This window comes from Paenibacillus sp. PAMC 26794 (assembly GCF_000316035.1).
Taxonomy (GTDB): Bacteria; Bacillota; Bacilli; order Paenibacillales; family Paenibacillaceae; genus Paenibacillus.
The window spans coordinates 1-57671 of the sequence record NZ_ANHX01000025.1; the positions used below are offsets into that span (position 1 = coordinate 1).

A 57671-nucleotide genomic window follows, 5' to 3' on the forward strand; every position below is an offset into this window, starting at 1 on the left:
CACTGCTGGACCAGCCCAACAATTCGCTTGGGCTGCACTACCTGATCGCGCTGCAACGACTTGGCAGCGCGATCCAGCCCTTTACGGCGGCGCGTACCGGTGCCGCGTATCATGAGGCGACGCCCGGGCCGGGGGCGATCGCCAGTGCCACAGCCGTCCGCCGCCTGCTGATGGCGGACGGACCCAATGCCGCCGCGCCATACGTGCCGGCGGCAACTCTTGCCATTCTGCATCGCGAATGGCAGGAGGGGCGCGCTCCCATACACTGGGAGCGCTTTGCACAGCCGCTGTTGCACCTCGCGGCAACCCGCCGTGCCTCCGAGCTGGAACGCATCGCCGAAGTCACGGAGGGCCTGGAACACCGGCTGATCCGTACACTCGCTCAGCTCCCGGAGCCTTCAGTCGAAGCACTCCTGAATGCACTGAAGACCAAACGTTACACGCGTACAAAGCTCCAGCGTATGCTCGCCCACCTGCTCCTGAATCACACCAAAGCCGAGTGTTCACCAGAGCAATTGGCTGCCGGACCTGGATATCTCCGAGTCCTCGGATTTAATATTCAAGGGCAGAGCCTGCTTAAACAAATGAAGAAGACTGCATCGCTTCCTGTTGTGCTGAAACCGTCGACGTTCACACACAATCAACTTGAACTGGATATACAAGCTCAGGTTGCTTATGGGCTCGCATGCGAGCATAGAGACACACGCAAGATGTTCAGTGATTACTATGAGTCTCCGGTGAGACTGTAATCCACTTTTGACCATAAGCTTCATCTCCTAAGAAGCTTTTTATTCCATCATCAAACAGATCATTGATATCCACTATTCGTTACTCAACTATACAATTAAAAAAAACCCCCTTGCTGCACGCCGCTCAGGCACCTCGCAACAAGGGGATTTCCTTATTCACTTCTCTTGTTCTCTTAAATCTTTTGGGTATCTCTACCCCTTTGGGTCTAGTGAGTCTGTTGATCTTCTCAAATCTCTTGATCACATTTCATTCCACTGTAATCAATTATTCCGATTTTATCCGTTCTTTATCCATCCGGTTCAACGTTGGCTCGATCTCTTCCCGCCCGTTTAAATCCTATGATTTCACGGACAAGGTTTTCAAATAAGCCAGCGCATCATCCACCGTGCTCACAGGCACGAGTTTCATTTTGGTGCCGATCTGTTCAGCCTTGGCTGCTGCTTCCTTATAGTTATCCTTAGGTACAAAGAAGATCTCCGCTTCTTTTCGATCAGCGGCTACAATCTTGTGCACTACACCACCAATGGCACCCACCACACCCTCCTTGGTAATCGTACCTGTACCCGCAATTCGATGCCCCTTGGTCAGATCTCCAGGTGTTAACTGGTTATAGATCTCCAACGTAAACATCAAGCCAGCAGACGGACCACCAACCTGAGTATCGGTGAAGGAGATCTGTTTGTCCGGCTCTTCCGCTTTCACCTTCTGAACCGTACCAATCATTACTCCGAGTCCTGGGCGGGTTTCACCTGTTTTATTGTCTTTTACCTGAATCAGTTTCACGTCGCGGCTAATGGTCTCTCCACCACGTTCCAGTTGCATTTCGACCGCATCTCCGACCTTTTTATCTTTTAACTGGGCAGAAAGCACCGTATTATCCGGCGTAGCTGTTCCGTTCACTCCCAGAATGATATCTCCCGGAGCAATATCTCCTTCCGGTTTTGGATCTTCGGACAGTCCAAATACAAAGATATGTTCAGGTACAATAGAGTAAGTCACACCAGCCTGCTCATATGCAGCCTCCATTGCGGAGGATTGTGAGTCACTCATGAACCACACCTGTTCAGCAGAGTATTCCGCTTCGCTTTTGCCACGCAGTCGGTCTTCCTTTTTATCCACTTGAGCATTTTTATTGAACAGAGAGGTTCCTAGCAAAAACACATTGGCATATGTTGCCGACACGGTTGTCATCATGAACACACCGCGTTCTTCCTGGTCTCCACCCTTAACGGTTACCATTGGTTTTACTTCATCTGCACTGCCAGGCATATATATGATATACGGCGTTGGCATGTACACGGCAACATAGACGACCAGAGCCACCACGATCACAAAGATCGAAGCTCTGAATCCGCCAGATTTCCGAATCCGATTCATCGCATGAGCCTCCGTTCTTTGTATCTCTATATAAGCTGAACTCTACACTAATCAGCGATCGTAATTCCATCTTGTTTAATCATTTTTTTCAAGTCTAACACTCTGGTCCTTGTGCATACAATGGTACAGGCCGGATAGGCCACTGTATACAATAGCCTGTCCGGTCAAGGCCGAACCGCCCTTCGGGCGTCATTCGGCCGTCCATAACGATTCAGATGCCGAATCGGCGTTATCTGATATGAGGTGAAACGATGACATTACAGAGCGAGGTTAGAGATTCTGGCCCGTTACGAACGATAATCCTAAGTACTGGCGCTTTAATGTTGGTCATTGCGGTAGTTGCTTCCCCCAAAGAAGCGTTTGATGCCTCTATTCAAGGTCTGGATATATGGTGGAAAATCATCTTCCCTGCCATGCTCCCGTTCCTCATGTTATCCCAAATGCTCACTGCGTTTGGTTTCACCCACGCGATCGGCGCCTTGCTCGGACCGTTAATGCAACGCTGGTTCAGACTCCCAGGCAACGCAGGTCTGGCGATTGCCGTTGGCATGTGCGGCGGATTCCCAGCAGGAGCAGATGCGGTGTCCCGTTTATTTCAGGATAGACAAATTACCGCCAAGCAGGCGGTTGTCCTTGCGGCGGCATCTCATTTTGCCAATCCAATGATGATCATACTGGTCGTTGGTGCTGCTTTTCTTCAGCAGCCAGCGGCCGGATATTTTCTACTCTTGGTCCACTGGATCAGCGGCTGGATTGCGGCCATTCTTGCCACGCGTCTCCTGCCTGCACCGGGTAACCAGAAAGACAGGGTTGGCTCGACAGCCGTACAAGCAGATAAGAGCTCTCTTGATTCTCAGCCTGCAAGTCCTGCAAGTTCCACAAGTCGCTCATCTGCACCCCACCACGCAACGTTCAAACGACGCAGTGTATGGTCTGATATGATGATTGCAGCCAGAGAAGCCCATAGTCGTGATGGAAGAGGATTTGGCAAACTGTTAGGTGACACCGTATCCCAAGCTGTACAGACCTTGATGATGACTGGAGGATACATGATCGGTTTTGCCGTGTTTATCCGGTTGGTCTCCCTTTATCTGACTCCCGGGTCCTCTGCTGCACTGTGGCCAGCCTTCTTTGAGCTTCACCTGGGCACCTATCATTTGAGCCAGACTTCACTTACACCCGCGCTACTCATGTCTCTACTTGCAGCCGTCCTTGGATGGGGTGGTTTATGCTCCCATCTGCAAGTTTCTGCTGTCCTGAAAACAACTAGTCCAAGCAGCAAATCGATGTTGTACTTTGCCGGAGTTCGTCTGACTCATGGATTAATCGCCTTTTTCATCAGTCTGTTCCTATGGATGCCGTTCAGCCGTTATAGCACAGAAGCCTGGACCACATCACAGACGAATGCAGAGCAAGACCTCTCGACACCATTCGGTTGGCTATTCATACATAGTCCAGGTAACACATACCCGATCAACACCATTTGGAGCGTCTTCCCTGCTGCATGCATGGGTCTTGGGTTACTTCTTGCAGTCATGGTTAGTCTATCGGGTCTTACCTTCTGGTTTAACCGCCGGTTTTCTCGCTGATTTTCTGACGGAGCGCAGCTTCCACTTCAGGTGATACAAGATCTGTAACATCTCCATGATAATGAGCGATTTCTTTGACGATGCTGGAACTTAAATAGGAATACTTCGGATTCGTCATCATAAATATCGTTTCCGCATCCGGATTCAACTTGCTGTTGGTCGATGCCAATTGCAACTCGTATTCAAAATCAGTTACCGAGCGTATACCACGAACGATGACCTGAGCTTCCTTTTGCCGGACATAATTGGCTGTCAGATCGCGGAAACTATCCACCTCCACATTTGGTAGATGGCGGGTTACTTCCGTAATCAATTCCTTGCGTTCCTCCACCGTAAACAGCGGATTTTTGCTCATATTGTTCAACACAGCCACAATGACGCGATCAAATTGCTTCGACGCTCTGGCGATAATATCCAGATGTCCCATCGTTACGGGATCAAAACTTCCAGGATATACGGCGATCCGTTCCTGTCGGTGTATCATTTCAGTCATGAGGAGCCTCCTCTTCCGGTGTAATGGATTCTCCATCTTCAACTGCTTCAGGCGCATAATAATAGATGGATACTGCCGTCTCCCCATACAAAGCCTTGCGCGTTTGTTCAAACGGGCCGAATTGCTCAGGGTAATTATGTTTGGATTCATATTCAAGCACGATGGTTGCTTCAGGTTCCAAAAGTTCCAGTTCGTGCATGGTCAACATCAACTCGTGCCCGTTCTTTATGCGATATGGCGGGTCAAGAAACACCAGATCAAACGTTGTGCCTCGCTTGGCGAGTGCCTTCAACGCACGACCTGCATCATTACGATATACAGCCGCCTGGTCTTCCAGCTTGGTTGCCTTCAGATTCATGCGGATAACTTCAATACTTTTCGATTCCAAATCAACAAAAACAGCCTTGTCCATGCCGCGGCTCAGCGCCTCAATACCGAGACCTCCACTGCCTGCAAACAGATCCAATGCTGTGCCGCCCTCAAAATAAGGACCAACCATGCTAAATAACGCTTCCTTCACCTTGTCGGTGGTCGGCCGCGTACCCGTGCCAGGAACAGCCTTCAGCGGCCTGCCTTTTGCACTCCCAGATACTACTCTCACTTGACGAGTCACCTTTTCTCTATGTAAGTTTATTGATACGACTATCGTACCACATTCGGGTTCAGTTTGAAAAATGTGCGGTCTTCATTTCCCTTGGAAAATTGTTGACGAATTGTTGACGCATATGTATAAAGTGGAAACAATCGGGCGATTCTATAATTATCGACATCACAAGTGTCGTAGACAACCGCGGAGAAGACTTACGTTTCCCCATAAGCTCTTCGTCCGGTTTCTCCTCTCCCATGAAAAAGAAGCTCTCGAAAGAGGGCTTCTTTTTGTTGTCTAAGTTTTCATTTAATTAGTTAGTTATATTTTTCTTCAAATTCACTTATTTCGGCTTGCTCTTCGGTCTGCAACCATCCAATCTCCCTTAGCCACATGCCCATATCTGCGATAAATTCATTCACGTTTAGATGTTCAATCTTGTATTTCTGGATCTTTTCATTCAAAAAAGCATAAAACTCATGGCTTAAGACATACCGTTGTTTGCTTTTGCTTAATGCCTTATACCGATCCTCACTGACCACCAGATCAAAATAGATGACATTCTCCTTCTTTACATGTCTGACCGTCGACTTCCTCTCATATTCTTCAGGAAGACACCTGAAAACAAAGAAGAGTTCAATATCAACTATTTGATATTTGCTTTCTGCTTGTTCAAAAACAGACTGCAACTCATCCGAAAGATTGGCAACCTGCCTTACACCTGAAGTGTCAGTTGATCGGCCCAGAATCATCACTAAACTCCTCCTTGTTTATTTTCCCAACTTAACAAGACCTTACGAGTTCGGCTCTCTATGTTTCCGATTGGAAAGTCGCAAATTGATCAATGGAATGATAAGTACAACAACCGGTAAGAGAAGATTTATTGAACCATTCTTAATCATCATGAAGGTAATAAACAGCACGGCGAGCCAAGTCATAATCTCCATCATTTCATATTTGGTTAACGTCAGCTTGAATGCTTTTCTCGAAATGAAACGAATCAAGAAATAAGCGATCAAGCTGTAGAACAGGGTCATTCCCAAGATAGCAACAATGATTATGAGGTACATATCCATCATAAAAATCTCACCCGATCCTTATATCATTTCCTTAATTTTACCATATAAGCACTAGGGCGTCATTCCAAATTCCTAACCAGATTCCCTTCAAGACTGGCAATCTACGCTTTACTTCTCTTCAACAACAATCGTTGCATTATAGATCACGACACGTTTCCCATTGAGATCAAATAATACTTTATTGCCGTATTCCGTATCTTCCACGTCAATTTTGCCATCATAGGTCTGAATCAATTCACCATTATTGCTGTACACTTTAACAACCCTCTCCAGGCCACCCGAGTTATTGGACCTCATCGTTTTGAGTGCACGTTCACCTGAAGCGGTATTGAAATACCATATGAAACATCCAACTATGATACCCAAGAAGACCAACACCGTCACCCATATACCTGTCTTTGCTTTTTTACTCATCTTGAACCCCCCTCTTATGTTTCCTGTCTCGTACATTACGAGGTTGGAGAGAGAACGGTTTCATACAAAGCCTCTCAAGCTGTTCGTTGACATAACAAAACAGAGGCCTCCGATGAGCGAAGACCTCTGTTCTTTATAGAATACATTCTTTATTCTGTACGATCCTTTTACTTACAGTGCACGAATGACAAATTCAAATGTCAGTTCGCCGTCCGAAGGGATCAGGTATTCCGGATGAACTGGAGCACCCCAGCTATCATCACCGCCAACACCCATTTGTTTACCTGCTACAGTCACGACCGTATAGTGCACGGGAGGTAATTCGTACGCATGCTGTGCGTTCTCCAGCTCAAATGCTGTATATGGTGATACATTCAGCTCAACCGGGGTTCCGGATGCTTCAATTTTGAAGCCACGTCCCGCGTTGTCTGTCAATTTGGCCCAACGTACGCCCGTACGGTTGCCTGATTCCTGTGGTACCAGATATGGAGCTACAGTATCAGCTACCTTGCTGCCATGGATGCCCAGACGTGCGCCAAATGCGCGGTCTGCATAGTTTTCTTCTGGTCCCATCGCGAGCCATTCCACGTTTTCGAAGTCAGGTGATGTTCTGAAGGACAATGCATGGATTGGCAGGTTCGGCAATCCAGCTGTACCTTTGTACGCATTATGCACACGCACGCTTCCATCTGCATGAACGGTATATACCACTTTCACTTGTACATCCTCCGAAATGTTGAGCTTGTACGTGAACTCGATCCGGTATTGATCCGGTTTCTGTTCCGCTTTCCACTCTACAGAACGTGGCATCAGGCTCGCTGCATACCAGGCGCCAAGTTCGAAGCCCATCGCCATACCTTTGTCATTATCCGTCATTGCACGCCAGAAGAGCGGTGCAGGTGGTACAGCAATAGTCTCACGACCGGACAATTTCAGGGAAACCAGTGTCCCAAACTGTTTGGAGAACAGCGCATGTGTCTTGCCAGCACGAACACCAATGTTAACGTCACCTTCGATAACTTGTACATCACTTACAAGGTTCAAGTCGACTTCAACTGCATCATTTACATGATCCTGTGTGAAAATAAACTGTCCAAATGCCACTTCTTCGCCTTTGTCAGCCCACAGTGTAGCTTCTTTTAACACAAATGCAGTGTTCACAGCGTACTCGCCGCCCGCCAGAGCTTCTGCACCCAGCGGAAGTTTCACTACCGTCTCGCTTTGTGCATCCACGTTCACCACTTCCAATGTTCCACGCAGCACTTCATGTCCCTCGCGCTCCAGGCTGTATACCAGTTCCAGCGCAGATGTATCTGCGAACAGATTACCGTTCACGATTTTGACACCTTCACGATCCGGGAACAGCTTGATGTTCTGGTAAAGGAATTTAACCTCCTGCATTTTCGCAGTTACTTTACGGTCAGCATGGACAATACCGTTGCCACAGAACGAATAGTCTGATGGACGATCACCAAAATCTCCGCCATAAGCGAGGAACTCTTTGCCGTAACGATCTTTTTTATAAATGGATTGGTCGATGTAATCCCAGATGAATCCACCTTGATACATCGGATATTTGTCTTCCAACTCCGTATATTTGTGCATACCGCCAATAGAGTTACCCATGGCATGCATGTACTCACAGCTGATATACGGCTTGGTCGGGTTTGCATTCAGGAATTCCTCAATGTCCGCCGGTTTGGCATACATGCGAGTCTCCATATCACTTGTTTCATCGAAACGGCGATCATGGAATACACCTTCGTAATGTACCAGACGTGTTGGATCAGCTGATTTGAAGTACTGGGATACTTTATAAATCACTTCACCACCATGTGATTCATTACCACAAGACCAGATCAGAATGGACGGATGGTTTTTGTCACGCTCCACCATGGACACAGCGCGGTCCATAACGATATCATGCCATTCCGGTTTGTCACCTGGAATAACCCAAGAAGGTTCAACAGCACCAAGTTTCTGCCAAGATCCGTGTGTCTCCAGGTTCATCTCGTCAATAACATAAAGTCCGTATTCATCACACAACTCATACCAAAGACTTTGGTTTGGATAGTGTGACGTACGTACGGCATTCATGTTGTTCTGTTTAATCGTACGAACATCCCACAGCATATCTTCCTTCGTAACCGCACGTCCACGACGCGGGTTGAACTCATGACGATTCACACCTTTGAATACGATACGTTTACCGTTGATGTGCATCACTTTATCAATCATTTCAAATGTACGGAAACCAACGGCTTGAGGAACAACCTCAACCAGTGCACCCGCAGCATCATATACACGAATATAGAGACGGTACAAGTATGGAATCTCTGCGCTCCACAGGTTCACTGTACCGATATCTTCACGAAGACTTACTTCTCCATCATTAACTTTGGATTCAAAAGTTTTAACCGTATTGCCTTCACGATCACGAAGTTCAGCCTCTACACGTGCTCCTGCAACAGCTTTTCCTTCCAGTTTCAAATCTAGTTGCAACGTACCGTTGGTGTAAGACTTGTCCAGATCTGTGCGAACATGAACATCACGTACGTGTGCAGTTGGGACCGTATACAGATACACATCTCTGAAAATACCGGAGAAACGCCAGAAATCCTGATCTTCAAGCCAGCTGCCTGTGCTGCGTTGATACACCTCAACTGCGAGTTTGTTCTCTCCATCCTGAAGGAATGGCGTCAGGTCAAAATCAGATGGCGTGAAGCTGTCTTCCCCGTATCCTACGAATTGTCCGTTAAGCCATACATAAAATGCAGACTCTACACCTTGGAAAGAAATATATACCGGATTCGACTCCCAACCTGTCGGCAGGTGGAATGTGCGAATGTAACTTCCAACCGGATTTTTATCCTGTGGTAATGCTGGTGGACGAATGTCGTTCAAGCCATCCCAAGGATATTGTGTATTTACATATTGAATCTGTCCGTATCCTTGAAGTTGGATATGCCCCGGAACTTCAATATCATCCCAGCCTTCACTGGAAAAATCAGATGTATAGAAAAACTCAGAACGGCTGTCTGGACGAATTGCATAGTTGAATTTCCACGTACCATTCAGATCATAACGCATGGACATCGCGCCTGAACCTACAGCCTCGTCCATTGTTTGGTAATAACGGTGATCGGAATAGGCATGAAGACGGTTCACCTCAAATACACTTACGTCCCCCAACCAGTTGATATCTGCCTTTGTTGCTTTCATCGGCTCTCTCTCCCTTTAAAACGTTATAGTTTGACTTATTCAAGGTTTACTCTGGATTTCCTTTTTGCTTTACATAAACAAAAAAGACAGAGGTACGCCGTAACAGCGCCCTCTCTTCTTTCCTGCACCCGTCATTTGCACGGATATGCTGTTTTCATTACTTCACGGAACCTACCATACCTGCAACAAAATGTTTCTGCATGATGAAGAATACGATTGCTGTAGGCAGTGTTGCAATAACGATTGCTGTCATGATCACTCCATAATCCGGAGCATAACCAGCACCAAGATTTGAGATCAATAGCGGAATCGTTTGTTGGTCAGGCGTTTGCAATACAATGAGTGGCCATAGATAGTTGTTCCAGCTACTCATAAATGTAATGATTGCTGCCGCTGCATATGTTGTTTTCATTGTTGGCATATAGATCTTCAGGAAGATGCCGATTTCACTCAAACCATCAATACGTCCAGCTTCCAGCAAGTCTTTCGGGAACATTTTGGTGTTCTGACGGAAGAAAAAGATCAGGAACGCTGTTGCAATGGTTGGCAGGATAACTGCTGCCATCGTGTTGATTCCGATAACCGGTGTCACACTTGAGATCGTTGCAAACATACGGTACAGGGGTACCATAATCGCTGCGAACGGAATCATCATGGATAACAACAGGATATTAAACACGATATCACGGGACTTCGTGCGATATACCTCGAAGCCATAACCTGCCAAGGAGCCAATAAACAAAGCCAGCAACGTGGAGATAACAGAGATAATAGCCGAGTTCCCGAGAGCCTGTACCAGATTTGTGGAATCAATCAGTTTGTTAAAGTTATCAATTAAAGCTGAACCCGGTAACAATCTGCCTTTGGTTACATCGACAGATGCATTCGTTGAACTGACCAGCATCCAGAAGAATGGGAAAATGGATACAAAAGCGACGATGGACAGGAACACATAAGTGAAAATCCGTTTTGCTTTAAATTTAGCCATTTTTATTATCACCTGCCACTTTAAACTGGATAATGGACAATACAATGATCAAAATTACGATGGAATACGAAACCGTTGCTGCATAACCAAAGTCCGGTGAATATTTGAACGAAAGGTTGTAGATATACTGTGAAATCGACATGGTCGAGTTACCTGGACCACCTTTGGTAATATTCATAATCTCATCGAAGATTTGCAATGTACCAATCGTTGATGTGATGGACGTGAAGAGGATAATCGGTTTAAGCAAAGGTACTGTGATTTTGAAGAATTGTGTAAAAGCATTCGCTCCGTCGATTCTTGCAGCTTCATAGATCGATTGATCGATGTTTTGCAGAGATGACAGATAGAAAATCATGTTATATCCGGTCCAACGCCAAGTAACGGCGATTATGATCGTAATTTTAGCCCAGAACGGGTCAGTGATCCATTGGATTGGATCGCCAATAATGTGCAAGCCCATCAAGAACTGATTTACCATTCCATCCGGTGCAAACAAATATTTGAACACAACAGAATAGGCTACCAATGAAGTTACACATGGTAAGAAAATCGCTGTACGGAAGAAACTACGGAAGCGCAGTGTGCTGTCATTCAGCAATACGGAAATAAACAAACCGAGAATAATCATTACAGGTACTTGAATGATCAAGTAGATGAATGTGTTCGATAATGCTGTACGGAACGTTGTGTCAACTAACAATCTTTTGTAGTTCGCAAGGCCCGAAAATTCAAGATTGGCACCTTTGCCAGACTTGAATGATAAGAGCAGCGCTTGGATCATCGGATAGAAGTAAAATGCTACAATTCCGATAACAGCCAGCAAAACAAAAGCCCATCCAGTCAAATTATTTTTCTTTTGGAGACTGTCTCCTGTATTTATGGCTTTCACAGTATGGCTCCTCTCTCTCCACGGAACATGGATAGAACCCACAGAGCCTCTCGCCTTGTCCGGTTCGACTTGCGCCAGACAAGGGAGACGGCTCCGATGTTTCCTAGGGTTCTATAAGTTACCTTGGGTGTCCTAGTTTAATTGTGCTTCAGCTTGTTTTTGTGCTTCAGCCAGAACTTCATCAATTGATTTACCATTCAGGTACGCTTGCATTTCTACAACCAGAATGTCTTCAATTGCATAGGTGTTGCTACCATAGTTTACATTTGGAATTTCTTTGGTCCAATTTGCGAAATCACTGAAGATTTTTTGACCGCTGAAGAACTCATCTGCCTTGTTGTACGCATCCCCATCTGTAGCCGGTTTGTACGTACCGATCGCACCAATATTTGTCAACAAATCTTGGTACAATTGTTTGTCAGAACCAAATGTTTTTGCCATGAAGTCAGCAGCTTGATCTGCACCAGGAACATTGTTCATAACATACCAGGAGCTACCACCCAAGTTGGATGCATGTACAGAGTTAGATTGACCAGCCATTTTCGGCATTGGAGCTACAGCCCATTTACCGGATTGGGAAGCTTCTTGACGTACAGATGGTGAGAACCAGTTACCTGTAGGAATTGTTGCTACGCTACCATTATTGGCGTTGGCAACGAATTGACTCCAGTCAGAGTGCAATTTAACAATGTTGGCATCCATCATTTTTTTGTACGTTTCAAAAGCTTCTTTCAATGCAGGGTTAGTGCTAATGTCAGGTGTCTTGCCATCTTCTGCAGTGTACCATTTGCCTGCTGTTTGGATCATCATACGAATGATTCCAAGATCATTCGGGTCAAGAGACAGCAGCTCTTTACCTGTTTTTTCTTTTACGTCTTTACCGATTTGGATGTAATCATCCCAAGTGATGTCTTGCAGGTCAGCAGCCTTGTAGCCCGCTTGCTCCAGCAAGTCCGTTCTGTAGTACAAACCTGCTACGCCGGAGTCAAATGGAACTCCATATTGTTTGCCCTCATAGGATGTTGGTCCAATTTTGTAATCTGCAAAATCGGAAGCTTTAATCGTAGAAGACAAATCTTTGAACGCATCCGGATACGCACTCAGGAAACTTTGTGCACGATAGTCCTCAATCAAAACAATGTTTGGAAGACCGCTGGTTGTTCCAGAGTTCAACCCTGTGTTCAGCTTCTGGATAATCGCATCTTGAGCATTTTCAATGATGTTGATCTTCAAATCAGGATTTTCTTTTTGATAAATCTCTTTTGCTTGTTCAAGAGCAGCGACGTTAAATGCTTTGTCCCAAGCCCAAATCGTAATTTCGTTTGTTTTTTCATCTCCACCACTGGCAGAATTACCTCCACCACCGGATGAACATGCGGACAACAGCAGTACTGTAACGAGCATCAATACCCACATTTTTTTCAAAACATTCAACTCCCCTTCGACCTCTTTGTGTGTGTTTGTTTACGTTTTCTGAAAGCGGTTGCTTTCGATGTATACATCTTATCATTCCCAAATCGCGTTTCGTTAGTAATAATTTTGTGCGGATTTGTCATCTTATTGCCACAATGAAACCCTTTACAGAAACCGTTTGCATTAAATTTGGTTTTTTGTAATTTCTTTTGATTTTGTATTATCTTGATCTTGAAATCGTAAAAATATGTGTGTTTACTGCAACTCTGATACATAAAAATCCCCCGTTTCTGTAGAAATACAGCTACGAGGGATCTCAAATTTTGATTGTAATAGGCTACCATTCAACTCGTGATTAAAGGCAGTGTAACGGTGACTCTTGTTCCTTCCCCGACGGTACTCATAATGGTGACACCATAGGGTGAACCATATAATAACTCAATACGGTCATGCACGTTGCGAATACCGATGCCGCTGAATAGTTGACGATTATTCTTCGGATTGGGCAACGTTTCTCCCATGACAAGCCCTTCAATTCCATCACCATTGTCCATAATCTCACAGATGAGTGATTCTCCCGCTCTGGAAACCATGACATGAATCGTACCCGTCTCTTTCTTGATAAATCCATGGAAAAATGCATTTTCGATAAACGGCTGGATCACCAGTTTGGGTACATGATAGTGTGTGCAATCCGGAGCGACGTAAAAAGCTGCTTTAATCCGGCCACCATATCTGACGTGATTAATGAAGACATAATTTTTCAAATTCTCGACTTCTTGCTCCACTGTCACCGTCTGACTCACATCACTGATCGTATTTTGCAGCAATCCAATTAATGCATTAATGGTCTCCGCTGCCCTGTCCTTGTTGCCTTGTTGCACCAGAACTTTGACAGATGCAAGTGTATTGTACAAGAAATGAGGATTAATCTGACTCTGTAATGCCGCAAGCTCTGCGTTACGTTGTTCATGCTGCGTCTGTACTAATTGATCCACATAATCATGCAGTTCATCAAGCATATAGTTGTACGCATGGCCCAGTTGCCGACTCTCGTAACTGCCACTAACCGGTATATAGTTATCCAGATCACTTTTCGTAATATTAGACATCTGCTTCACCAGTCTTCGCAGTGATTTGGTGATTTGGCTGGTAATCAGAAACACCAGAACAAGCGCACCGATAACAATCGCTGTACAGATCAGCGCAACCGTCTTCATGTCAATGAGCTGTCCCATCGCCATATCTTTATCCACTACATTAATCAGGTAAAACCGATAAAAGGGCAAATACTCGGATAGAATAATGCTATCCTGCCCCATGACACGGGCATTAATACTTTTCGAAACGTCCACACTCAAATCCTTAGCATATGTGAGCAGCTCCGGCTGAATTGTACCGATCCAGTCCAGACGGTTTGAAGATATGATTTCGCCCTTTTCATTCATAATAACAACATCATTACCTCGACTCGTGAAACTGGAATAGAACTGTTGGAACTCCACTTCTCTCATGGTGACATAGAGTGTCCCGTATATGTGACCTCTTGTTCGATCCGTCAATGCCTTTGTTGCAGAAATCATCTGCAGTTCGCCTTCGCTGGTATTACTGCGGTAATAGTCAAAAATCAGCCTGCTCGGCGATTGGATTGCTGCTTTGGTAATGGGCTCCTGCTTCAATTCGTCCCCTGTCTTCTTAATGTAAGCCGGATTGGTGGAAAAACTTCGTCCGTTTACTCCCACAATGGTAATACCTACTTCATAAGACTCAATAATGGTTTGAACCCGATTCATTGTTTCACGCATATTGTAGAAAGATTTGGCCGTTGAGACTGAGTCTGCATCCCCCTCAGACAGAAATCCCCGAATGGCACCACTTTGAGCTACATTATTGGTAACCGCAGCGATCGATTCATTAAAGGATTCAAAATTTGTCTTAATCTGATTAAGCACCTTGGAGTTTGTGATACTGAACGTCTCAGTAAACAGATTGGTTGACATGTGAATGGTCGTCCATAAGATGAGTACAGAAACGAGGACAATACTGACCACCATAACCAGAAACAACTTGGGAAACAATCCGAGACGAGATAATTGGTTCATCCATTTCTTCATGATCTTATCCTTCTGACTTTATGCCCAGAATTTGCGCCGGTATCGGCTTGGTGATAATCCGGTGAATTTTTTGAATACTTTGCAAAAGTAACTATGATCGGAATAGCCTACCATACTGCTAATCTCAGAGATCGTTACATCATCGGATCGGAGCAGTTCCTCGGCTTTTTCAATCCGAATTTTATTTAAGTATTCATTAAATCCTTCTTTTTTGTGAGATGAGAAATAACTGGATAAATACGATGGATTAAAATGAAAGTGCTTGGCTACTTCAGCAAGCCCGAGCGGCTGATCAAAGTGCTCATGCATGTAATCCAGCAACATCTTCATGTTGGGATCACTTCGTTTTCCACCCGCACCAACGGTGCACTCCTGAACTTCCGTCATGAATTGATCAAGCACAGTCATGACTTCGTCCAGACTCGAAGCCCCGTCCACATTTTTAAAATACGTATATTTGCTCTCTTCCAGCCCGGCAGACTGAACATCCATATCTGCGAGGGTAATGGTCACGTTGAAGATCAAGTTACCGAGAAATGATTTGATCTCAAACACATCGGCAATATAATCCCGTCCAAGTGTTTTTGCATGATCCTGTAAATACTCCCTTGCCGCTTCGACCCGGTTACGCTTCACATGCTGCAAAAACATATTCACATTAAACTGGTAACCTGCGGGATGCATTGGAGGCAGTTCACCATACACCAGGATTGGTCGATTCTTATAATAGAAGCGATATTCAATCAGCTTAATCAGGCGTTCCCGGTAAACAACACCCATCTGTTCAAATGAAGTAAAGCTTTCACTAAGCACCCAACCAGGACTGTCTTCTCCTGCTGCATTTTCACTGGCCAACTGTCTGATCCGTTCAAGCATCCATTCATCTCTCGCAGGATCGACATTAAGAAGCATCACAGGTAATGTACCCTCTGCGGGAACCATTGCACATTCTACTTCAGGCAGATCACTGCGGAGCTTGGATTCAATCTGTTCCTGATCCATCTTCAGTGGATTCCCTCCAACACCCATGGGTTTATACACCAGCAAGCGAAAAGATTCATACGGAAAGGTATCTCGAATCATCGGCATTTCGCTATCTTCATCCAGTGTAAATCCGGACAGCATCTTTTCCATCAGTTGCCCAAGTCTCCAACCATCGTGCGACGGCTCGAACTGTAGCTCCGGAATTTTACCCGCTGTGCGTTGAAGAACCTGCAATAATTCATTCGTATCCAGCTTTGGTTTCAGTATATAATCGGCTGCCCCGTGCTGAAGCGTAGAACGTACATACTCGAATTCACTGAAGCTGCTAAGTACAATAACTTCAATCTGCGGATTACTGGCTTTTAGTGTACGGACAAACGTTTCCCCATCCATGACAGGCATGACAATGTCGGTGATCACAATATCCGGTTTTAACAAGTTCACCTGCTGTAATCCTTCTTCACCGTTGGAAGCTTCACCCACTATGATAAACCCTTCTGCTTCCCAGTTCATATGGTGCTTTATGCCCTGTCTTACCAGAAACTCATCGTCAACAATCAGCACCTTGCACAACCGGTTCATGATCGCGACCCCCTTGTCTAATCTTTCCTCTATATCTGTACAGGCTATACCAACTATTATATATCGGTTATAAACACTTTCCAGTGTTAGCGGTTACATTAATTTTAAATTGATTGTACATCTTTTTATATCCTAAAACGATCCTTTAAGCAATGGTAACTATCTATAGTTTACACTATATTTCGACAAAATAAGAAGCCCTGACTCGCCATTCGATCATTTGGCGAATCAGGACCCCTATTTCAAACCTTTATTTCGTTAAATCACTCACTTATGGTTCAATTCCCCATTGGAGACTTCCCGCGATATAACCGGTGACTTTGGACCAGTCCCGTATAGGAAGTCTGACTACCTGCAAAAGAATAATCATCCGTTTGCGTATAGTTGGTCCAATTGTTCTTGGAGATGCGCGTATGGATTTCCGTGCTTTGTCCTACATTCAGAGTTCCAGCGGAAGCTGTGAATCCAATCTCAAGCACGTGGTCAGCACCTGTCCGAACTGGATTGAGTGAACTGAACGTGCCTGTTACATTCGAACTGCCAGCAGTCGCCCAGTCAGCGAAAAAGTTCTGAGGCTGTTCACCGTTTATCGTGTAATAATATCTGATTCTCACATCAGACAGATTCAAGGCTGTAGTACCCGTATTTGTCAGTTTGAATTTGGGGCTAATCGAGCTGCCCGTCGCTGAAGTGTTGCTGTTAAACATCTCAATGCGTATGGTTCCAGCAGGTGCAGCTGTCGTGTCCTTAATGAGCAGATTCAAGGTCGCATGAGCGCCTGCGCTGAATTGAAAGGTTAGCGCCGCTGCGCCATTTGGCAGTGAAGCCAGGTAGTTTTTACTAAATACGACCTCATTACCTGTTAACGTGTAATCTGTACCTGAAACCAGTGTTGCATTCCCGTTACGAATGGAGGCAAGTGTATTGCCGTTCAGCGTTAACGTGACTGGAACATTAACCTGATTGTCTGCTTTGCGATCAAATTCGGCTGTAACCGGTGTAATCGCAGAGTTGGTCACTGGTGTACCTCCGCCATTGTTACCTCCAACACGGTCAGCATACAAAATTCCGCGGCCATTCGTTCCGAGATATACTCTTCCATACAATCGCGGATCACCCGTAATTGTGGTTACACGAGCATACTGATGCTGATCATCATTGATACGAACCCAATTAGTCCCACCGTCATCAGAGCGGAAGAATCCACGTGTTCCATCGATCTGTGCAACCGTGTATAACGCTACAACGCTCTGCCCAGGGGCCGCTTTACCAAATCCGATACTGTCTGCTTCCTCTACATTGGCAAGCTTTGTGAATGTCGCTCCTGAATCCGTGGAATGCCATAATCCGTAAGGACCTTCTTCCTCACTACCACCCGCAAACCAGAGTTCGCCTTCAACACCTGGAACGGCATCCAGATCGGCATTTCCTTCCATCGGAAGTCCGGTCGCAGGTGATGCCGTGAAGGTAGCACCACCATTCACACTCACATAGATTTTACCCGCTGCAAATCCATAAAATTTGTTTGAATTGACACGATCCGAAATCACTTTCGCCTGTGCAGGTATGCCCGTACTTGCCGTCCAGGAATTGCCGCCAGTCGAATAATGTACACCTTTATCTGATGTGCTCCATACGAGTCGGTTACCATTCGCAGAGATGGCTACGGTCCCTCCTCCGGTTGTGCCGGCAGGTTCTGCATTGGCCTTATACCATGTAGTGCCTCCGTCACTGGACAATCCAATGGATTTTGCATTTGGATCAGCAGCATAATCTGCTTTACCTACGCGAACCATCGTATTTGGACTTAACTCTGCAAAATCCAGACTTTCTGTGGAAGGATAGTTCGGGCTCGTAAATATGGTAGCTGGAGCCTGGTCCAGATTGTTATGACGGAATCCGGAGACATCCCCCAATCCGCTTATCAAATGTGCACCACTTGGCGGGCTGATCAGATCCAGTACGGCAATCTCCTCAACCCCCTTCGCCATCACTGAAATATTGATTTTTTCATCATCATCCCAGTCTGTCAGGTTCTTCGTTCCATAGATCGTAGCACCCGTTCCATACATCATGCGATCCGAATCAAACGGATCAATCTCTAGATCACCGATCATCCAGCCCAGTTTTGGGGTTGTTTCGGGCGGGGCAGGATTAGTGCCAAATGTGAGCCATGGCGCTGCCGAAATATCCTGTGTATAACGTAACTTCCGGTTCGGATATCCTTCAAATTCCCATATGCGTGTCCACGTCGCTCCGCCATCTGTACTCCTGAACAAGGTGGCATCCGGCCACCAGGAATTTAATGTCGCAACCATCAATGTACCGGGATTCTGTGCATCAACAGCCAATCCGCCATATCCAAAATAATTATCCGTGCTGCTGCTTGGAACAGGGCTGATATTGGTCCAGACACCTGTCGACGTATTCAGTTTCCACACGTCACCTTTTTCCCCATCATACGGTCCAACACCATCGCTGTACGTAATATAGAGGCTTCCGTCTGAATCAAACACACCATGATGCGGGATATAACCTGTAGGTTGACCAGCAACAACTGACCAGGTCAGGCCGCCATTAGTGCTGCGATACACGCTTTGAGCTTTATCCGCAACACCCACATAGATTGTCTGGGTTGCCTGCCCTGCCGAACCTGTTGTTTTGTCAAACGTAATCCATGCCAGACCTACGATGTCACTGGTATATTCATTCGAAGGATCTTGCACATAATTTCCCGGATTCGGGAAGCTTGTGACTTCGTTCCAGGTCACACCGTAATCGGTACTTTTCCATAACCCATGACCACTTCGTGCACCAAAATACAGAATACTGTTATCATTCGGGTCCACGGTCAGGCGTTCTCCCATTGAACGTCCCGGCATGTTGCCGCCAACTTTGAACGGAAGTGTTGTGGTCTGCCATGTATCTCCCCGGTCCGTAGAGCGCAAGATGGAGCCATTATTTTGGTCCCACGAATTCGTATACGTCCCAACTGCCATATAGACCCGATCGGGATCAACCGGGTCCGTAGCCAGTGCGTCCACACCATTCTTGTTCCAGTCATCCCAGCCGACAAAATCCGTTAAGGGTATCCACCTCTCGTCAGCCGCATTCCAGCGATAGGCTCCCCCGATATCCGTACGGGCATAGATCAGATCCTTTTCCGACTCGTTGAAAATAATGCCCGGTACAAACCCGCCTCCTGCACCAGTCACCACATTTTTCCACTCATAGGCTTCATTCGGTGCCGCTGCTGTCGTTCCAGCAAGTCCTCCCAGAGAGGCGGTTACTACGGCAACCGTCAGGCTCATCATTCGCAATTTCCCCATAAACGTTCTCATATCAACTTATCCTCCTCTTCTACTTCGTTACTGCATTTCGGTCTATCCCCGCTGTCTCATCGTGCTGATGATGGCGTGCCAGACGAATCAATGCATCCCTTGATACAAGAAGCCTCACCCCCTTCCAGCTATAATGTTAAGCGCTTACATAATTGTTCTTGATTCGCGGTTATCTGGATAATACTTTCAATAAATAACATTCGCTGGCAATCATCAAACCCCTCTGTCGAAATTCCGATTTTTGTAAAATATTTTCATTGTTTAAAATCTTTTATGCAACAAAAAAAGATGCTGTTAGAACAGCACCTTTCGACATTTTATATCAGAGTAAAAAATGGAATCGTTTCTTTCCTGGCAAACCAGATAGAGGTTCACTATATGACTGGAACCTGTTTATTTCTGGCTACCATAAGCGTGAGTCTCCTGCCCTTTAACTCCCGGTCTGATGACAAAAAGTGAGCCCGCATCCGGTGTCTCTTTCAGACGTTCTTCCTTAATCCCTATACGTGCTGTTGTAATGTATAACTCTTCGAGATCCGGTCCACCAAAACAGCAGGATGTCACCTGATCTGCCGGCACCTCGATCTGTTGCAACAGTTCTGATGTATCCGGGTTCCAACGAGTGACTCTTCCTCCGCCCCAGTGCGCAACCCACAGCATGCCCTCACCATCAACCGTCATCCCATCCGGAAAACCGAATTCCTCCGGTATGTGAATGACACTTGTCCGATTTTGTATCGTACCTGCCGTCAGATCAAAATCAAACCGGTCAATAGAACGTGTCGGGGTATCAATGTAATACATGGTCTGCCGATCCGGACTCCAGCCCAGACCGTTGGATGTAGATACACCTTGTACCATTGTGCGAACGGGGTGCCCTTGCTCCAAACAATACAGCGATCCGGCTTTGCTCTCATTATTCATGCTCATCGTGCCTGCCCAGAAGCGGCCCTTCGCATCACATTTTCCATCATTAAAACGATTGGTATCCTTATCTTGTTCAGGGTCCTCAATGGCTTGCAGCTCACCCGTAAGCAAGTGATACGTATGGAATCCACTGCGTAAAGCAACCACAACTTCGTCACCACGATAGGGAACAACAGCCCCGACATGTTCACCGACATCATAAGCCTGATCCTGCCCCGTAGCCGGATCATACACATGCACCTTGAAACTTTCAATATCTACCCACAATAATCGATTGTTCTCTGCATCCCAGCTTGGACCTTCCCCCAGTAATGCCGGGGTTTGTACCGCTACAGTTACGTCGCTCATGCCATCACGTCCTTATTCAGATTTGACGCTGCCTGACCATTCGAATCCGATGGCATCCAAGAATGCTTTGGACAGTACCATATGGCCCGTTGCATCCGGATGTACCCGGTCATAAGTCAGCACAGACGTATAGAAATGATCCCAAAAAGGAGCAAATGCAGCCTGTGTATCCACATACACCGCATCATACTCACTCGCTACCCTGCGTACCGCTTCTCCGTAGATATCCATCGTTGCCCGCATCGGATCTTCCGGATTGGCCTCAAGATAATAAGGCGTCATCAGGACCAGACCTTTCAGGTTGGGACGAACCGAAGCCACCAGTTCACGCAATGTGGATTCGTATTCTTCAAGAAATACATGTGAGTCTGTTGACAATGGGTTGTCGAACTGACGCCATACATCATTAATGCCGATCATGATCGTCAGCCAGTCCGGTTTAAGGTCCAGCACATCACGATCCCAGCGCTGTTTCAGATCACGAATCGTATTTCCACCATTACCCACATTCTGGACACGCAACATCAATTCCGGATAGATGGACCGCAAGAGGGCATAGACTTGCGCTACGTAACCATGACCCAGACCTGAACTGCCTTCGCCTACAGGATGTTCCCGACCACAATCCGTAATCGAATCCCCGATAAACAGAAGCTTGTCATTTTTCTGCAATTTCATTGTCATTTTCTCCTTCGCTCCAAAGCGCTAATATGATTACCAGCCTTGATTCTTAAGCCACGTCAAGCATAGATCAGACCATGCCCGAACCGCGTGGTTGTCTTCAGCCAATCCGAGACCATGTGAACCTTTCTCAAAAACGTGCAAGTCATAGGGAATGCCATGCGCACCCAATGCAAGTGCGTAACGCAAGCTATTCTCTACAGGCACTGCCTGGTCATCGCTGGTGTGCCAGATGAACGCTTCAGGAGCATCCGCTCTTACCTGCTGCTCCGCACTGAAAGCCTTGATCTGCTCGGCAGACGCATCAGACCCAAGCAAATTCTCACGGGAACCAGCATGTCCATAGGACTCCATCGTAATTACTGGATAACAGAGAATAACTCGGTCCGGGCGTGAACTCTGGCGTTCAATGAGGTCCTCATGATCCGGTTGTCCCTCGTCATACAGCGTTCCCAGTGTTGCTGTGAGATGTCCGCCTGCGGAGAAACCAAGTACTGCAATCTTGGCAGGGTTGATGCCGTACTGCTCGGCATGCGCACGAACATAACGTATGGCACGCTGACCATCTGTTATCGGTGCAGGATGCTGGTGAGGCGCCACCCGATATTTCAGGACAAATGCACTGATACCTGCACGGTTTAACAATTCGGCTATTGGAGCGCCTTCATGATCAGCCAAAAATCCATAACCGCCACCTGGACATACAATGACAGCGCTCTCGGAACCGGGGTGAATAAATGGAATCAAATGTGGCATTTCGTCTTCATGGCCCTGGGCTGCATAAGGTGCAGCATGATCCCATAAAGATATAGTTGTTGTCATCTTCAATCATCCTCTCCAAGTAGAACGGATACATGGGTCCGTTTAAACGTTTTCGAATCTCAGGAATCGATACCATCATAACGGTAATGACCCTAACGCATCAATACCTTCCTGGCATCACTTTTTGTTCATTTGGATACTTGTTAGTACAAATTACGGAACTGTTCAGGAGTCACGCCCTCAATCCTGCGAAAGGTAGCAACAAAATGGCTTGAATCCCGAAAGCCAACCCGAATTGCAGTTTCCCTGATCGTGGGTCTATGGTCTGCGGTCATGATTTCCTTGGCTTTGCGAATACGCAGCAAAATGAAATAACTGTAGGCTGTCATGCCAAAAGATTGTTTAAACAAGGTGTTCAGATGTCTGGATGAGATCCCTGTGAGGTCAGCCATATGTTCGAGCCCAATCTCGGGATTCCCATAATGCTGTTCCATGAATGCAATGAGCGGAGCAAGTCTCTCCACAGCATGTGAGATGGAAGAACGATTACCCGTCATGCCATGTTTTTTGAGCAAAATCAGAAATCGGTATATATCCGCTGACGCTTCGAGTCCCGACAAATCCTGATCACTTCTGATCGAATCCAGCACTTCCTGGCCGTAATCATTGAACGGGCTGCTCTGCTCCCACTGATGGAACGCCGCTTCACTCAGACTAAGTGACTCCAAGATTGCCGGACACTGGGAGCCACCAAATGTAATGTAAAATGTCTCCCACTCTCCTTGGGCGCACACATATTCATGCGGTTCATTCGGCGGCAGCAAAATACCGGATGCTTCCCCCAGTATGACCGTGGACCCGGCAAATCTGAATTCTCCGGCTCCCTTTACTGTTTGAAGCCAATGGTAACAGGGATACCCCACAGGTCTGGACACCTTCTCCTGATTGCCGTTATAACCTAGGCTCTCAATATAAAGGGGCAGCGGGTGATCACGTGATGTCATGAAATATCGTTGATGTCGGGGTGAGATAAGCATGGGATGCCTCCTTGGTTATAAGCTAAAATACACTTCCGTATTCTTATATCAGTCATTACTTTTATTATATTTTAAAAGTCATATGTATCATATAGTATAGGATTATTCTTATACAAGAGGTGAACACATTGATTAGTAGCAAACTGCCCAAAATGTTCTACGGGGGCGATTACAACCCGGAACAGTGGGATCACGAAACCCACCTTGAAGACCTGCGCATGTTCCAATTGGCAGGCATTGATATTGCCACAATCAACGTATTTTCATGGGCACTGATTCAGCCTGATGAAGTTACTTACCGTTTTGAAGAACTCGACCAACTGATTAATCGTTTACATGAAAATGGTGTCTATATATGCCTTGCAACAAGCACTGCTGCCCATCCGGCCTGGATGGCAAAGAAATATCCAGACGTGCTTCGTGTAGATGCCGATGGACGCAAACGCAAATTCGGTGGGCGCCATAATTCCTGTCCCAACAGCCCGACCTATCGCAAATACGCTGAGAAGATTGCGGATAAACTGGCTGAACGTTACAAGGATCACCCCGCGGTTCTCGTATGGCACATCTCCAACGAATATGGCGGTGAGTGCTACTGTGACAACTGTGAGAAAGCGTTCCGCGTGTATCTGAAAGAACGCTATCAGACTCTGGAACAGGTCAACAAAGCATGGAACACGAATTTCTGGGGGCATACCTTCTACGATTGGGACGAGATTGTACTACCGAGCAACCTGAGCGAACATTGGGGTAACAATAATTCAACGTTCCAGGGAATCTCACTGGACTACTCCCGATTTAACTCCGACAGCATGCTGGATTGTTATCTGTTGGAATACGATGCGATCAAAAAACATATTCCGGACTCCGTTGTTACTACCAATTTGATGGGATTCTTCAAGCAATTGGACTATTTCAAATGGGCAAAATATTTGGATATCGTCTCCTGGGACAGTTATCCTGGTCTCGCCACTCCTGTCAGCTTCACGGCAATGGCTCATGACCTTATGCGCGGACTGAAGGATGGTCAACCGTTCATGCTGATGGAGCAAACACCAAGTCAGCAGAACTGGCAGCCATATAACTCACTGAAACGTCCAGGTGTCATGCGTCTGTGGAGTTATCAATCTGTTGCGCACGGAGCCGATACCATCATGTTCTTCCAGCTTCGTCGCTCCATCGGTGCCTGTGAGAAGTATCATGGTGCAGTTATTGAGCATGCTGGGCATGAGAATACACGTGTATTCCGCGAAGTCGCTGAGCTGGGCAAGGAATTGCAGATCCTTGGAGATACCACGCTGGATGCATCTGTTGAATCCAAAGTAGCGATTGTGTTCGACTGGGATAACTGGTGGGCCATCGAAAAATCAAGCGGACCTACGGTTGCCCTGAACTATGTGGATCAGATCCATAAATACTACGCAGCCTTCTTCCGCCGCAACATACAAGTAGATATCATCAATGTGGATAAGGATATGAGCAAATACGACATTGTCCTTGCCCCTGTTCTTTACATGGTTAAACCAGGGTTTGCCGCCAAACTGGAGAAGTATGTTGAAACAGGTGGAACATTCCTGACGACCTTCTTCAGCGGCATTGTTAACGAGAACGATCTCGTGACCACAGGTGGATATCCGGGAGAACTTCGTAAACTGCTCGGAATCTGGGTGGAAGAGATTGATGCGCTGCTGCCTGAGCAAAAGAATCGCATTGTCCTCAAAGAAACCTACGGTGATCTTGAAGGAGAGTATGGCTGCGGAATGCTGTGTGACCTGCTGCACAGTGAAGGAGCCGAAGTCATCGCGGAGTATGGAGACGACTTTTATAAAGGCATGCCTGTTGTGACACGTAATACCTTTGGTCAAGGTGAAGCTTGGTACGTTGCATCCGACCCGGATGAGCGCTTCCTGGATGGTTTGCTGGGACAGCTTGCAGCAGCAAAGAACGTAGAATCCTTGCTTGTGACACCAGAAGGTGTTGAAGTAAGCGCACGAACCAAAGACGGCAAGCCCTACCTGTTTGTCATGAACCATAACGCAATCACGCAATCCTATGATCTGGGAACAGCTAAAGCACATGATCTGCTCACCAATCGTGAGCTTTCGGGAAGTGTTGAGATTGAAGCCCGTGGAGTGCAATTGCTCGAAATGAAATAAGCGATTTTGCTTATTTCGAATCATTTGGAATAATATAATGTGATAGAAATACCCGTGATACAAAGTGTCACATATTCATTCCTTTTATACTTGTTATTGTCTTCAGCGAGGAGATTGGTATAGATTTCATACCTTTATCGTCTTCTGTAAGCCAAAAGCTGCTACTTCCCGTATCCGTCTACACCGGATACGGGTTTTTGGCATGATCTGTGGTCTTTTTGATAGAAGGAAATATCAGTATGCGAAGCGAATTGGACGAGAAACACATTTTAACAAAGCCTGCCGGAACATGCTTGTGAATCCTGATGCTGATCCATTATAAAATAATGAACAGTTGAAATATTGGTGACACTCATGATGTCACTTATTCGTTGTTACAATAGAAATATAACTACGACATCACTTTCCGGCGGCGCAGATCGAAACGGAGTGGCTGACATGAACAGAACAAATCGGCTTGCTGCCATTGTAATGGCATTACAGCATGGTCACGAAACGGCACACTCATTAGGCGAGAAATTTGAGGTTTCCCGTCGCACGATTCTCCGGGATATTCAGTCCCTCTCCGAGATGAATGTGCCCATTATTGCCATTTCCGGTCCGGGAGGCGGTTTCAGTCTTATGGAGGGTTACGTATTACCCCCATTACAGCTGGACCCGGTAGAAGCAGCGACGCTCCTATTCGCTCTTGAAGGTCTAAGTCGCTACGCCGACACACCCTTTCATGAGAAACGCTGGACCCTGATGAACAAAGTTAAGGCCATCATTCCGGATGATATCATGTCGCGAATGGATCCCATGCTCAAACAGCTGTATCATCATATTCCAGACCGCAATTACATTCTTCCTCATCTGGACGCACTGCTGGCATGTATACCCGAACACGGGTGGCTTAGTGTGCTGTATCGCTCCGCATCACGTCAGCGATGGTTGCATATCTGTCCCACACGGGTATATGCTTCCTCTGGCTTCTGGTACTGTGAAGCATATTCCCTCGAACATGGTGAACAACGTCTGTTCCGGGTTGACCGAATTATCGAAGTCAAAGTGATCGAAACACAGGATGAACAGGTGCTTAACGAACAGGCGGAGCAACAGCAGAGCAAGCCGATTCCTCCAGAACAGCCGCCAAGCCTGGTTAAGGCACAACTGAGTTATCTGGGAATGATTGAAGCTGAACAGGACGAGCATATTGGCGAAAAGATGACTGAAATTGCCCCGGATCTCTGGGAATTGTCATTCCTTTGTCCACCAGAGGAATGGGACTGGGCCGTACGATTCTTTTACCGATTGGGACGTGAAGCCGAAGTGATCGAACCCCTCCAACTTCGCAGTGAGATTCGTCAGCATGCCGAGGAAGTGAGCCGAAGATACCTTGCTTCAACCAAGTCGTAGCCTGACTACACACGAAAAGGAGCCTACTGATATCATGACATATGAAGCCGTTATAACGTACGAAGAAGCAGTACAGCGTATCCAGTCTATAGGGTTGCTGCCTCTGGCCCCCCTATTTGCCGAATATCCTTCTCTGTCATCGCTAACCCCCAAAGAACATTGGCACAAGGATGATGAACTTGATCCCTGGTTATGGCGTTCACGCCTGGCTGAAGAGGGCATTACTGCATATGGAAAATTTGTCAAAAAGAAAGCGCTTCTTGTCTCGCGTGAATTCTTCCCCTGGGTACAACGACTGCTTGCCAACTCCAGAACGATCGAGGAACAGTATGAAGCGGGTCAGCTCTCCCGTGAAGCGTTCAAACTCCATGCGTTAATTGCAGAACAGGAAGGCATCGCTGGACGTGCCTTGCGATCACAAGCCGGTTTCGGGGCAAAAGAGGACAAAAAAGCATTTGACCGTGGACTTCTGGACCTTCAGGGCTGTGCAGCCATTGTAATCAGTGGAACCAAAGAAAAAGAGGGGCTCGCTGAAGGCAAAGTTGCATGGAACAGCTCCGCATATGAGACCGCAGATCACTGGATGCATCGTCATGGCATTAAGCCATTCGAAGGCAGCATAGAAGAGGCGCGTGAACTGTTGGCTGCGCAACTACAGCAACATGCTTCACCCGCCGCATTATCAAGCATCTCCAAAGCACTTGGCATCCGTGGAATCTAAATAAAGCCAATCCCGGTTGTAGTGCAAATTTCAACCGGAATTGGCTGTGGTTCACCATATAATGCATCGTAGACTATAAACAACATCCATCCAGAATGGATTTAGAGAATCACGCCATCCTTGAATATGGCAATCTCCCGGAATCCATGCTGCTCACTGAGTGTATGTGACCGTCCTGAGGCAATATCAATCAGCTGGCTGAACAGCTGTACTTTGACCTCATCCATCGTCTGCCCCTCCAACAGCTGGCCTGCGTTGAAGTCAATCCAGTGTTTTTTGCGATTCGCCAGATCGGATTGGGTCGCAATCTTGACGGTAGGTACCGGGCCTCCGAAGGGAGTGCCCCGCCCTGTTGTGAAGAGCACAATATGTGCACCGGCCGCAGACAGCGCCGTAACAGACACCAGATCATTACCCGGTGCTTCTACAATGTTCAGACCGGTTTGAGTTACACGTTTGCCATAACGCAGAACGTCGACTACTGAAGAACGTCCTCCCTTTTGCGTACATCCAAGTGACTTTTCCTCCAGCGTTGTGATGCCACCAGCCTTATTACCAGGTGAAGGATTTTCATAGATGTTCTGGCCATGGTTCACAAAATATTGCTTGAAGCCGTTCACGAGGTCCACCAAATCGTGAAATACCTGCTCATTGGCAGCCCGGTTCATTAAGATCGTCTCCGCACCAAACATCTCCGGAACTTCCGTCAGAATAGCCGTACCCCCGGCAGCAACCAACATATCAGCAACTGCACCGACCAGCGGATTGGCTGTAATGCCAGATAAACCATCGGAACCGCCACACTTCAACCCAATTTTAAGTTTACTGAGCGGAAGCGGCTGCCGTTGTTCATGTTCAACGATCTCCACAAGTTCTTCCATCAGTCGAAGCCCTTCCTCAAGCTCGTCATCCGTTTCCTGTGCTTTGAGAAACCGTACTTTACCGCGGTATTCCGGAGCAATACACTCACGGAACTCGTCTACTTGGTTATTCTCACAGCCCAGACCGATGACGAGAACGCCTCCTGCATTCGGATGCTCCACCAAGGAAGCCAGCAACTGTTGTGTATACTTCAGATCATCACCAAGCTGTGAACACCCGAATGGATGCGGAAAGTGAAATACACCATCTACCCGGCTTTCAAACTGGGACTGACCCATACGTGCCAAAGCTTCACACACTTTATTGATACATCCAACCGTATTCACAATCCAGATCTCATTACGAATACCTGCTTCACCATTGGGGCGCAAATATCCATCGAATGAGCGCAGATGTTCCGGAGGCATGTCTGTCTGCACCTTGGCTCCCGGTTGGTACTCATATTCAAGCAATCCGTGCAGACCCGTCTTCAGGTTGTGACTATGAATCCAGCTTCCCTGCTCAATCTGCTCTTGGGCAATCCCGATAGAGAATCCATACTTCATCACATCATCACCCGATGCCAGGGTATGCACAGCAATCTTATGCCCCTTCGGCACATCATCCAGCAAGGTAAAAGAAACACCGTCTGGCAGGGTAATGCATTCTCCTTTGGCATAATCCCGAAGCGCTATAATGACATCATCCTGTGGTTGAATGGCAATCCAGTCATTGATTGTACTTGTTGTGTTCATTTCCCTTCACCTTCCAACAATCCGATTTCACGAACAAGTGCTGCACGCAGCCCCTCTCTTGCATCCAGATTTTCGCCCCAGATCAGGGTGTCCGACAACACAGCCGCTACCCGGTCATCCAGTTGCTTCTGATTCCTGTTAAGCGTGTCATAACTTTCCCAGTGTGCAGCCAAAGCAGCCAGGACATCCGGGTCATCCCGCAACAGAATGTCATCCCCATTCAGTCGTTGTGCCTTGTAACCTTCTGGCGTATTTACCGGACGATAGAGACACAATAATCCAGCAAACCCTTGAATTAAACGTTCTGGCCAACTTCCCTGATTTTGCTCGTAAGACAAAAGTGTAGGCAGCACACGAACCTTGAATTTTCCGATCGTATTCAAAGCAATATCTTGCAATTTGTGATCAATATACGGGTTAAGAAACCGTTCGAACACTTCTTCTGCATACTGGTCCAGCTGATGATCGGGCATATTCAGAGCAGGGACGATCTCCTGATGCACAGCTTCCCTGATCCATGAGCCAAAATGTGGATCTTCCATCGTTTCTCTCACATGCTGCTTGCCTTGCAGAATGCCGAGGGATGACATTAAGGTATGTGCCCCATTCAAAATACGAACCTTGCGTACCTGAAAAGGCTTCAGATCTTTCACCCAATGTACATTGAGACCGGCCTGTTTGAGAGGGAGTTTTTTGTCCAATGATTCATCACCCTGAATGGCCCAGAAATGATATGGCTCTGCTGTATTAATCAACTGGTCCTCATACCCCCAGCGATTCGTCAGGGAATCGGCTTCCTCCTGGGTCGGCGCACCTGTTACGATTCGATCTACCAGATTGTTCAGGAAGTGATTATGGTTCTCGATCCATGAACGGAAGCCATCCGAATACCCATAATCCTCACTATGACGGAGGACACAACTGCGTAGCACATCACCATTGCCTTCAAGCAGCTCGCAAGGCAGATGAATCAAACCTCTGGATGGATCACCATCAAATTTCAAATATCGCTGATGCAGGAAAACCGTTAATTTTCCCGGAAATGATTGAACGGGTTCACCCTCGATATAGTCCGCATACGTATATTTCAATCCTGATTCGGTTGTATTGGAAATAACGAACTCAAGTGAAGGCAGTTCCGCCAAGTTCAGAAAGGCATCCCATTCCTCATACGGATTGATACACTGTGAGAAAATGGAGATCAACTCTGTCCGCTCAACTGGCTTCCCTTGAGACAGACCTCGCGTAATCATCGTATATAATCCGTCCTGATCACGAATCTGCTCCAGCTTGGCTTTGCCTCCCGGTCGTGGTTGGGTAACAGCTACACTTCCATGAAATTTGCCTTGTCTGGCACTCTCATGAAGCATCCAGTCTGCAAATCCCCGCAGGAAATTACCTTCTCCAATCTGCAAAACCTTCACGGGACGCTCCATAATCTCCTTGCACTTGCGCTGACCATCGCTCCCCAGTAAATTCAGCTTCAACCTTGGCCGTTTCGTGCTTGCCGACATGGACACTCACCTCATCGATTATTTGTACTGTCGGAATGCAGCTCAAAGACTCTGCACCCTTTTATTGTAAACGCTTTAAATTCATTGTATCATCAATAAAAGGAAATTAAATTGCTTATATTGCGGTAAATATACTCTCTCATGACCAGGTATAACATCTCGTTGAAGACGATCGTCTGGAAAGGAGTTTTTATGGAACGTTCACCTGTTCGTACGACTATTCAAGCAGAATCCGGTATTCCGTTCCGCCTGGTGTACAGCGACACCAAATCCCCTCAGAACGAGTTGCCAGATCACCTTCACGACTGGCATGAAATTATCTATGTATATCGTGGACAGGGAAGCATCTTTATTGATACGGGACTTGAGAATATGCAGGAAGGTGATCTGTTCATCATTCCAGGCAGCACGGTTCACCGAGCCTTGCCCGATGCAGGCAATCCTGTCACATCTTCCGCGTTGTTCTTCAGCCCGGGATTGCTGGCATCCACCGCCGGAGGCACTGCTTCTTCTTTGCTTAGCCTGTTTGAACGTTGTCGTAAACAACGCGTGTATAAGAGACATCTGAACACAGAGGAGCAATCACAGGTAGCCGCCCTTATTGATGATATCCAGGCCGAATTTCAGCTCGGTCATCATCTAAGCGCACATGCGGCCCTGTTAAGGCTGCAACTGTTGCTCATTTTTCTGGAACGTCTGGAAGCTGCAGGACCTGCGAATCCGGGTAAATCCGCTCCGGGTCCCTCCTGGCTCTCTTCTACGATCTCTCATATTGACGATAACCTTCGGAGTGGCCTTTCCCTCCCTGAACTGGCGCAGTACGCCTCTGTATCCCCTGCCCATTTCAGTCGTGCCTTCAAACGATACACGGGAATGACTCTAACGGATTACGCATTAGCGCGGAGGGTCATTATGGCGAAAGAGCATCTGGTCCAAAGTGATGAGACGATGGCAGCCGTGGCCGATGCTTGCGGGTTCGACAGCCTGCCCCACTTTTACCGTCAATTCAAAAAGTTAACTGGCACAACTCCCGCAGCTTATCGCAGAACCATGAACAGTTCACGTTAAAATAAGAAGCAGCCTGGAACATAGGTCCACGGCTCTAATCATATATATCCACATATTCTTTCATATGGAAGATGTGGTATGATAATCTCGGTCTGTATTACATCATAAATGGAGTTGAACCTGTGCTTATTAAATTTCTTATCTTTGGTCTTCTATGGCGGATTGTAGGTAATCCGTTCATTGCCATCCTCATTTTACTCGTTATACTGTATTTCCTGGATCGTCGTTACGTTGGGGTGTTCCCAAGCTTCACGAAACCTCTCAAGCGTATGCGTAACATCTCCCGGCTTCGGCAACAGCTTGCCATGAGTCCCAATGAAGTTTCTTCCAAGCTGGAACTGGCTCGCCTGTTAATTGAGCGCAAGCGTTACAGTGAGGCACATGCGTTATTGCTTGAACTGGAGCGCCCATACGAACAATCGGCTGAGTACTGGGAGGCATTAGGGACGACTGAGCTTCATTTGGGCAACATCGAAAAAGGCGAACGTCATATTTTGCAAGCCCTCGAGATCAACCCCAGAGTCAAGTACGGACGCCCGTACCTAACCCTTGCTGGAGCCTTCAAAGATACGCATGAGGACAAAGCGCTGGATTATGTGCATCAGTTTCAGGAGATTCATTCCTCTTCCAGTGAAGCTTATTATCTGCTCGGCTCAGTTCATCGTTCCCTCGGACGCAATGCAGACGCGAAGCAGGCTTACGAGCAATCGTTGAACGTTTATCGTTCGTTGCCCAAATACAAAAAACGTCAGGAGCGCCGCTGGGCTGTCCGCAGTTGGTTCCGCAAACGTGGATTGTAATGTCATCCGCTATACGCTGTAATCTTCATATATCACTTTTCTACCAATAAAAGTGCACTGATCTCTGCCCTCGTATGAGCAGAAACAGTGCACTTTTTTCTTAACAACAATATTAATACACCAACATCTCACTCAGTCGTTCTTCATGATGATGCATCCAGTCAATCCGCTGTTTCAGCTTCACAATCTGCTCCACAGCCACTTCCGGCTCATCTGTACCCTCGAACATCCGACTGATGAAATGCATGACCACATCCAGACTGCGCAGCAAAATCAATCGAGGTATAGCCAGCAACTCTTCCGGTTCCAATCTGACCTGTTCCCGAAATCCTTTGATCAGTCCCTCCTGTGCTTGCCACATCCAATCTTCACTCTTGTCCATGGTAAGGAGGTCAGACATCGGAACAGCCAGCTCCATTACCCGCAAATCCCATGTCGCAAATTCAAAATCCAAAATGGCACAGATTTCACCATCCTGCTGATCTGCCAATACATTCGAAGCATTCACGTCCCCATGAACCAATTGATGCGGCAACTGTTCCATTCCCCGCAGGGCTTCAAACAGATCTGGCAGCGCATCTCTCAGTTGCTTCAACTCATTCGCACATGCGGCCAATTGCTCCGGCGGCGATGTGCATAGCTGTAATAATCGTTCTGGTGAACAGAGCGGATACGCATCCTGAATTCGATAGTATGGTGGATACACAGGTTCAAGTGTTATATCCAACGTAGCCATAACAGAAGACAGGGCCCCCGCCGTTTTACCGAGCTCTATCAATTGATCTGGTGTATGCCAGATGGGATTGACGCCTTCCCTATAATGAAACAGAGTCACGATTTTGGTATGACCTGTCAGGGTATCTTTTACAGGAAGGAACGTACCTCTCTCACCAGATAACCGCCTTACAAGTGAAGGGGTATCAAGCTTAAAGTTCGAACGTTCGAGGGCTTCCAGCACCTCGTGTTCAAAGGTAATTTTCATCGGATCATTATGTGTTTCATATTGTCTCATGACGTAATTAGTCCCGTCTACATGGAGCATGTAAGTAGAATTATTCATTCCACCCTTTCCACGCTCGCCTTTCCAATCCGATGTGAAACCATATAAGGCCAACACTTCGGATATACGCTGCTGCTCTGAAGGATGGAGGGAACCGGAATCGATGTTTTGCACCAAAAATTAACCCCTTTATCTCACAAAATGGAACTGTCTTTTATTTATCTTAAAGGAAGTCCATCGCTTGGTCTAGCTCTGTTCCAAAGTGATCAAGAGAATGGATAATATCCCGTCCGATTAAGCTGCTCCGCAATGACACGATACCCTCTTGCATTGGGATGCACTCTGTCCCAGAACAACAGTTCACGTTCACGACCTTCAAACCTGTCATACACCTGAGCACACGCATAGTTGCCTGATCCCGCTCCATTCAGAAACGAATTATATTGGCGCACCCAGTACGCAGCTTCCGTCGCTTGTGGATACGGGTTGTACAATCCGATGGATCGGACCATATACTCATGGTTGCCCTTTAACTGCCGAATGTGCCGCATGATCTGAGATACATTACTGCGGGTTTCTCCGAGCACCTGTGTCATTTTGCTGGCATTTGGAATGCCATTACTTGCTTTAAACGTACGAATCAGATCATTCCCGCCAATGGATATGGTAATGATATCCGCTTCACGGAGCGATTGCCGCACTCGGGGATGCGAAGAGATCATCTGCAACATTTCCCCCGACGTCAATCCATTCACGCCCATATTTTCCATGGATACAAACGTACGAACATTCATTTCTGCCATTCGCCGATATAAAGGAACAAAGCCGGTGCCCAGCAACGCTCCTGTACCTACCGTTAATGAATCTCCTATAGCCACATATCGATATACCATCCCGTCGCCCCTCTCTGCTGTGATTTCTCTGAACAATAATGAACTGCTCTATATCTTATGATGAGTGGCAAGACAAGGCGCGGGATGGTGTCCTTAGGCATGCACCTTTCTTTTTGCATAAAACTATATTTCTTCTGTAGAGGTGAAAAAAGAAAAAAGCCCTGCCGCATAACGTGACAGAGCCTGATTCATTGCAATGCATTACATGCCTATGGTCCGATCCGAATCAACGGAATCTGATTGTTCCTTGTTAGGGAATGGCCACCAGTTGGCCCGGCCAAACATCTTCACCATCACTGGGACGAAGAATGGCAGGAACAGCAGAGAGTACAAGATCAGTCCGCTAAGGACTACTGTGGCAATCTGCATCATCGAGAGAACACCGGATGGATACATCGCAGCAAATGTACCGCTCAGAATGACCGCGGCAGATAGAATAACGGTTCCCATGTTCTTCATCGCGTATAACATCGCATCCTGTACCTTCATGCCTTTGTTCTCATTGAAACGGTCCATCAGGAAGATGCTATAATCCACACCTAATGCAATCAGCATGACAAATCCGAAGAACGGAGTAACCCAGCTGATGCCTGCGAATCCGAGGATATTAACAAAGATCACTTCTGTTAACGCCATCGATGTGAAATAAGCCAGTAATAAGGAAACGATCAGATACAGCGGCATAATGACCGAGCGAAGCAGCACGACCAGAATAATAAATGTACCCGCCAGCATCAACATTACAGTACGTGTATAGTCGTTATTCGAGATCTCCTGCAAATCTGCAAACGTACTCGTAACGCCACCTATGGCGATGTCTGCTTTTTCAAGCGTACTGCCTTGTACTGCGCGATGTACTGCCGCCTCAATGTCAGGAACACGATCAATGGCTTCTGTTCCGTATGGATTTTCGGCGAAAATAACATCAATCGTCATCGTTTTCCGATCTTCGGACAGATACGTATCAAATACCTGTGTGAAGTCTTTGCTGTTCAGTGCTTCATCAGGAACGTACCAACCTGCCAGATCGGAATCTGGTGAATTTTGCAATTGCGTCAGGTAGTCCTGCGCTGAATCCAGTCCCCCGGATACCTGTTTAATACCATCGACACTCTGGTTCAGTCCATCTGTCAGTTGTGTCAGCTGACCACTCAGATCCGAGAAGCCTTGCTGAATTTTCTTCTGACCACCCTGAAGCTGGCCAAGTCCATCCTGAATGGAAGGAATTTCACTAATCACTTTACCCTGACCATCCGCAGCCTGTTTGAGACCGGATTGCAACTGACCGATTCCCGTTACAATCTGGCCCAGGCCATCGGCAAGCGCCTTTTGTCCGGCTGCTGCGGAGGCAAACCCTTCATTGGCCTGATTAATTCCAGCAGCGGCTTCTCCCAGCTTAGTCTTAATCTGACCCAAACCTTGAGCAAGCTGCGCTGTACCAGAACCTGTTTCACCAATCGTACCTTTGATACGCTGGTAGTCAGCATCTTGCTGCAATTCAGGATAACGCTCTTCGAGTGCTGTGAAGGATTTAGAAAGACTGGTTAAAGCCGTTGAAACCCCGTTCAGCTGTTGCTCAAGTTCGCGGGTTCCATCCCCCAATGCAGCGACTCCTGCTCCCGCCTGACGATAGGCTTCAAGTAACTGATTGTTCGCTTGCGCAAGTTGATCTGCACTCTTTTTGGCTTGCTGAAGTCCGGCTTTCAGATCTCCCGCACCTGCAGAACCATCTCGAATCCCTTTTTCAATCTGCCCAAGTCCCTCGCTGAGTTGCGTGATACCCGATTGCAACTGGGAGGTTCCTTTGGTAAGTTCACCTGCTCCATCAGCAGCTTCTTTTAATTGTGGTTCATTTTTACTTAGCTGACTGCTGGCTTCACTCAGGCCATCACGGATTTTGTCCAGACCCGTCTTGCCTTCACCCAGTCCATCCGATAATGTTCCGACTTGCTGTGTAACTTCAAAATCTTTAATCTCATCACCGGTAGGTCGTGTCATACTGCGGACACCAGAGACTCCGGCTACTTTCTCTACTTCCCGGCTAATTTTCTCGGCAACGGCCATATACTTCGCATTATCCATCGCTTCATCATTCTGGATGACGATCTGACCCGGCAGGGATTCACCCGGACCAAAGCTGTCAGAGATAATGTTAAATGCTTTTACGGAATCATATTTCTCGCCAATCTCATCGAGACTGTTGAACGACAGTTTGCCATCGTAGGTTGCCAGAAGAGGTACACAGACAGCTGCAACGATGAGCAGCGCAGCCCATGGACGTTTTAGTGAAAAGCGACCAGCTGCACCATAGATCTTGCTCTCCGCATGTTCAAGTGAACCCTTCGACGGCCAGAAGAGTTTCTTGCCCAGTACCGCCATGAAGAATGGCACGATGGTAAACAGAGCGAGCATCATCACAGCGATACCTACAGCTACGGCAACCGCAGAGCGGTACAACATAAACTGGGCAAAGCCGATCGCAATGAATCCAACCAGCACGGCAAGTGCTGAGAAGAGTACCGTTTTACCAGCAGTACGATAGGTAGCAATGATGGCATCCCACGTATTCTCATGATGAGCCAGTTCTTCCTTGAACCGACTGATCAGCAGGATGCAGTAATCCGTACCAATCCCGAACATGACGGCAACCATAAAGATCTGTGTAAACGTGGATATGGGGAAGTCGACCCCGTCCACCAGGAATGCAACAATCTGTTGCGATACAATGTAACTGATCCCCACCGTTAGCAGCGGTACAAACGGAGCTACAAACGAACGGAAGACCAGGAACAGAATGAGTAAAATAAAGACAACTGTAATGTATTCCGATTTCTTAAGCCCCTCTTGTGAACTTTCAATGGTGTCTTCATCAATCAGACCTTTACCGGTTATGTAGTGCTCCACATTGACGGACTTCAATGCTTCGTTCAGGTCTTCCCGCATTTCCTTGACCGTACGATCTCCCTGATCAATGGATAGCGATGTTAGAATCGTTTTGCCGTCAGCTGAGATCATCTTCTCGGACAGTTCAGGCTGAGAGAAAGGTTCCAGAATGGACAGAATGCCCAGCTTCTCCTTGTCGGCCTCCAATTGCTTAACAGCCTTCTCTGCCTCTTGTTTCCCCGTGGTGCCCAGCCCATCGGGATTATAGAATACAAGGGCGATCTGGCTGCCTTGCTGTTCTCCTTTTTGTGCTGCAGCTTCATTCAGAATCGCAGCTGCCTGTGTGGAAGAATAGCCTTCCGGAACCGAAAACTGTCCCTTTTCTCGAATCAGTTCACTCATGTTAGGGGCGGTAAACATCAACACGGCAGCAACAACAACCCATAGCCCCATTAACCACCATCTTGCTTTTAGTATCGTTCTCATTCGTTCTCCCGTCCTCCTTCATGCGTTAGCAAAGCTGCAAGCTTCTCAAAAGATTCAATGAAAATCCGAACCTCTTCCGGTTTAAAATGAACCAGATACGGCTCCAGAATCTGCTGTATTTCCTGTTCTGTTTCCCTGTATACCTGTCGTCCGGTATCCGTCAGTGTCAGATATACAACGCGGCGGTCACGTTCATCTCCAGCACGATGGACCAGATCGCGATCCACCAGCTTGTTGACCAAAGCGGTAATGCTGCTCTTGCCTATGCACAGAAGCTCTGCCAGATCAGAGGGTGTGCAGGAAGGTTTCTCTTCAATCAGACGAAGTGCGCAGAACTGATCGGTCGTTATGGTCTGCCCCACTTGTTCGCGTATCCGCGTATCAAACCGCTTATTGACCAGAAAAGAAGCATCTAAATAGCGATTCACCAAACTTTTTGCATCCGGTGTATTCATTCTTCATTCTCCTTTCCCGAATATATATAGTTCACTTAACGAACTATTCTTCTGTGAAACTATTCTATAATGAAACAATCTCACAAAGCAATACTTTTTTCCTGCTTTTTTGATGAAAACGACTAAAAAACAGGACGTCCGACTCAGCTCATTGCCAAATCCAACATCCTGTAATGATTATAATCCATATATTTCTTAAAGTAATAAAATGCCTCTGTGCTACTCTTCGTCCGTATCTTCCTCTTTTTCGAGCACACAACGGAATCGCTCCACACCTGGGTATAATTCACCGAGACTATATACCACGAACCCCGTATTCCGATAAAACTCGACGGCTTCCAGCTCGGTCTCAGCAATCAGTCTATCAGGATTGTATGTTGCCAGCAGTTGTGAGATCATACCACGTCCATAATTTTTAAAACGGTTTTCAGGCAAAACCGAGATATGATGAATGGTAACCTCACTTGTTCCTGTCTTCTCATATCCAATCAGACCGATCAATTGTCCCTCATCTTCGTAACCGGCCATCTGCAGTTCGTCCTTCTCTACATATTGTTGCAACGCACGGTTCAAGTGATCCGGATCAGGAAAGACCGAGTAGGCCAACAGCTCCTGTACTTCCAGCTCCTGTATGCGTGATTTCAGATTAATTAACACCTTGATTCCTCCTATACCTTGCTTGTTTCCGTTATCGTATTGTAGTCGTTAGCCTCTAAAAGTTCAAGTCGTGTGCCGATTCAGCTCCGATTGAAGCACAGTTGAGATGTTATCCGGTACGTTGATCTGCGCCAAATGATAGGCATCCAGCAGTGCGCCCCCAATTGCCGGCAAGTTACTGGTTATGTATTGAATTTTTTTCCCTTCGCGCATATAGGTAGTATCCAGCCCTTTCTGAACAGCCTCCACCATATATGGTGAACTCAGACAACTTCCAGTCAGCGCCATGGACACTGTTGGTTGATCGAAACAGCATGCCAGCATGAGGATACCCACAACAGCCGTATCGGCAGCCGAATCACATACCCTAACCGCGAGGGGAATATTTCGGGCAGCTGCTTCGGTCACCAAAGGTGCCATTTGACCAAATTTCCGATTGGTAGCCTGTTTATTTTCAGCAAAACCAGACACTCCCAGCGCAGCAAGCTCCCGAATAGAGCTTACATTCCAATACGTTAAAACCTGTTCAATCCATTCCTGATCCTGTGACTCATAACGTCCTGCCAGTATGGAATGAACCGTGTCGTAAGCCAAGAAACGTGCTGCTGTCGGTGCATAATGACCGAACTGATCGTTGCGGAGCCAAACTCCCTGTTCCGTTCTGCCAAGGATCAGAGAGCCTGTACCTCCAATGGCGATAATACCGGGCTCACCATCAAAGGCCGCTGTATGTGCGATAAGCGTATCGTTTACCGCACTGATCCTGCCTGTAATCCCCGTACGAGCGAGTAATGCCTCCGCCCAAACTGTATCTCCAGGCTCATTCAAACCTGCCATCCCTGCCTGAATGGAGGCGATTTGACTCGGCTTGAGCCCAGCTTGAGTTATCGTTTCGGCGATACCTTCCAGCACATTTTGCTCAGCATTGGTATCGTGATAGCGGTTGCAACCATTCTTTTGCACATAGGATAAAATCTTCCCGTTCTGATCTGCGACAACCACACGCGTGTGGCTCCCTCCTCCATCCATCCCTATTACATATGTATTCATCCTTAACCATCTCCCTTCAGACCACACATTAAGAGTGCCGGGTCCATTGTCAGGTCCCGGCAGAGAGTTTATTGCTTTTGCACAGCGAAACGAAGCAGTTCACAACGAAATAGTGTCGGTTCATCATACTTTTCCTCTTCAATCGTCTGTGTAACATGTTCCTGAAGCAGAATATTCCAGCCTTTGTAGGCATCCTCCAACAAAGCGATCGCTTCAACTGTCGACAAGTTCAGTTCAATTAATGGTTCAATCTCCTTGCCTGTATTGATTTCTTTTTCCTCCACATTGGTACTCATCGTAATACAATGAATGCCCCCTGTACGAGTTCCCGCTTGTAATCGCTCTAGCGCTTCCACGAAGGCTTGCTTATTTGAGACATGTTCCAGACAAGAACAAGCAGCAATATAATCAAAATAGTTTGGCTTCACAGCATAATGTTCAACATCTGCTTTCACTGCCTGCACGATATGATCAACCTGATTTTCTTTCGCATACTTGCGAAGTCCGTCTACGGCCTCATCCAGCAAATCCACACCGATGACTTCACTGTTCGTTTGTGTAAGGCGCTGTGCAATCGGTATCGTATGCCTTCCCACTCCGCATCCCAGATCGAGGACACGCAATTCCTCCTTGTGAGCAAGTAGACGTTCCAGCATATCCATCACCATAGGCATGGGCCTCGACATCCAGGTACCAGAGGCGAATAATTCATTATTCTGATAGAAATTGGAATGATAACCTGCCTCTGCTTTTCGCGCAGCCTCAAATTGTTCGTTTCCCATCAAGATACCCCCATCGTTTAGTAAATGATTTGCATCTTCTACTTAATACCCAGATTGTCACAAAAAAATCAATTAAAAGCAGGCGACAGATTCTTTTTCATAAAGGATTCCAGTGCCGCCTCATATCCGGTGCGATCGATTTGAAACGCTGTGCCATGACCCGCACGGGGGACGGTCAGCAATTCCTTTTCGGTTGGGCAGGCTTCATACAACCTGTACACCATTTCCGTTGGTACAAACGTATCAGCCTCTCCGTGGATGAATAACACGGGAACGTTAACTTTGGTAAGCTGCTTGAGAGCCGAAGCCTCTCTAAAGGAATACCCTGCTTTCCACCGGGAGATTAGACTTGTGACAGGTATAAACGGAAATGCTGGAAGCTTGTATAATTGCTTCAACTGGAACGTCAGTTCTTCTTCCACGGATGTATACGCACAATCAGATACAATCGCTTTAACCTGAATCGGCAGAACTTCACCACCTGTCATCAGTACGGTTGCTCCTCCCATGGATATGCCGTGCAATATGATTTCCCCTTGTGTACCCACTTTTTCAAGCACCCAGTTGGTCCACTGGACATAATCCTTCCGATCTAACCAGCCAAAACCGATGATATCACCTTCACTCTGTCCATGACCTCGATCATCTGGCATGAGTACGTTATAACCGTGCTTTTCCGCATAATACCGGGCAAATCCAGCCATTTCTCTACCTCTACCCGAATAACCATGTGCCAGAATAACCGTCTGATCCGACCCTTTATTGGAACCGAGCCATGTACCATACAGTTTTAATCCATCATGTGATTGAAGAGATATCTCTTCTGTAGGCTGAGCATCCAACCACTTCAGGTCAGAAGCACTGCTAATGATTTCATTGTCCGGTTCAGGCATCAGATTTGGATTATCTACCAAAAACGTTTTTGGTGTACGGCGAATGGCGGTTTTGAAAAAATAAAGCCCTCCTGCCCACAGAAGAGCAAGAACGATCAGTACCAGTGCTGCAAGTACGTAGAATAACATGAACGAGCCCTACCCTCTTTCCTTATTAAGATATGTTCAATCTTTACTTACTCGTTGCAGTGATGCACATGCTGCTTGATAGGCGGGTAACAAAGCATCCAGCAAAGGTTCTGCTTTCCGTGATTGACCTTCCTTCGCGAACTGCTCTATCTGGGCAAACAAAGTTGATAAATAACGAATCCCTAGGCTCAAACTCCCTGATTTCAGATCATGGGCTACCTCGGTTGCAGCAACATGGTCGCCGGACACAATATGTCTGCGCAGCACCTCAATCTTGCCAGGTGTCTCGGTACGATACATGTCCAACAACATACCAAGGAGGGTACGATCGCCATCGGTGTTTAATTCCGCAATCTCATGTACGATGCTCATATTTAGTACCTCGGTCGGTTCGGAGGATTGCTGCCACTTCTCGATCATCTTACTCAGAATTTCCAGCGTGAAGGGTTTGCCAATAAAGTCATTCATCCCGGCTTCCATACACTTGTCTTTCTCTCCCTGCATGACATTACCTGTCATTGCAATAATTGGTGTGGTATGGCGCATTTCATCCATTTCTATCGAGCGGATTTTGCGTGTTGCCTCCAAACCGTCCATCACTGGCATCATATAGTCCATGAGAATCAAACTGTATTTTTTGCTGAGAAAAGCAGCTATTGCCTCTTCCCCATTCACTACAGCGTCCACTTGGGTTATTCCCAGTTTTTTGAGTTGCAGCATAACAAGCTGCCGGTTGATGACATTATCATCGGCCAGCAATACAGATACAGAAGGAGCTTCGTCATCCATATCCTGCCCCTGATGCTCTTGAGCGGAAGCAACAGACTGGTTAGCGGACTGGTTACCGTCTTTCTTACCAAGTGTAAGTTCGAACCAGAATGTTGATCCTTCACCCTCCTGACTGTCTACTCCAATCTGACCTTCCATCAGTGTAACGAGCGACCTGCAGATCGATAATCCAAGGCCCGTTCCACCATACTCACTTGAGCGACCTCGTTCAGTCTGCATGTAGGGTTGAAATAACTGGCTCTGATCTTCTTCCGAGATACCAATCCCCGTGTCTTCGACTTCAAGTCGGATCATTTGTGTAATCTCATCATCTTTCATAAGGGTGACTCGTATCCGCACCGTACCTTCTGATGTGAATTTGTTCGCATTCTGAATTAGATTGATCAGTATCTGTGTAATCCTCGTTGAATCCCCTTCAAGAAGAGTAGAGATTCTGGGGTCACAGTCTATCGATAACTGATTTCCGTTCTTTCTGACTTGGGGCTCGAGCAAACGAACAATATAGTTTATCGTCTCTTGAAGATCCACTTCTCCCAGTTCAAGTCGCATCTGCCCCGCCTCAAGTTTGGACAGATCCAGAAGATCCTGGATCAGCTTAAGCAGTAGTCTGGCAGCATCTTGTATAACAGAAACGGAATTCTCCTGTTCTTCAGACAAAGGAGACAGCTTAAGCATCTCAGCCATCCCCAAGATGCCATTTAATGGCGTACGAAAATCATGACTGATACCTGCAATAAACGTGCTTTTGGATTCACCTGCACTTACTGCTTGCTGACGTGCAGCTTCAAGGCTGTTATTGTTCTTAGCAAGCAAACGCTGGAGTGTGACCAGTTCATTATTCATATCCGAGAATTCCGCAAGCGTCCTTTCCTCTTGCTCCTTACTACGGATCATCTGATCGGATAACTGCTCAATCGTTCTGCGTAGCCTCTCTATCTCTCCGTTCTCATTAGACATTACATCATCCCTTTCTTAATCCCTAACCATATCAAGATGATTACATGTCGCTGGCTGAGCCAGTAATTGTTCTGCAACCGCAACTGCCTCATCGGCTCCCGGAGCATAACCGTCGGCTCCTATCGTTTTCCACAACTCATGATCAATATTAAAGGGATATCCCCCAACCATAATCTTCATATGTGCCGTTGCCGTGATATGAATGACTGGGTCGCTGCCGTACAAAAGTGTTCTTGCCCCACACTGATACGATGGCATTGCCACAATCGTCCAATTTCATATTGGGTGGGCGGCTTCTTTCCGTTTATTCTCAAGCAAGCACTGCAAGTACGATTGCGCGGCATCTCCATATGGCATGGATTCGTTGATGTAACCCGCGTCAAACTCAATCTTCATTCGTGACTAATCCAGAATGAGATCGTTGTTAGCTAACTTGCAATCGGGATAGGTTCTTCTACTTGATCCAATCCATCCATTCCGCTCTTAATCGTTCTGTTCCATTATACATGAACTTTCGATGATCATGTTTTACACACGATGAATGTATAGAACAATCTTCCTATATTATGGAGGGCCTTGCAAGTCAGTCAGCCAGTATATGCCTGTACTTTTCGAGCTCCACAAAAAAACTGACCTGCGTTATGAACGCAAGTCAGTTTTCCCTTCTGCCGCCAGTCCCAGCTTCTTCAACATCTTAATCGCATCCACTTTCTCGGAAGGATCAAGTCCTTCCAAAGCATCAATGATGACCTGATGGTGTTGAGGAAATATCTGTGTGAACAATTCTCTTCCTTCCTCGGTTAACTCAGCGTAAATGACACGCCGATCTTCCTTGGATGGTCGACGAAACAGCAGATTTTTATTTTGCAACTTATCTACAACATACGTAATGTTACCACTGGACATTAACACCTTTTCACCAATCTTTTGCAATGCCTGCGGTCCCTTATGATATAACAAATCAAGCACACCAAATTCTGTCGTATTCAGTCCGTGACTCTGGATATCCCGATTGGAACGTGAGGTCACAGAATTGTAGGCCCGAACAAGAACCACGAATAATTGTAAAGACAGTTCCCGGTTGTCCTCCGTGTTCAGCATTTCAATAATCCTCCATCAGTTGTTTGCATTTCGGCTCGTATGAGGGGCCAGCTTCTGCTCCCACTCCTCACGGAGCATCCCCATACGAATTGAATCATAGTACTGCCCGCGAACGATACGACATTTCCGCATTCGCCCTTCCACCTGTAATCCGGCTTTCACAGCCGCACGCATCATTCGTTCATTACCAGACCAAGTAGTCAATCCAACCCGAACCAAAGGCAGCTGTTCGAACAGATGACTTGACCACATGACAAGTGAGCGTGTGCCAACCCCGCGTCCCCACTGGACAGATCTGTATATTACAATCCCCATTTCCAGCCACATGGATAACTCATCTTCTATGTAATAGCTGATTGTACCCACAATTTGTCTGTCGGATTCAATAATACGGATTGATACCGGTTTGGTATCACCAGGATCAACGTTCATACGTTTGAGCATACCTTGTTCGAAACTTTGATAACTTTCGTGTTTAAGTGGGTAATAGGGTGCATCCCATTGCTTCCATTCAGGTACGTCATCACTGTAGATCAATTCGTAGAGTTCTTTCAGATCCTGTTTCTCCACACACCTGAGTACAAGTTCACCATCAACGATTGGCAGTTCTTTCATACGATGAAAATCACCCTCTTCCATATTAAGAACGATGAAGCTCTTCGATACTTCCGTCCGCATTGGCAAGAATGACTGTACTAGCCATATCCACAAATAGTCCGTTATCAACAACACCTGGTAACATGTTCAATTGAACATTAAGGTCCGCAGCGTGATCAATCGCCTCCAAGTGGCAATCCGCTATCAGGTTTCCGTTGTCTGTCAGATAACGTTGCTGTCCATCCATCCGCCACTGTGGTTGACACCCCAATTGTTCGAGCGCCTGGAAGGTCCACTCAGAAGCAAATGGAACCACCTCAACTGGAAGCGGGAATTTCCCCAACTTTTGCACGGCTTTGCTGCCATCCGCTACAATAATCAATTTGTCACTATTGGCTGCCACAATTTTCTCACGCAAAAGAGCCCCTCCCCCCCCTTTAATCAGGTTAAACTCGGGATCAACTTCATCAGCGCCATCAATGGTCAGATCCAGACGTCCAATCTGGTCAAATGGGACGATGGGAATCCCCCATTCACGGGCAAGCTTGTCCGAAGCCTCTGAAGTGGCAACCGCTTGAATGTTCAATCCATCACGTACCCGCTCACCGATTCGGCAGATGGCATAATAAGCTGTTGAACCTGTACCCAATCCAACCTTCATTCCATCTTCAACATATTCTGCCGCACGCTCTGCTGCTATCTGTTTAAGATTCATCTATAAACCCCCGCTGCTCATAATTTGAGAAATGCATATGTAGTTATTATAGATAAAACCGCTTCCGATGTATATCCGTGCCTTCTGTTGCATCTTTGCCATCATATTTTTGTTTTGTTGAAGGATGTATTTTTACCCACCATGTTATAGAATACAGAATGAAGCTAAAAAATGGGAAATTTTAAAATAAACAGTTCTAAATACCTATAATACATCTGATATGTCCATAAATACGTAAAATATTAAAAAAAATTTAACGATACTATTCAATTTAACGACATTTTATACGACATATTAATTATAGATGTGTTTTAATAATTAGACACCTATGGTTCATACGGTACATAAGTCTCTACGAAAGCGACTGATAAACCAAGACCATGGTCGCATAAATTTCCTTTGGAGGGGATCACGGAATGATCTAGTTCACTGTACCAAAGCAAACCTAAAGTTTCTTAATTTAAAGAAGATCAGGAGTGAAATTTAGTGAAATCATTAAGTTGGAAAAGCATGTCGTTTTTCTCCAAAAATTTGTTACTCTCATTTACCAATATCATTATCATCGGGGTAGCACTTATCGCAAGCAGTTACTATTTCCAAAAAACAATTCTTGTTGATCAACTGCACGGACAGGTGGAACAAATCACCAAAAAGTGGGCTGAAGATATCAATCCTGCCGAGGTACAAGCTGCAATTGCGGAAGGTAGCTATGATGGAGCAACACAAACAAAATTACGAGCGTATTTCGATGAAATGCAAGAATATTATCCTAACATTGCACAAGCATACATCTTCGGTGTTGAGCTCGGTGGCGATAACAAGAGATTAACTTCCCTTGTAGCGATGCCGACCAACCTAAGAGAGGCTTTTCAAAGTGAGAACGTAAATATTGGTGACATGTATGAGCAGCCGGTCGTTGTAGCCAATGCACTGAAAGAAATGCTTAATACGGATCGCCCAACATTCACAACATTCTATTCCGATGATTTCGGAACATGGACAACCATTGCATATCCAATCAAAGACAGCAACGGTAAGATTTTCTCCTATTTTGCCATTGATGCAGATGCATCAGCCGTACCCGCGGGACTAAACTCCTTGCTCAAAAACGGAATTATCATCCTTGTGGCCTTCTTGCTGTTATTCCTGATTATCCAATACCTTGTAGTTAAAAACACACTTTCCCCTATCCGTCACTTGATCAAAGGAATTGATGACGTCAGTCGGGGTAATTTGAATGTCAACATTCCGACAGGCAAAGACGATCTGGGACTCGTTAACGAGAAGTTTAACACCATGGTTCGCAAAATCAACGATACTATCGTTAAAGTGCAAATCACGTCACAAGAAGTAAATCAGTCTGCCAAAGAGTTATATGAAGTTTCCGAGCGCAACAGTGAGAATGCAGATTCTATCAATAATAATGTGACTCAAATCACTTCCAACATTCGTTCACAGGAACAGGCAACCCGGGATAGTGCACGTGCCATGTCCGAGATGGCTACCGTAATCCAGACGATTGCCAGCAGCTCGGCAAGTGTAGCGGATGAAGCCTATGAGATGGAACGTCGTTCGCAACAAGGTAACAGCGTTGTCCGTCAGGTATCTGAACAGATGAATCTGATTACGGAATCGGTTAAGAATACCGCTTCTGCCATTGAGGTTCTGGAGAGTCGTTCACAGGAAATCGGCGATATTCTCAATATCATCTCGGGAATCTCCAGCCAGACTAACTTGCTTGCTCTTAATGCATCCATTGAAGCAGCTCGTGTTGGTGAAGAAGGAAGAGGATTTGCAGTTGTTGCAGGTGAAGTACGCAAACTTGCTGAGCAGTCTGAACAAGCAACCAGCCAGGTTGGTGTATTGATCCAAGAGATTCAAGCTGGAATTAAACAAGCTGTACGTGCTATGGAACAAGGCACGTCAGAAGTAGATACAGGGCTCAGCGTAGCCGATCAAACAGGACAACTGTTCGAAGATATTTTAGAAGCAGCGAAAAAAGTATCTAATCAGATTCAGGAAGTATCAAGCGCAACGGAAGAAATCTCTGCGGGTACGGAGGAAATGACCGCTACAGCAGATGACTTGTCTTCAAGCGTAAGTAAGACAGCAAACAGCAGTGAACAAATTTCCTCATCTGTTGATGAGCAAAAAGCATCTTTGATTACACTGGTAGACTCCTCCACACGCCTTAACAGCATGTCTGAGGAACTCCAGGAACTGATCTCTCATTTCAATGTAAGCAAACAATAATTCGAATCCACAAACATTCGGTTTGAATCAAGGAGGAATAACTGAAGTGATTGAAAACCAACCATCTTCTTCCCATTCCATGGAATCTAGCTTGCCAGTTCTGCAGATTCCACTGGATTTTGGGCGACGTCAACAATCATTCTCTTATCAGTCTGCTCAAATCACATTACATGCTTCTCTGAGCCGTGAACTTAAACAGAAGTATGGAGAACAGATGGTGTACCCGGTACTCCTCTCAGCTTATGCAGCCTTGTTATTCCGATTGTCAGCTGAACAGGAACTTGCCATAGGTATACTTTCCCCCGATCAGGCAGCTTCCTATCTTTCATTACAGATTCAGGGGAAATTGACCTTCAGCCAACTATGTCATCAGGTTTCAGAGCAGCTCAAGATTGAATACACGTTGCAAAACGGTGGATACCCTGAAACGTTTTTTATGCTGAATAGTGTACAGTTGCCTCAAGCTCCTCAAATATTAAATTGGAACGTTCGAGATGATCAGAACATGCTCATCCTCGATCTGTTCTATGATAGTTCACTGTTGAAAGAATCTACCGTGCTGAGATATGCAGAATATTATCAGACTCTTCTACTCGCCCATGTGCGTGACGGTGAGAAAGCAATCGGTACGGTGGATATTCTTTCCGCCTCAGATCGATTGCTTTACCGTGAAATGAATGATACTTCTGTTCTCCAACCAGAGAATCAGACGGTTCATGGCTGGTTCGAAGCAACGGCCGCGGCATATCCGGATTCACCGGCGATAACATCGCCATCCAAAAGTTATACGTACAGGGAATTGAATGAACGAGCTAATCAGGTTGCACGTGTTCTGTTATCCAATGGATTGCAGAAAGGTGAATTCGTCAGTATCTTTATGGATCGAAGTCTGGAGACGATCATCTCCCTACTTGGTATTCTGAAGGCAGGTGGTGCATATGTTCCGATCGACCCTGAGCATCCACAAGAACGTAACAGTTATATCGTGGAAGATACGGCGTCCTCATTCGTGCTGACAACGGAGGCTTCTTATGCCCAAGCTTCCAGCTTGTTCTCCAGTATAGCTACGGTCCGTCAGATTCTCGCTGTAGATGGTCGTTTAGCCGGATTTGCAGCAAGTAACCCCAATCTGGATATTCAGCCCGATGATCTTGCGTATATTATCTACACGTCAGGGTCGACCGGTAAACCCAAAGGTGCACTGATTGCCCACCGGGGTGTAACCAATCTTGGCAGTGTGGTTCAGCGTGATTGTGACATTCAACCAGGTGATGTATTAACCCAGTTTGCTACATACAGCTTCGATGCATCCGTGTGGGATACCATTGGCGCCTTGTTCTATGGAGCAGAATTATATCTGTTGTCTGCGGAAGAACGTGTATCCGTTGAAGAATTCGCAAGTGCAATTGAACGGACAGGAACAACCATTATTACGATACTGCCTACGATTTTCTTCAATCAGCTTGCTTCCTACTTATCCGATGAAGGTTTTCACAAGCTGGCCAAAGTCAGAATCATTACTGTAGCCGGAGAAGCGCTCTATGGTGAACAGGTTCGCGCCTTCCAGCGCAAATTTGGAAACCAGATTGATATTGTTAATGTGTACGGTCCTACCGAATGTACAGTAGCCACAGCCACTCACCGCATCAGTGAGCAGGTTCCAGAACATGTGGTGAACATCCCTATCGGTAAACCGATTCATAACTACAAAGTATACATTGTGAATGAAGAACAACAGCTCTGTCCGGCAGGTGTACCTGGTGAGGTATATATTGCTACCCCTGCATTGGCCAAAGGTTATCTGAATCAGCCAGAACGTACAGAGCAAGCATTCATTGAGAACCCGTTTGCGATAGGTGAGAAAATCTACAAGTCTGGCGATATTGCCAAATTGCTGGATACCGGGTTGCTGGAATATGTTGGTCGTAGTGACTCTCAGCTAAAAATTCGTGGTCACCGGATTGAGATCGGGGAGATTGAAGATCACTTTGCACGGCTTGATCAGATCCAGAACGTTGCCGTCATTCCGAAGAAAGAATCCGATGGACAAAATATGCTGGTTGGTTACTTTACATCGAAAGATGGCAGTACCCTCTCTGTTTCGGACATCAAGGCAGAACTGACAGAGAAACTTCCTTCTTATTTTGTACCGAAGTGGATCTGTCAACTGGATGAAATGCCGATTGCACCAACTGGAAAAATCAATCGCAAAGCGATGGTATCCCTGTCTCATGTGGAACGACATGAAGATCGCCCTGACCGGGTCATGCCTGAGACGGAGACGGAATCCAATATCCTGGACGCATGGAAAGAAATCCTTCAGCATGATGACTTCGGTGTCGAAGACAGTTTCTTCAATATCGGTGGTGATTCACTCCGGGTCATTCATGTACTGGTCATTCTGAAGCCACATTATCCGCAACTGAACATTGCCGACTTCTTTGCCGAAAAAACAGTCCGCGCTCTCGCTCGTCGTGTGGAAGTATTGTCTCTCAGTGCTGCAGAAGTTACGGATTCAGTGGTGACCGAAGGCATGATTACACAATTATCCGAACACCCTGTGGAGCTAACATCACAGTTGGGGTATCCGCTCATTCGTGAACCTGAGCATGTGTTGCTGACTGGAGCAACTGGTTATCTGGGCTCTCATGTGCTGCAACAGTTAATTCTGAATTCCAGTACACGAATCTACACCCTTGTTCGTCGACCATCCAATGGAATAACTGCAATGGAACGTTTGACTAACGTGCTGGAAGGCTATTTCGGCAAACAACTGACTGACCAACTCGTAGCTCGCGTGGAGATTATTGAAGGGGATCTCGAACAACCTAATCTCGGTCTGTCCGCTGAACAAACGGCTTATGTTCAGGAACGAATTGACCGTGTCATCCACTGCGCTGCAGACGTACGTCATTTCGGAGATGCCGATCAGTTCGCCAAAACGAACGTGGAAGGAACGGTCGCATTGCTAGACTTGATACGCAGCAAACCTGGGGCATCCTTCCACCATGTATCCACGATGGGTATTCCGGAAGATCTCGCACTCAGCGGACAATGGGAATCCTCCCTGCAATATGATCGGTTCCCGGCTGACTTGCATGTGGACAACCTGTATTCGGACAGCAAGCTTGAAGCCGAGAAAGTGCTCATGATTGCCGCCGAGCAAGGTGTGCCTGTCAGCATCTATCGTGCAGGTAATCTCACTTGCCACTCCGAAACTGGACGCTTCCAGTCCAATATTGATAGCAACGCCTTTTATCGTATGATCAAAGCAATGTTATTGCTCGGCAAGGCTCCTGCGGCTGACTGGATGGTTGATTTTACACCGATAAACTATGCAAGTGAAGCTATCGTTCATCTGGCCTTACGTCAGGATACCGCCGGTCGTGTATTCCACATCTGTAATCCGGAGCCCATCCGTTATGACGAGCTGATCCGTTCTGTGAATCGGGCTGGTTACGAAGTCGAAACGCTACCTTTTGCGGATTACACACGTTGGTTATTCGATGCCAGTATCAGCAAGGAGCCTGAAGCTCTTCAGTTGGCTATTGCGCAGCTTGAAGGCGACGGTGCGAAGGATTCAGCATATGTCTATGCTTGCCCTGTCACAACGGCTTATGTGGAACCTGCCGGAATCTCATGTGCAAAAACAGATGATCGCTTCATCTCCGCCATGTTAGACTACGCCGTTCAGATTGGGTATTTCCCGACTACAATTCGGCCACATTATGACACTTCTACAGCAATGGAATAAAGTTCTTTATTTTCAACACTTCGTACATTAGCAATAATCATAAATAACACAAAGAAGCCACCTTCTCGTCAGTAAATGACGATGAAAGTGGCTTCTTTGTGTTTGGCTTCATTCCGGATCATTCTTTTAGACCCATCGGATAATTGCAATGATGGCAAGATGCGCTGGATAGAAATAGCGCCAGACCCAACGTGGCCCCTTTATACGGAATCCCGCTTGGTAATACTGAGCAATAGCAATGCCGGCGGTTGCCAGCACACTATACATTTGCACAGAGCTGTTATGCAGCAGAAGATATAGTGCATTTAACACGACATGTGCCACGACAAGTACAGGACCCTGGAAATAACGGAATAACAGGACCAATAACAACCCGTACATCCCGTAATCCATTTGGCTAATTTCCATGAACCACCCTGCTCCAATTACAATCGGAATCCCCAGTAGGCGGGATGGCAATTTATCGATAACGAATAATACCAACAGGGCTGACCACAATGTCCATACCACGTTCAGAGAATAATGATTAAACGCAGCCATGAACGGCACCTGTGATATGATCGCGATCCAGAACAGCCGCCATATGTATTTTTGTACGTCTCGTGTATGTTTATAACCAATATACACTGCAAAAGCATAAATTGGAAAAGCGATACGACCGATGATCCTGAGTTCTATAATATGTGGAAAAAAGACAGCCCCTATATGATCAATTAACATCGTGATCATGGCAATCCACTGCATCATGTTGCGACTCCCCTCCCTTGTTGCCGACGACACGAGTGTGCCATTCATTCATATAGTGAGTCTTTTTGAGCAAACTCTTATACATTAAGTTCATAATACATGAATTTGGTATCCTGTGCATATCCTTCGGATTCATATAAAGCTTGCGCTTGCGTGTTACTTAACTCAGTTGAGAGTGATATACGAAGAACTCCTCGCTCAGATGCCAATTGCTTGGCTGCTTGCAGCAGCTTCCTGGCAATGCCTTGCTGACGATAATCCGGATGCACATATAGATCATTAAGCACCCAGACGGGCCCCATCGATACCGAACTGAAACTGGGATATAGCTGAACGAATCCAGTACAAATTATGCCATTTGAGAGTGGCCTTTCTGCTACCAAAATCACCGATTCATGGCGTTCCATTCGTTCTCTAATATACTGATGTGCTGCCTCAATGTCAGCATTTTGGTTGTAGAACATCCTGTACTCATTGAACAAACGTCCCACTTCGTTACTATCAGGAAGATCCGCTTGTCTGATTCGGTGCTGCATTTCACTCAACTCCTCTGGGATGGAGAGCATCGTCTCCTCCTTTGTATTTCTTTCAATTGTAAAACAGTCCTTTCCTTTTCCCCATTCATCATCTGCATCAAAGTTTGTAGTATCTTGGGCATTGAGCTGACTATTCGTTCATACACGCTTCCAGTTTGGAATCTCGCTATCAAGTCCATGCCAATTCTGTACGTTTTGTTATACTGCCTTGTTATTGGCAAAAATAAAAAGGCGACCAAAGCATCCCCTGCTCCGTCGCCGTAAATATTCAGTTCGATTCAGCATTCTGTTGTTGCTGACCAGGATCAGCATCGGGGAAAATGACGCCTTTCTTCAAAATCAGATTGGCATATTGGGCGCGCTCACCAGTTGCAACAATCACATAGGCATCCGAAGCGCGTTTATAAAAATCAAATCGCTCTTCATGATCAAAAGCATCCGTGATGCCTTCATATTCTTCAATCAACCGGCGGTAGTCTTCCCATATGATCGGGATCACCTGGTCCCCTTTCACAACCTGCATGACAGCAGCGGGACGCTCAGCATAGGTATCCAGTGGATATAATTGCAGGATGGCATCCAGCAGTTCAACGACTCCCAGTGCATCACAGCGTACCAGTCGCTTGGCATGACTGGCTGCGGGGAAATTGCCATCCGCCAGAACCAACTCGTCTCCATGACCCATTTCGGACATAATTTTGAGTAACTCTGGAGGTATTATTGCGGGTATATTCTTTAGCATACACAGCTCTCCTTGTTCATCTCCAACATCAGTTAGAGCAAATTGGTTTTCTCCATTCTTCAAGCACGCTAGACATCGATTCTATAAAAACGGTTTCATCACTATTCTAACAGTATTTTTAGATCATTGCACAGTGTACACGTACGTTCGATATGAGAATATTTCATTTTGACAAAAATACTTGTTTGACATATAGTTGTTATAACAACTAATTAATCGGGACATTTTATTATGGAAGCGAGGTCTAGCAATCACATGGACTATACACTGGAACAATCTGTTGGATTCATGCTGGGTTTCACACATCGTAAAGCTGTAGCTTTACTTGCAACGCGATTCAAACCTTATGATATTACGACAGAGCAATTTTCTGTTCTCTTTAATGTTGACCGCGGTGAAGGTGTTAATCAGAAGGAACTCGCTGCACGTGTCTTCAAAGACCAACCCACCACTGCGCGGATTATTGATCTGCTTGAGAAAAAAGGCTGGGTAGAACGCCGGACCAGCGAACAGGATCGCAGGGCCTATCTGTTATATCTCACCACGGAAGGCAAAGCGTTAATTGATATCCTCGTTCCGATCGAAAGAGAAATGAATAAAGAACTTGCTGAAGGTATATCCGAAGACCAGATGGAAGCATTTAAACATACTCTTTCCCTCATTAACCGCAACTTGTAATGAATCACAACTCAGGGGGAATTCGTCATCATGAAAGAACAATCTACACAAGTTAGACTATGGACCACCGATTTCATTCTGCTAATGCTGTGCAACTTTTTGTTATTTTTGCAGCTGCACATGATCGTTTCTCCACTTCCGTCCTACGTTCAGGAGCGATTTCACGCCAATGCGTTTGAAGTAAGTTTATTCACCTGTCTGTTTGCACTAAGTGCCATAGCAGCCCGTCTCTATTCCGCGAAAGCACTGGAGAAGGGTCTTCGTAACGCCATGATCTATATAGGCCTGTCCGTAGCCCTGCTGGCAACGCTCGGCTATTATTTTGCTGCGGGCATAGCCGTGCTCTTGTTGCTGAGAATGTTGTTTGGTATCGGGTTTGGTATGAGCAGTACCGCTTTTCCAACGATGGCCTCGGACATTGTGCCCGTCAAACGAATGGGTGAAGGTATGGGTTACTTTGGTCTATCAACTAGCCTGGCTATGTCTATGGGTCCAATCATTGGGGTTACTCTGCTCCAGGGTGCAGGTTTTGTAACCCTGATGTTATGCACTGCGGGTGTGCTCGCTGTGATCTATCCACTGAGTTATTCGCTGACACGCAAAAAAGCAGTCAGAACCGATAACAGTACAACCATCATGCCACAAGCCACAACAAGTGCTTCAGGGTCCAACCCGAAACAGAAGACACCTTTCAACCGCAAGCTGATTCTGCCCAGTGTGCTGAATTGCCTATTATCCATCACTTATGGTGGACTTGTTGGATTCATCGTTTTGTATGGCAAGGAAGCCAATCTGGCCAATCCTGCGCTGTTCTTTTTGTTCAATGCACTCGCCGTGTTATTGGTTAGACCATTTGCAGGACGAATCTATGACAATAAAGGTCCAAAAGCACTGCTCATTCCAGGAGCTATATTTATTGCTGCCGGCCTCATTCTGCTCTCATATGCAACCTCCATGTCCGTCCTGTTCATTGCTGCCTTTATCTACGGGATCGGCTATGGTTCCATGCAGTCGTCTCTGCAGACCTGGATGATTCAAGTTGTATCTCCTACTCAACGGGGTATGGCTAATGGTATGTTTTTGAACTCGCTGGATCTGGGTATTGCGACCGGTGCCCTTCTTCTTGGCGCCATTGCGGCCATAACCAGTTATACCGATATGTATCGATATTCCGTGATGTTTATGATTCTGTTCTTGCTTATATATCTGATTCAGGGTAAACGAAGCGGCAGCTTCTCCATTGAACCTCACGCTCTGCTCGCTCATACTCATATCACTGCAACGGACTCAGAATCAGATCAAGATCAATCCAAAAATTCACAATCTGGAGCCGGCAACACCGAAACTAGCCAGTCGAATAAGAGCAAACACGAATGATTGGTTAAAGTCATTCTGAACATAAAAACGCGTTTACACCGAGAAAGCAAATTCATCCGCTTTCTTAGGCGTAAACGCGTTTTTTATTCGAACAGATCTGAATGTTAAACAAACTTAAGACTGCTTGAAAATGAACGTAACATACAGCACCGTTTATCTAAAATGGACTTTTCTTGCGACCTATGGGAGCATACCCTCTACTCGTCTCGATCACATCCATAGATGTTTCATCCTGTTTCCGCTCGCTTCCTGAAGTAGGTTGGTCCCCCTTATCGGGCTTGACTGCGAATAATGTGAGCAATCCGCCCACTGCGCCAGACGCAGCAAGCACACCAAAAAGCAGGAAATGATGAGAACCAATCAGCAAAGAGACGACAGGTGGACCAAGAGATACCCCAATGAATCGCATGCTGCTGAATAGAGCCGTGATTGTGCCCCGCTGTTTCTTGTCCACGCCTTCTGTAATTAAGGCATCCAGACAGGGTAACGTTGCACCTATTCCGGCACTTCCCAATGTGAAAAGACCTACTACAACATAGATATTATCGAATAAACCTATAACGCCAAGAGATATCGTCAGAAGCGCAAGTCCTGTGAAGCCAAGCCATTTCATTCGCGTTTTGTTCTTCCCAATCCACTTCCCTGCCAGGAATGAAGACAGACATAACGCTGCCAGCGGAATCGCAAGGACAAGTCCTTTAAGAACACCTTTCAAGGCAAATTCGCTCTCCAGCGTCTCGGATAGATAATATAACACACCAAAAATGACAAACATGCAAATACCACCGATTGCAAACAACGCATACAACCAGCGTCCCTTTTCTTTCAATACGTCACGAATCGATGCCACAAATTCAGGAAAGGTGGGGGGCTTTTCTTTTTTCCGAGGAGTCTTCACCAGGAAAATAACAAGGACCAGCGAAAGCACACAAAGTATAGGAATAGCCATGAATGGAGCATACCACAACCAGACGGCCAGCGCTGCACCCAGAATCGGACTTATAACTTTACCAAACGTATTCGAGGTCTCAATGATTCCCAGACTTTTGCTTACTTCGTTCTCATCATTGAACATGTCCCCAACCAATGGGATAACAATGGGAAATGCGCCGGCAGCACCTATTCCCTGCAATAACCTGCCACCCAGAATGGTCCAGTAGGCTATGTTTCCGTTCAGCATCCATGCTGCCACACCAGCGACAGCACCTCCGACGGCTGCAATGACAAGGCTAGGAATGATAACTGCTTTTCTGCCAAAACGATCCGACAAGTACCCTGCAAGAGGAATAAGCAGGATGGCAACTACAGCGTAGACTGTAATGAGCATACTGACCTTGAATGCAGATAC

At 46.3% G+C, this 57671-nt stretch carries 46 protein-coding genes and 1 pseudogene (1 of these 47 running past the window's edge); 11 read left to right on the forward strand and 36 right to left on the reverse strand.

The features are described from left to right. Positions 1-5: 5 nt before the first annotated feature. Positions 6-749: a nucleotidyltransferase family protein gene (locus tag D829_RS30935; protein WP_277422759.1), complete on the forward strand. Its 744-nt coding sequence runs from the start codon at positions 6-8 to the stop codon at positions 747-749. Positions 750-1086: 337 nt separating this feature from the next. Here D829_RS30935 and D829_RS0112505 read toward each other — a convergent pair whose 3' ends face one another. Continuing rightward, positions 1087-2127: a SepM family pheromone-processing serine protease gene (locus D829_RS0112505; RefSeq protein ID WP_017689238.1), complete on the reverse strand. Its 1041-nt coding sequence runs from the start codon at positions 2125-2127 to the stop codon at positions 1087-1089. A 251-nt stretch (positions 2128-2378) separates the two neighbouring features. Here D829_RS0112505 and D829_RS0112510 point away from each other — a divergent pair, with 251 nt between their 5' ends. Beyond that, positions 2379-3716 (forward strand): nucleoside recognition domain-containing protein, encoded by a 1338-nt coding sequence (locus D829_RS0112510; protein ID WP_017689239.1) that lies wholly within the window; start codon positions 2379-2381, stop codon positions 3714-3716. Here the strand turns inward: D829_RS0112510 and coaD are convergent. From coaD to D829_RS0112595, 16 genes and pseudogenes are all read right to left on the reverse strand, one after another. After that, the gene (coaD, locus tag D829_RS0112515) at positions 3694-4200 is read right to left on the reverse strand and encodes a pantetheine-phosphate adenylyltransferase (protein WP_085981453.1); all 507 of its coding nucleotides are present in this window, start codon (positions 4198-4200) and stop codon (positions 3694-3696) included. The two genes, D829_RS0112510 and coaD, sit on opposite strands and share 23 nt — an antisense overlap. 1 nt (position 4201) lies before the next feature. Beyond that, entirely contained in the window at positions 4202-4810 is a 609-nt protein-coding gene (rsmD, locus tag D829_RS0112520; RefSeq protein ID WP_017689241.1) for a 16S rRNA (guanine(966)-N(2))-methyltransferase RsmD, read from the reverse strand. Between the two features lie 302 nt (positions 4811-5112). Next, complete coding sequence (locus D829_RS0112525; RefSeq protein ID WP_017689242.1) at positions 5113-5547, reverse strand: hypothetical protein; 435 nt, start codon at positions 5545-5547, stop codon at positions 5113-5115. Between the two features lie 42 nt (positions 5548-5589). After that, entirely contained in the window at positions 5590-5874 is a 285-nt protein-coding gene (locus D829_RS0112530) for a hypothetical protein (protein ID WP_017689243.1), read from the reverse strand. A gap of 108 nt (positions 5875-5982) precedes the next feature. Continuing rightward, positions 5983-6288, reverse strand: a complete 306-nt coding sequence (locus D829_RS0112535) for a hypothetical protein (protein WP_017689244.1) — start codon at positions 6286-6288, stop codon at positions 5983-5985. Positions 6289-6459: 171 nt separating this feature from the next. Continuing rightward, positions 6460-9510 carry a glycoside hydrolase family 2 TIM barrel-domain containing protein gene (locus D829_RS0112540; protein WP_017689245.1) on the reverse strand — a complete coding sequence of 1017 codons (3051 nt, stop codon included), beginning with the start codon at positions 9508-9510 and terminating at the stop codon, positions 6460-6462. 157 nt (positions 9511-9667) lie between these two features. After that, positions 9668-10498, reverse strand: a complete 831-nt coding sequence (locus tag D829_RS0112545) for a carbohydrate ABC transporter permease (protein WP_017689246.1) — start codon at positions 10496-10498, stop codon at positions 9668-9670. After that, positions 10491-11390, reverse strand: a complete 900-nt coding sequence (locus tag D829_RS0112550) for a sugar ABC transporter permease (RefSeq protein WP_017689247.1) — start codon at positions 11388-11390, stop codon at positions 10491-10493. Before D829_RS0112550 ends, D829_RS0112545 begins: the two co-directional genes overlap by 8 nt. Before the next feature lie 132 nt (positions 11391-11522). Then, complete coding sequence (locus D829_RS0112555; RefSeq protein WP_026081146.1) at positions 11523-12815, reverse strand: extracellular solute-binding protein; 1293 nt, start codon at positions 12813-12815, stop codon at positions 11523-11525. 332 nt (positions 12816-13147) lie between these two features. Beyond that, the gene (locus D829_RS0112565) at positions 13148-14917 is read right to left on the reverse strand and encodes a sensor histidine kinase (protein WP_017689250.1); all 1770 of its coding nucleotides are present in this window, start codon (positions 14915-14917) and stop codon (positions 13148-13150) included. 18 nt (positions 14918-14935) lie between these two features. After that, positions 14936-16483 (reverse strand): response regulator transcription factor, encoded by a 1548-nt coding sequence (locus D829_RS0112570; RefSeq protein WP_017689251.1) that lies wholly within the window; start codon positions 16481-16483, stop codon positions 14936-14938. A gap of 271 nt (positions 16484-16754) precedes the next feature. Then, positions 16755-19794, reverse strand: a pseudogene (locus D829_RS30940) (X2-like carbohydrate binding domain-containing protein). 423 nt (positions 19795-20217) lie between these two features. After that, the gene (locus D829_RS0112580; protein ID WP_017689252.1) at positions 20218-21099 is read right to left on the reverse strand and encodes an SMP-30/gluconolactonase/LRE family protein; all 882 of its coding nucleotides are present in this window, start codon (positions 21097-21099) and stop codon (positions 20218-20220) included. 12 nt (positions 21100-21111) lie between these two features. Beyond that, positions 21112-21777 carry an SGNH/GDSL hydrolase family protein gene (locus D829_RS0112585; RefSeq protein WP_017689253.1) on the reverse strand — a complete coding sequence of 222 codons (666 nt, stop codon included), beginning with the start codon at positions 21775-21777 and terminating at the stop codon, positions 21112-21114. Positions 21778-21813: 36 nt separating this feature from the next. Further along, positions 21814-22602, reverse strand: coding sequence for an alpha/beta hydrolase (locus tag D829_RS0112590; protein WP_017689254.1), 789 nt, complete (start codon positions 22600-22602; stop codon positions 21814-21816). A 143-nt stretch (positions 22603-22745) separates the two neighbouring features. Beyond that, positions 22746-23579, reverse strand: a complete 834-nt coding sequence (locus tag D829_RS0112595; protein ID WP_017689255.1) for an AraC family transcriptional regulator — start codon at positions 23577-23579, stop codon at positions 22746-22748. 128 nt (positions 23580-23707) lie between these two features. Between D829_RS0112595 and D829_RS0112600 the strand changes: the two genes are divergently transcribed. The 3 genes from D829_RS0112600 to D829_RS0112610 all read left to right on the forward strand — a co-directional run bounded on the left by D829_RS0112600 (position 23708) and on the right by D829_RS0112610 (position 27851). Further along, a complete protein-coding gene (locus D829_RS0112600; protein WP_017689256.1) occupies positions 23708-25735 on the forward strand; it encodes a beta-galactosidase in 2028 nt (675 codons plus the stop codon). Positions 25736-26173: 438 nt separating this feature from the next. Further along, positions 26174-27130 (forward strand): WYL domain-containing protein, encoded by a 957-nt coding sequence (locus D829_RS0112605; RefSeq protein ID WP_017689257.1) that lies wholly within the window; start codon positions 26174-26176, stop codon positions 27128-27130. A gap of 34 nt (positions 27131-27164) precedes the next feature. Next, entirely contained in the window at positions 27165-27851 is a 687-nt protein-coding gene (locus tag D829_RS0112610) for a hypothetical protein (RefSeq protein ID WP_017689258.1), read from the forward strand. A 101-nt stretch (positions 27852-27952) separates the two neighbouring features. Here the strand turns inward: D829_RS0112610 and D829_RS0112615 are convergent, their stop codons facing one another. Together D829_RS0112615 and D829_RS0112620 are read right to left on the reverse strand one after the other, a co-directional pair. After that, a complete protein-coding gene (locus tag D829_RS0112615; protein ID WP_017689259.1) occupies positions 27953-29467 on the reverse strand; it encodes an altronate dehydratase family protein in 1515 nt (504 codons plus the stop codon). Further along, positions 29464-30981 (reverse strand): tagaturonate reductase, encoded by a 1518-nt coding sequence (locus tag D829_RS0112620; RefSeq protein WP_017689260.1) that lies wholly within the window; start codon positions 30979-30981, stop codon positions 29464-29466. Before D829_RS0112620 ends, D829_RS0112615 begins: the two co-directional genes overlap by 4 nt. Positions 30982-31173: 192 nt before the next feature. On the opposite strand from D829_RS0112620, the gene D829_RS0112625 reads away from it, so the two are divergent. Together D829_RS0112625 and D829_RS0112630 are read left to right on the forward strand one after the other, a co-directional pair. After that, positions 31174-32049 (forward strand): AraC family transcriptional regulator, encoded by an 876-nt coding sequence (locus D829_RS0112625; RefSeq protein ID WP_017689261.1) that lies wholly within the window; start codon positions 31174-31176, stop codon positions 32047-32049. Between the two features lie 122 nt (positions 32050-32171). Beyond that, positions 32172-32849, forward strand: a complete 678-nt coding sequence (locus tag D829_RS0112630; protein WP_026081149.1) for a tetratricopeptide repeat protein — start codon at positions 32172-32174, stop codon at positions 32847-32849. A 112-nt stretch (positions 32850-32961) separates the two neighbouring features. Here D829_RS0112630 and D829_RS30945 read toward each other — a convergent pair whose 3' ends face one another. The 13 genes from D829_RS30945 to rpiA form a co-directional block, all read right to left on the reverse strand. Beyond that, positions 32962-34023, reverse strand: a complete 1062-nt coding sequence (locus D829_RS30945; RefSeq protein WP_017689263.1) for a phosphotransferase — start codon at positions 34021-34023, stop codon at positions 32962-32964. 92 nt (positions 34024-34115) lie between these two features. Further along, positions 34116-34742 carry a GDSL-type esterase/lipase family protein gene (locus D829_RS0112640; protein WP_017689264.1) on the reverse strand — a complete coding sequence of 209 codons (627 nt, stop codon included), beginning with the start codon at positions 34740-34742 and terminating at the stop codon, positions 34116-34118. A 201-nt stretch (positions 34743-34943) separates the two neighbouring features. Then, on the reverse strand, positions 34944-38111 hold the full coding sequence (locus D829_RS0112645) for an MMPL family transporter (RefSeq protein ID WP_017689265.1): 3168 nt from the start codon (positions 38109-38111) through the stop codon (positions 34944-34946). Beyond that, positions 38108-38566, reverse strand: a complete 459-nt coding sequence (locus D829_RS0112650) for a MarR family transcriptional regulator (RefSeq protein WP_017689266.1) — start codon at positions 38564-38566, stop codon at positions 38108-38110. Before D829_RS0112650 ends, D829_RS0112645 begins: the two co-directional genes overlap by 4 nt. Positions 38567-38785: 219 nt before the next feature. Next, positions 38786-39223: a GNAT family N-acetyltransferase gene (locus D829_RS0112655; protein ID WP_017689267.1), complete on the reverse strand. Its 438-nt coding sequence runs from the start codon at positions 39221-39223 to the stop codon at positions 38786-38788. A gap of 63 nt (positions 39224-39286) precedes the next feature. After that, positions 39287-40273, reverse strand: coding sequence for a BadF/BadG/BcrA/BcrD ATPase family protein (locus tag D829_RS30950; RefSeq protein WP_017689268.1), 987 nt, complete (start codon positions 40271-40273; stop codon positions 39287-39289). A 68-nt stretch (positions 40274-40341) separates the two neighbouring features. Beyond that, positions 40342-41055: a class I SAM-dependent methyltransferase gene (locus D829_RS0112665; protein WP_017689269.1), complete on the reverse strand. Its 714-nt coding sequence runs from the start codon at positions 41053-41055 to the stop codon at positions 40342-40344. A gap of 68 nt (positions 41056-41123) precedes the next feature. Further along, positions 41124-42077: an alpha/beta hydrolase gene (locus D829_RS0112670; protein WP_017689270.1), complete on the reverse strand. Its 954-nt coding sequence runs from the start codon at positions 42075-42077 to the stop codon at positions 41124-41126. Positions 42078-42113: 36 nt separating this feature from the next. After that, the gene (locus D829_RS0112675; protein WP_017689271.1) at positions 42114-43823 is read right to left on the reverse strand and encodes an ATP-binding protein; all 1710 of its coding nucleotides are present in this window, start codon (positions 43821-43823) and stop codon (positions 42114-42116) included. A gap of 15 nt (positions 43824-43838) precedes the next feature. Beyond that, positions 43839-44081 (reverse strand): hypothetical protein, encoded by a 243-nt coding sequence (locus D829_RS0112680; RefSeq protein ID WP_152417023.1) that lies wholly within the window; start codon positions 44079-44081, stop codon positions 43839-43841. A gap of 381 nt (positions 44082-44462) precedes the next feature. Continuing rightward, the gene (locus D829_RS0112685) at positions 44463-44924 is read right to left on the reverse strand and encodes a MarR family transcriptional regulator (protein WP_017689273.1); all 462 of its coding nucleotides are present in this window, start codon (positions 44922-44924) and stop codon (positions 44463-44465) included. 15 nt (positions 44925-44939) lie between these two features. Further along, a complete protein-coding gene (locus tag D829_RS0112690; protein WP_051153954.1) occupies positions 44940-45539 on the reverse strand; it encodes a GNAT family protein in 600 nt (199 codons plus the stop codon). A gap of 25 nt (positions 45540-45564) precedes the next feature. Continuing rightward, on the reverse strand, positions 45565-46236 hold the full coding sequence (gene rpiA / locus D829_RS0112695) for a ribose-5-phosphate isomerase RpiA (RefSeq protein ID WP_017689275.1): 672 nt from the start codon (positions 46234-46236) through the stop codon (positions 45565-45567). Between the two features lie 510 nt (positions 46237-46746). Between rpiA and D829_RS0112700 the strand changes: the two genes are divergently transcribed. Both D829_RS0112700 and D829_RS30955 read left to right on the forward strand, forming a co-directional pair. Beyond that, positions 46747-48489, forward strand: a complete 1743-nt coding sequence (locus D829_RS0112700) for a methyl-accepting chemotaxis protein (protein ID WP_036660925.1) — start codon at positions 46747-46749, stop codon at positions 48487-48489. Between the two features lie 46 nt (positions 48490-48535). Next, positions 48536-52243, forward strand: coding sequence for a non-ribosomal peptide synthetase (locus tag D829_RS30955; RefSeq protein WP_017689277.1), 3708 nt, complete (start codon positions 48536-48538; stop codon positions 52241-52243). A 126-nt stretch (positions 52244-52369) separates the two neighbouring features. Here D829_RS30955 and D829_RS0112710 read toward each other — a convergent pair whose 3' ends face one another. From D829_RS0112710 to D829_RS0112720, 3 genes are all read right to left on the reverse strand, one after another. Beyond that, a complete protein-coding gene (locus D829_RS0112710) occupies positions 52370-52990 on the reverse strand; it encodes a TraX family protein (protein WP_017689278.1) in 621 nt (206 codons plus the stop codon). Positions 52991-53067: 77 nt separating this feature from the next. Next, positions 53068-53556 (reverse strand): GNAT family N-acetyltransferase, encoded by a 489-nt coding sequence (locus D829_RS0112715; RefSeq protein WP_017689279.1) that lies wholly within the window; start codon positions 53554-53556, stop codon positions 53068-53070. A 238-nt stretch (positions 53557-53794) separates the two neighbouring features. Continuing rightward, positions 53795-54268, reverse strand: coding sequence for an RbsD/FucU domain-containing protein (locus D829_RS0112720; RefSeq protein ID WP_017689280.1), 474 nt, complete (start codon positions 54266-54268; stop codon positions 53795-53797). Between the two features lie 231 nt (positions 54269-54499). On the opposite strand from D829_RS0112720, the gene D829_RS0112725 reads away from it, so the two are divergent. Beyond that, positions 54500-54946 carry a MarR family transcriptional regulator gene (locus tag D829_RS0112725; protein ID WP_235200756.1) on the forward strand — a complete coding sequence of 149 codons (447 nt, stop codon included), beginning with the start codon at positions 54500-54502 and terminating at the stop codon, positions 54944-54946. Between the two features lie 30 nt (positions 54947-54976). Further along, complete coding sequence (locus D829_RS0112730) at positions 54977-56323, forward strand: MFS transporter (RefSeq protein WP_017689282.1); 1347 nt, start codon at positions 54977-54979, stop codon at positions 56321-56323. A gap of 157 nt (positions 56324-56480) precedes the next feature. Here D829_RS0112730 and D829_RS0112735 read toward each other — a convergent pair whose 3' ends face one another. Continuing rightward, positions 56481-57671 carry the 3' portion of an MFS transporter gene (locus tag D829_RS0112735; RefSeq protein ID WP_017689283.1) on the reverse strand. Its footprint extends 111 nt past the window's final position, so only the last 1191 of its 1302 coding nucleotides appear in the window; its start codon lies beyond the right edge, outside the window; the stop codon is at positions 56481-56483.

Excerpts from the sequence above, each read along its gene's own strand:
- D829_RS0112670 (WP_017689270.1), bottom strand. The coding sequence starts at position 42,077 with ATGTTATTCTACGTACTTGCAGCACTGGTACTGATCGTTCTTGCTCTT.
- D829_RS0112675 (WP_017689271.1), bottom strand. The coding sequence starts at position 43,823 with ATGTCTAATGAGAACGGAGAGATAGAGAGGCTACGCAGAACGATTGAG.
- D829_RS0112685 (WP_017689273.1), bottom strand. The coding sequence starts at position 44,924 with ATGCTGAACACGGAGGACAACCGGGAACTGTCTTTACAATTATTCGTG.
- D829_RS0112510 (WP_017689239.1), top strand. The coding sequence starts at position 2,379 with ATGACATTACAGAGCGAGGTTAGAGATTCTGGCCCGTTACGAACGATA.
- D829_RS0112570 (WP_017689251.1), bottom strand. The coding sequence starts at position 16,483 with ATGAACCGGTTGTGCAAGGTGCTGATTGTTGACGATGAGTTTCTGGTA.
- D829_RS0112625 (WP_017689261.1), top strand. The coding sequence starts at position 31,174 with ATGGAACGTTCACCTGTTCGTACGACTATTCAAGCAGAATCCGGTATT.
- D829_RS0112665 (WP_017689269.1), bottom strand. The coding sequence starts at position 41,055 with ATGGGAAACGAACAATTTGAGGCTGCGCGAAAAGCAGAGGCAGGTTAT.
- D829_RS0112730 (WP_017689282.1), top strand. The coding sequence starts at position 54,977 with ATGAAAGAACAATCTACACAAGTTAGACTATGGACCACCGATTTCATT.
- rpiA (WP_017689275.1), bottom strand. The coding sequence starts at position 46,236 with ATGAATCTTAAACAGATAGCAGCAGAGCGTGCGGCAGAATATGTTGAA.
- D829_RS0112720 (WP_017689280.1), bottom strand. The coding sequence starts at position 54,268 with ATGCTAAAGAATATACCCGCAATAATACCTCCAGAGTTACTCAAAATT.
- D829_RS0112565 (WP_017689250.1), bottom strand. The coding sequence starts at position 14,917 with ATGAAGAAATGGATGAACCAATTATCTCGTCTCGGATTGTTTCCCAAG.
- D829_RS0112620 (WP_017689260.1), bottom strand. The coding sequence starts at position 30,981 with ATGTCGGCAAGCACGAAACGGCCAAGGTTGAAGCTGAATTTACTGGGG.
- D829_RS30950 (WP_017689268.1), bottom strand. The coding sequence starts at position 40,273 with ATGAATACATATGTAATAGGGATGGATGGAGGAGGGAGCCACACGCGT.
- coaD (WP_085981453.1), bottom strand. The coding sequence starts at position 4,200 with ATGATACACCGACAGGAACGGATCGCCGTATATCCTGGAAGTTTTGAT.
- D829_RS0112700 (WP_036660925.1), top strand. The coding sequence starts at position 46,747 with ATGTCGTTTTTCTCCAAAAATTTGTTACTCTCATTTACCAATATCATT.
- D829_RS0112640 (WP_017689264.1), bottom strand. The coding sequence starts at position 34,742 with ATGGTATATCGATATGTGGCTATAGGAGATTCATTAACGGTAGGTACA.
- D829_RS0112615 (WP_017689259.1), bottom strand. The coding sequence starts at position 29,467 with ATGAACACAACAAGTACAATCAATGACTGGATTGCCATTCAACCACAG.
- D829_RS0112530 (WP_017689243.1), bottom strand. The coding sequence starts at position 5,874 with ATGATGGATATGTACCTCATAATCATTGTTGCTATCTTGGGAATGACC.
- D829_RS0112595 (WP_017689255.1), bottom strand. The coding sequence starts at position 23,579 with ATGCTTATCTCACCCCGACATCAACGATATTTCATGACATCACGTGAT.
- D829_RS0112650 (WP_017689266.1), bottom strand. The coding sequence starts at position 38,566 with ATGAATACACCGGATGCAAAAAGTTTGGTGAATCGCTATTTAGATGCT.
- D829_RS0112605 (WP_017689257.1), top strand. The coding sequence starts at position 26,174 with ATGAACAGAACAAATCGGCTTGCTGCCATTGTAATGGCATTACAGCAT.
- D829_RS0112585 (WP_017689253.1), bottom strand. The coding sequence starts at position 21,777 with ATGAAATTGCAGAAAAATGACAAGCTTCTGTTTATCGGGGATTCGATT.
- D829_RS0112680 (WP_152417023.1), bottom strand. The coding sequence starts at position 44,081 with ATGCCATCGTATCAGTGTGGGGCAAGAACACTTTTGTACGGCAGCGAC.
- D829_RS0112725 (WP_235200756.1), top strand. The coding sequence starts at position 54,500 with ATGGAAGCGAGGTCTAGCAATCACATGGACTATACACTGGAACAATCT.
- D829_RS0112525 (WP_017689242.1), bottom strand. The coding sequence starts at position 5,547 with ATGATTCTGGGCCGATCAACTGACACTTCAGGTGTAAGGCAGGTTGCC.
- D829_RS0112535 (WP_017689244.1), bottom strand. The coding sequence starts at position 6,288 with ATGAGTAAAAAAGCAAAGACAGGTATATGGGTGACGGTGTTGGTCTTC.
- D829_RS0112545 (WP_017689246.1), bottom strand. The coding sequence starts at position 10,498 with ATGGCTAAATTTAAAGCAAAACGGATTTTCACTTATGTGTTCCTGTCC.
- D829_RS0112610 (WP_017689258.1), top strand. The coding sequence starts at position 27,165 with ATGACATATGAAGCCGTTATAACGTACGAAGAAGCAGTACAGCGTATC.
- D829_RS0112505 (WP_017689238.1), bottom strand. The coding sequence starts at position 2,127 with ATGAATCGGATTCGGAAATCTGGCGGATTCAGAGCTTCGATCTTTGTG.
- D829_RS0112590 (WP_017689254.1), bottom strand. The coding sequence starts at position 22,602 with ATGACAACAACTATATCTTTATGGGATCATGCTGCACCTTATGCAGCC.
- D829_RS0112580 (WP_017689252.1), bottom strand. The coding sequence starts at position 21,099 with ATGAGCGACGTAACTGTAGCGGTACAAACCCCGGCATTACTGGGGGAA.
- D829_RS0112540 (WP_017689245.1), bottom strand. The coding sequence starts at position 9,510 with ATGAAAGCAACAAAGGCAGATATCAACTGGTTGGGGGACGTAAGTGTA.
- D829_RS0112710 (WP_017689278.1), bottom strand. The coding sequence starts at position 52,990 with ATGATGCAGTGGATTGCCATGATCACGATGTTAATTGATCATATAGGG.
- D829_RS0112715 (WP_017689279.1), bottom strand. The coding sequence starts at position 53,556 with ATGCTCTCCATCCCAGAGGAGTTGAGTGAAATGCAGCACCGAATCAGA.
- D829_RS0112645 (WP_017689265.1), bottom strand. The coding sequence starts at position 38,111 with ATGAGAACGATACTAAAAGCAAGATGGTGGTTAATGGGGCTATGGGTT.
- D829_RS0112690 (WP_051153954.1), bottom strand. The coding sequence starts at position 45,539 with ATGAAAGAACTGCCAATCGTTGATGGTGAACTTGTACTCAGGTGTGTG.